Annotated in this window: 52 protein-coding genes and 1 tRNA gene (1 of these 53 running past the window's edge); 32 read left to right on the top strand and 21 right to left on the bottom strand. The window is 54.6% G+C overall.

Translation table 11 applies throughout. From position 1 onward, the window contains the following. From B7444_RS12360 to B7444_RS16810, 7 genes are all read left to right on the top strand, one after another. Positions 1-575 carry the end of a TonB-dependent receptor gene (locus B7444_RS12360; RefSeq protein WP_007283785.1) on the top strand. The gene continues 1777 nt to the left of window position 1, outside the view, so the window shows 575 of its 2352 coding nt (coding positions 1778-2352); its start codon lies beyond the left edge, outside the window; its stop codon occupies positions 573-575. Between the two features lie 5 nt (positions 576-580). Beyond that, a complete protein-coding gene (locus B7444_RS12355; protein WP_007283784.1) occupies positions 581-1933 on the top strand; it encodes an NCS2 family permease in 1353 nt (450 codons plus the stop codon). Positions 1934-1944: 11 nt separating this feature from the next. Then, entirely contained in the window at positions 1945-3021 is a 1077-nt protein-coding gene (locus B7444_RS12350) for a nucleoside hydrolase (protein WP_007283783.1), read from the top strand. Then, the gene (locus tag B7444_RS12345; RefSeq protein WP_007283782.1) at positions 3014-4789 is read left to right on the top strand and encodes an adenine deaminase; all 1776 of its coding nucleotides are present in this window, start codon (positions 3014-3016) and stop codon (positions 4787-4789) included. Before B7444_RS12350 ends, B7444_RS12345 begins: the two co-directional genes overlap by 8 nt. Further along, positions 4789-6051, top strand: a complete 1263-nt coding sequence (locus B7444_RS12340) for an amidohydrolase (RefSeq protein WP_007283781.1) — start codon at positions 4789-4791, stop codon at positions 6049-6051. The genes B7444_RS12345 and B7444_RS12340 overlap by 1 nt, the downstream gene beginning before the upstream one ends. Beyond that, positions 6048-6707, top strand: coding sequence for a phosphoribosyltransferase (locus B7444_RS12335; protein ID WP_007283780.1), 660 nt, complete (start codon positions 6048-6050; stop codon positions 6705-6707). The genes B7444_RS12340 and B7444_RS12335 overlap by 4 nt, the downstream gene beginning before the upstream one ends. 103 nt (positions 6708-6810) lie before the next feature. After that, positions 6811-6954: a hypothetical protein gene (locus B7444_RS16810; protein WP_007283779.1), complete on the top strand. Its 144-nt coding sequence runs from the start codon at positions 6811-6813 to the stop codon at positions 6952-6954. Between the two features lie 39 nt (positions 6955-6993). On the opposite strand, the gene B7444_RS12330 is transcribed toward B7444_RS16810, so the two are convergent. After that, the gene (locus B7444_RS12330; protein ID WP_007283778.1) at positions 6994-7878 is read right to left on the bottom strand and encodes a DNA/RNA non-specific endonuclease; all 885 of its coding nucleotides are present in this window, start codon (positions 7876-7878) and stop codon (positions 6994-6996) included. Positions 7879-7994: 116 nt separating this feature from the next. Beyond that, positions 7995-9272: an MFS transporter gene (locus B7444_RS12325; protein WP_007283777.1), complete on the bottom strand. Its 1278-nt coding sequence runs from the start codon at positions 9270-9272 to the stop codon at positions 7995-7997. 457 nt (positions 9273-9729) lie between these two features. On the opposite strand from B7444_RS12325, the gene B7444_RS12320 reads away from it, so the two are divergent. The 7 genes from B7444_RS12320 to B7444_RS12280 all read left to right on the top strand — a co-directional run bounded on the left by B7444_RS12320 (position 9730) and on the right by B7444_RS12280 (position 21374). Next, positions 9730-11022, top strand: a complete 1293-nt coding sequence (locus B7444_RS12320; RefSeq protein WP_007283776.1) for an NAD(P)/FAD-dependent oxidoreductase — start codon at positions 9730-9732, stop codon at positions 11020-11022. A gap of 343 nt (positions 11023-11365) precedes the next feature. Then, entirely contained in the window at positions 11366-11797 is a 432-nt protein-coding gene (locus tag B7444_RS16805; RefSeq protein WP_261766714.1) for a transposase, read from the top strand. Positions 11798-12664: 867 nt separating this feature from the next. Continuing rightward, positions 12665-13441 carry an SDR family NAD(P)-dependent oxidoreductase gene (locus B7444_RS12305; protein WP_231502963.1) on the top strand — a complete coding sequence of 259 codons (777 nt, stop codon included), beginning with the start codon at positions 12665-12667 and terminating at the stop codon, positions 13439-13441. A 507-nt stretch (positions 13442-13948) separates the two neighbouring features. Then, on the top strand, positions 13949-15343 hold the full coding sequence (locus B7444_RS12295; protein WP_007283772.1) for a DUF2252 domain-containing protein: 1395 nt from the start codon (positions 13949-13951) through the stop codon (positions 15341-15343). 109 nt (positions 15344-15452) lie between these two features. Then, positions 15453-16331: a formyltetrahydrofolate deformylase gene (gene purU / locus B7444_RS12290; RefSeq protein WP_007283771.1), complete on the top strand. Its 879-nt coding sequence runs from the start codon at positions 15453-15455 to the stop codon at positions 16329-16331. A gap of 109 nt (positions 16332-16440) precedes the next feature. Then, positions 16441-17667, top strand: coding sequence for an exonuclease SbcCD subunit D C-terminal domain-containing protein (locus B7444_RS12285; RefSeq protein ID WP_007283770.1), 1227 nt, complete (start codon positions 16441-16443; stop codon positions 17665-17667). Beyond that, positions 17667-21374 (top strand): AAA family ATPase, encoded by a 3708-nt coding sequence (locus B7444_RS12280; protein ID WP_007283769.1) that lies wholly within the window; start codon positions 17667-17669, stop codon positions 21372-21374. The genes B7444_RS12285 and B7444_RS12280 overlap by 1 nt, the downstream gene beginning before the upstream one ends. Before the next feature lie 20 nt (positions 21375-21394). Here the strand turns inward: B7444_RS12280 and B7444_RS12275 are convergent. Beyond that, a tRNA-Leu gene (locus tag B7444_RS12275) sits at positions 21395-21479 on the bottom strand. Between the two features lie 122 nt (positions 21480-21601). Next, complete coding sequence (locus tag B7444_RS12270; protein ID WP_007283768.1) at positions 21602-22384, bottom strand: class I SAM-dependent methyltransferase; 783 nt, start codon at positions 22382-22384, stop codon at positions 21602-21604. A gap of 181 nt (positions 22385-22565) precedes the next feature. Between B7444_RS12270 and ypfJ the strand changes: the two genes are divergently transcribed. From ypfJ to B7444_RS12250, 4 genes are all read left to right on the top strand, one after another. Continuing rightward, positions 22566-23423, top strand: a complete 858-nt coding sequence (ypfJ, locus tag B7444_RS12265) for a KPN_02809 family neutral zinc metallopeptidase (RefSeq protein WP_007283767.1) — start codon at positions 22566-22568, stop codon at positions 23421-23423. Between the two features lie 130 nt (positions 23424-23553). Continuing rightward, positions 23554-24072, top strand: a complete 519-nt coding sequence (locus B7444_RS12260; RefSeq protein WP_007283766.1) for a hypothetical protein — start codon at positions 23554-23556, stop codon at positions 24070-24072. Continuing rightward, on the top strand, positions 24069-24968 hold the full coding sequence (locus tag B7444_RS12255) for a cytochrome-c peroxidase (RefSeq protein ID WP_007283765.1): 900 nt from the start codon (positions 24069-24071) through the stop codon (positions 24966-24968). Before B7444_RS12260 ends, B7444_RS12255 begins: the two co-directional genes overlap by 4 nt. A gap of 49 nt (positions 24969-25017) precedes the next feature. Continuing rightward, positions 25018-25476 carry a c-type cytochrome gene (locus B7444_RS12250; RefSeq protein ID WP_007283764.1) on the top strand — a complete coding sequence of 153 codons (459 nt, stop codon included), beginning with the start codon at positions 25018-25020 and terminating at the stop codon, positions 25474-25476. On the opposite strand, the gene B7444_RS12245 is transcribed toward B7444_RS12250, so the two are convergent. Together B7444_RS12245 and zigA are read right to left on the bottom strand one after the other, a co-directional pair. Then, positions 25477-25728 (bottom strand): ubiquinol-cytochrome c reductase, encoded by a 252-nt coding sequence (locus B7444_RS12245; RefSeq protein WP_007283763.1) that lies wholly within the window; start codon positions 25726-25728, stop codon positions 25477-25479. Between the two features lie 205 nt (positions 25729-25933). Further along, positions 25934-27133: a zinc metallochaperone GTPase ZigA gene (zigA, locus tag B7444_RS12240; RefSeq protein ID WP_007283762.1), complete on the bottom strand. Its 1200-nt coding sequence runs from the start codon at positions 27131-27133 to the stop codon at positions 25934-25936. Between the two features lie 96 nt (positions 27134-27229). Between zigA and B7444_RS12235 the strand changes: the two genes are divergently transcribed. The 3 genes from B7444_RS12235 (at position 27230) to B7444_RS12225 (ending at position 30619) form a co-directional block, all read left to right on the top strand. Then, complete coding sequence (locus B7444_RS12235) at positions 27230-27844, top strand: DUF1826 domain-containing protein (RefSeq protein ID WP_007283761.1); 615 nt, start codon at positions 27230-27232, stop codon at positions 27842-27844. Positions 27845-27848: 4 nt separating this feature from the next. After that, positions 27849-28415 (top strand): hypothetical protein, encoded by a 567-nt coding sequence (locus B7444_RS12230; RefSeq protein ID WP_007283760.1) that lies wholly within the window; start codon positions 27849-27851, stop codon positions 28413-28415. A gap of 110 nt (positions 28416-28525) precedes the next feature. Further along, a complete protein-coding gene (locus B7444_RS12225) occupies positions 28526-30619 on the top strand; it encodes a phosphocholine-specific phospholipase C (protein WP_007283759.1) in 2094 nt (697 codons plus the stop codon). Positions 30620-30660: 41 nt separating this feature from the next. On the opposite strand, the gene nadC is transcribed toward B7444_RS12225, so the two are convergent. From nadC to B7444_RS12190, 7 genes are all read right to left on the bottom strand, one after another. After that, the gene (gene nadC / locus B7444_RS12220) at positions 30661-31518 is read right to left on the bottom strand and encodes a carboxylating nicotinate-nucleotide diphosphorylase (protein ID WP_007283758.1); all 858 of its coding nucleotides are present in this window, start codon (positions 31516-31518) and stop codon (positions 30661-30663) included. Next, positions 31515-32996: an L-aspartate oxidase gene (locus tag B7444_RS12215; RefSeq protein ID WP_007283757.1), complete on the bottom strand. Its 1482-nt coding sequence runs from the start codon at positions 32994-32996 to the stop codon at positions 31515-31517. The genes nadC and B7444_RS12215 overlap by 4 nt, the downstream gene beginning before the upstream one ends. 2 nt (positions 32997-32998) lie before the next feature. Then, positions 32999-33982 (bottom strand): quinolinate synthase NadA, encoded by a 984-nt coding sequence (gene nadA, locus B7444_RS12210; protein ID WP_007283756.1) that lies wholly within the window; start codon positions 33980-33982, stop codon positions 32999-33001. A gap of 80 nt (positions 33983-34062) precedes the next feature. Continuing rightward, the gene (locus B7444_RS12205) at positions 34063-34947 is read right to left on the bottom strand and encodes an NUDIX hydrolase (RefSeq protein WP_035730377.1); all 885 of its coding nucleotides are present in this window, start codon (positions 34945-34947) and stop codon (positions 34063-34065) included. A 101-nt stretch (positions 34948-35048) separates the two neighbouring features. Beyond that, positions 35049-36119: an NAD(P)-dependent alcohol dehydrogenase gene (locus tag B7444_RS12200; RefSeq protein WP_007283754.1), complete on the bottom strand. Its 1071-nt coding sequence runs from the start codon at positions 36117-36119 to the stop codon at positions 35049-35051. A gap of 102 nt (positions 36120-36221) precedes the next feature. Beyond that, a complete protein-coding gene (locus tag B7444_RS12195; RefSeq protein ID WP_007283753.1) occupies positions 36222-37580 on the bottom strand; it encodes an amidohydrolase family protein in 1359 nt (452 codons plus the stop codon). Beyond that, positions 37577-38584: an ABC transporter substrate-binding protein gene (locus B7444_RS12190; RefSeq protein ID WP_007283752.1), complete on the bottom strand. Its 1008-nt coding sequence runs from the start codon at positions 38582-38584 to the stop codon at positions 37577-37579. Before B7444_RS12190 ends, B7444_RS12195 begins: the two co-directional genes overlap by 4 nt. A gap of 318 nt (positions 38585-38902) precedes the next feature. On the opposite strand from B7444_RS12190, the gene B7444_RS12185 reads away from it, so the two are divergent. After that, the gene (locus B7444_RS12185; RefSeq protein ID WP_035730353.1) at positions 38903-39913 is read left to right on the top strand and encodes an isopenicillin N synthase family dioxygenase; all 1011 of its coding nucleotides are present in this window, start codon (positions 38903-38905) and stop codon (positions 39911-39913) included. Positions 39914-39926: 13 nt separating this feature from the next. On the opposite strand, the gene B7444_RS12180 is transcribed toward B7444_RS12185, so the two are convergent. From B7444_RS12180 to B7444_RS12160, 5 genes are read right to left on the bottom strand one after another with little or no spacing between them, the layout of a single operon-like run. Next, positions 39927-41111, bottom strand: a complete 1185-nt coding sequence (locus B7444_RS12180) for an MFS transporter (RefSeq protein ID WP_035730359.1) — start codon at positions 41109-41111, stop codon at positions 39927-39929. Positions 41112-41169: 58 nt separating this feature from the next. After that, positions 41170-42480, bottom strand: a complete 1311-nt coding sequence (locus tag B7444_RS12175) for a lipase family protein (protein ID WP_035730362.1) — start codon at positions 42478-42480, stop codon at positions 41170-41172. Next, positions 42477-43349: a methylenetetrahydrofolate reductase gene (locus B7444_RS12170; protein WP_007283747.1), complete on the bottom strand. Its 873-nt coding sequence runs from the start codon at positions 43347-43349 to the stop codon at positions 42477-42479. Before B7444_RS12170 ends, B7444_RS12175 begins: the two co-directional genes overlap by 4 nt. Then, complete coding sequence (locus B7444_RS12165; RefSeq protein ID WP_007283746.1) at positions 43346-44200, bottom strand: bifunctional 5,10-methylenetetrahydrofolate dehydrogenase/5,10-methenyltetrahydrofolate cyclohydrolase; 855 nt, start codon at positions 44198-44200, stop codon at positions 43346-43348. Before B7444_RS12165 ends, B7444_RS12170 begins: the two co-directional genes overlap by 4 nt. 27 nt (positions 44201-44227) lie before the next feature. After that, positions 44228-44809 (bottom strand): NAD(P)H-dependent oxidoreductase, encoded by a 582-nt coding sequence (locus B7444_RS12160; RefSeq protein ID WP_016738024.1) that lies wholly within the window; start codon positions 44807-44809, stop codon positions 44228-44230. Between the two features lie 151 nt (positions 44810-44960). Here B7444_RS12160 and B7444_RS12155 point away from each other — a divergent pair, with 151 nt between their 5' ends. After that, positions 44961-45716, top strand: coding sequence for an IclR family transcriptional regulator (locus B7444_RS12155; RefSeq protein WP_016738023.1), 756 nt, complete (start codon positions 44961-44963; stop codon positions 45714-45716). Between the two features lie 8 nt (positions 45717-45724). Beyond that, positions 45725-46603 (top strand): bifunctional 5,10-methylenetetrahydrofolate dehydrogenase/5,10-methenyltetrahydrofolate cyclohydrolase, encoded by an 879-nt coding sequence (locus tag B7444_RS12150; RefSeq protein WP_007283743.1) that lies wholly within the window; start codon positions 45725-45727, stop codon positions 46601-46603. Positions 46604-46639: 36 nt separating this feature from the next. Here the strand turns inward: B7444_RS12150 and B7444_RS12145 are convergent, their stop codons facing one another. Beyond that, complete coding sequence (locus tag B7444_RS12145) at positions 46640-47998, bottom strand: FAD-binding oxidoreductase (RefSeq protein ID WP_007283742.1); 1359 nt, start codon at positions 47996-47998, stop codon at positions 46640-46642. Then, positions 47995-48831 carry a creatininase family protein gene (locus tag B7444_RS12140; protein ID WP_224777799.1) on the bottom strand — a complete coding sequence of 279 codons (837 nt, stop codon included), beginning with the start codon at positions 48829-48831 and terminating at the stop codon, positions 47995-47997. Before B7444_RS12140 ends, B7444_RS12145 begins: the two co-directional genes overlap by 4 nt. Before the next feature lie 224 nt (positions 48832-49055). On the opposite strand from B7444_RS12140, the gene B7444_RS12135 reads away from it, so the two are divergent. The 8 genes from B7444_RS12135 (at position 49056) to B7444_RS12100 (ending at position 56348) form a co-directional block, all read left to right on the top strand. After that, on the top strand, positions 49056-49571 hold the full coding sequence (locus B7444_RS12135; protein WP_035730365.1) for a DUF2165 family protein: 516 nt from the start codon (positions 49056-49058) through the stop codon (positions 49569-49571). 123 nt (positions 49572-49694) lie between these two features. Then, positions 49695-50696 carry an ABC transporter substrate-binding protein gene (locus B7444_RS12130; protein ID WP_224777800.1) on the top strand — a complete coding sequence of 334 codons (1002 nt, stop codon included), beginning with the start codon at positions 49695-49697 and terminating at the stop codon, positions 50694-50696. Then, on the top strand, positions 50693-51490 hold the full coding sequence (locus B7444_RS12125) for an ABC transporter ATP-binding protein (RefSeq protein ID WP_007283738.1): 798 nt from the start codon (positions 50693-50695) through the stop codon (positions 51488-51490). Before B7444_RS12130 ends, B7444_RS12125 begins: the two co-directional genes overlap by 4 nt. Continuing rightward, positions 51487-52251 (top strand): ABC transporter permease, encoded by a 765-nt coding sequence (locus tag B7444_RS12120; protein WP_007283737.1) that lies wholly within the window; start codon positions 51487-51489, stop codon positions 52249-52251. Before B7444_RS12125 ends, B7444_RS12120 begins: the two co-directional genes overlap by 4 nt. Beyond that, positions 52248-53531 (top strand): cytosine deaminase, encoded by a 1284-nt coding sequence (locus B7444_RS12115; protein ID WP_007283736.1) that lies wholly within the window; start codon positions 52248-52250, stop codon positions 53529-53531. The genes B7444_RS12120 and B7444_RS12115 overlap by 4 nt, the downstream gene beginning before the upstream one ends. Further along, positions 53531-55159 carry a CocE/NonD family hydrolase gene (locus B7444_RS12110; protein WP_035730368.1) on the top strand — a complete coding sequence of 543 codons (1629 nt, stop codon included), beginning with the start codon at positions 53531-53533 and terminating at the stop codon, positions 55157-55159. Before B7444_RS12115 ends, B7444_RS12110 begins: the two co-directional genes overlap by 1 nt. Positions 55160-55164: 5 nt before the next feature. Further along, positions 55165-55590 carry a cupin domain-containing protein gene (locus B7444_RS12105; protein WP_007284698.1) on the top strand — a complete coding sequence of 142 codons (426 nt, stop codon included), beginning with the start codon at positions 55165-55167 and terminating at the stop codon, positions 55588-55590. After that, complete coding sequence (locus B7444_RS12100; protein ID WP_007284697.1) at positions 55587-56348, top strand: cysteine hydrolase family protein; 762 nt, start codon at positions 55587-55589, stop codon at positions 56346-56348. Before B7444_RS12105 ends, B7444_RS12100 begins: the two co-directional genes overlap by 4 nt. Before the next feature lie 374 nt (positions 56349-56722). On the opposite strand, the gene B7444_RS12095 is transcribed toward B7444_RS12100, so the two are convergent. Beyond that, positions 56723-57671: TonB-dependent receptor domain-containing protein (locus B7444_RS12095; protein ID WP_048855181.1), on the bottom strand; the 949-nt coding region annotated here is incomplete at its 5' end.

The raw sequence follows: 57671 nt of genomic DNA, 5'->3' as shown, positions 1-57671 counted from the left end.
CCACTCAGGTTACGATCAACAACGCGCAGATCACCCAGAATATCAACGCGGGTGGTCAGACGTCCCGTGGTGTGGATATCGAACTGGGCCTGCGCCCCTGGCATCATCTTCGCCCATATATTTCGGCGGAATATTTGCATGCCACGATCGACAACAACTATCAGGTGGGCTCGGATTATCTGCCAACAGCCGGCAAGACTGCCGTTCGTAGCCCAAGTGTTCAGGCCTCTGTCGGGCTGGACTATGATGATGGAACATACTTTGCGGGCTTTGCCGTCAAGTATGTTGGCCGCCAGTTCTCGACATTCATGAATGATCAGGCCATGCCGGGTTATGTGAATGCTGATATGAACTTCGGGTATCGTGCGCCAAAGATCTTCCATACGCATCCGGAAATCAGGCTGAACCTCATGAATGTCGGTAACAACAAATACCTCTCCGGCGTCGCGGGTGTGGCTGCTTCCTCAAGAGCTGCACAGGGGATCTATGGCAGCGCCATCGCTGCTCAGGGTTCCCCGACCTATTATGTCGCTGGCAGCTTTGCGGCTCTCGTGACAGCAAAGATCGATCTTTGATCAGCATGTGGCGACAGCATCTGGATCGGTTTTTCAACCTCACGGCCAGCGGGACGACTGTTGGCCGTGAGGTTGTTGCGGGCCTGACAACCTTTGCTGCGATGGTTTATTGCGTGGCGGTCAATCCGATGATCATGGCGGAAGCCGGGATGGATCGGGCCAGTGTTCTGACTGCGACCTGCTTCATCGCGATTTTCAGCACGACCCTGATGGGGTTACTGGCCAATCTGCCTCTCGGTGTTGCGCCCGCCATGGGTTCGAATGTTGTTTTCGCGATCATTCTCGTCAAACAGATGGGCGTGCCCTGGCAATCCGCGCTGGCGCTGGTCTTCCTGACGGGCGTGATCTTTATGATCATGAGTCTGACGCGTCTTCGGGAACGGATTGCGCACGATATCCCTGATACGCTGCGGATCGGTATTCAGGTGGCCGTTGGTCTGGTCATCATGTTCATCGGAATGCGGAATTCCGGTTTCGTCGTGCCTAGTCCCTCGACGTTTGTCACGATGGGGCCGATCACCAGCCCGAAAGTTCTGATGACGCTGGCCGGCTTCATTCTGACACCCGTTCTCGTGGCTCGACGCGTCCCTGCTTCCCTGATCCTGTCCATCATCGTCCTGACGATTGTGGGGCTTTTCCTGCCGGACGGAAAAGGCGGCACCATCACGCGCTGGCCAGAACATGTTTTCGCGCTGCCCCAGTGGCCTCGGGCTACGGCCTTCCAGCTACAGCCGCTCTACCTCGCGCAGCACATTCTTTATGTGCTTCCCATGCTGTTCTTCTTCCTGTGCACTGAGCTTTTCGGCACACTGGCCAATCTGCTGGGCGTCGTAAAGGCCGCCGGGATGATCTCGAAAAGCGGTCGTATTCCCCGTGCCCGGGAGGCCTTCATCACGGACGCGGCGGGGAGTATTCTGGCGCCGCTTCTGGGGACGTCCATCGTGACGGTCTATTCAGAGTCCATCACAGGGGTGCATGCCGGGGGCCGAACCGGCCTGACCGCTCTGGTGATCGCGGGCGGGTTCTTGGCATCTCTGTTCCTATGGCCGCTCTTCATGGTCATCCCTCCTCAGGCCACCGCACCTTCCCTTCTCATGGTCGGGATGATGATGTTCCAAGGCGTTCGCCATCTGGACTTATCAGACCTGCAAGAGAGCGCGCCGGCCGCGTTGACGTTCATTATTGCTCTCCTGACGGGCAATCTCATCAACGGCATGGCCATTGGAACATTTTCCTATACTGCCATGGCTCTCGCTACCGGACGCGGACGTGCGATCGCGCCTGTCGTGTGGGGGCTTTGTGTCATTTTCATTCTGTTCTTTGTTGTTTCCGCCCGAATGCATGGCCATCACGTCTGAGAGGACCCATCATGTTTTTAAAATCAGGCCTTCCCGCCCTTCTGCTCGGGCTTGCCTCTCTTCTTCCATTGCATGCCGAAGCTGCCCCTGATCCGAATTACATCATTATCGATAATGATTTTGCGGGCCCTGGCGGCACCAACATCCAGTCCGTCATTCCGCTTCTTGGACAGGCGGACAAAGCGACACTTCTCGGCTTTACGGTCGTTATTGGTGATGGCTGGGAAAATGAGGCTGTAGCTCATCTCTCCCGCTTTCTGGATATTGCGAACGCGCCCTCCAGCATTCCCGTGGTACCGGGTGCCACACAGCCACTTGTCAATTCGCGGGCGCGGTTGCTGGCATGGGAAAAATCAAACGGAAAGATGCCTTGGAAAGGTGCCTGGCGTGGAGACGCACCGGATCTGCAACCTTCCGTCAAGCCTCTGAAAGAAGGCGCTACGGATCGGAAGACCCTTCCTGAAACAGCGGCCCTTTTCCTGATCAGGCAAGTGCATGCACACCCGCATCAGGTCACGGTCCTCGCAGGGGGGCCCCTGACGAACATCGCTCTGGCCATCAAACTTGATCCAGATTTCGCCTCCCTTTGCCGTCGTCTGGTGTTCATGGGCGCCATTGTGGATGGAAATCTGGCACAGGTGACGGACAGTGCGGATTACTACACGGACTTCAACCTGATGTTTGATCCGGAAGCCGCCAGCATTGCGCTTGACGCGCCCTTCCCGGAAGTCATCTCCGTGGGAGCTGTCGCGAACCCTATTCGTATGACGGCGGAAATCCGGGACAAGGCAACGCAGATACACGGCCCCGTCTCGGATTATGTTCGTCAGTATTTCCATCCTCAGCCGATGTGGGATGAACTTGCAGCGGCCATCGCCGTAGACCCGGCCCTTATTACGGGCAGCGTCACAGCCTATATGGACGTTGATCTCACACATGGCCCGAATTACGGCTACGCGCATGTGTGGCCCGAGAGCACGCGTCCCCATATCGGGGAGCGTCCAGTGAAGATCGTGACGGCAGTTGATACGTCACGTTTCATTCAGACTTTCGTCGATGCTGCCAACCGGATGAATACGCATGGTTGATGTCAACTGCTCTCTGGCAGATCCCCAACTTCGCAGACGCGCAGTTGATGCTGCCATGGGCCGTGCGGAATTTGATGTTCTGCTGTCCAACGGCCTTGTTGCAGATGTTGCGACGGGCGAACTGCGGGAAGCGGATGTTGGGGTGGTCGGTCCCCTGATTGCCAGTACGCACCCTAGAGGTCAGCGGCTGGATGCCAGGAAGGTCTTTGATCTCAAAGGAGCCATTATCTCTCCTGGCCTCATCGACTCTCACATGCATATCGAAAGTTCGATGGTGACGCCTCGGGTGTATGCCCAGACCGTTGTTCCCCAGGGAACGACAACCATCTGCTGGGATCCGCATGAGATCGGGAATGTCAGTGGTCTTGAGGGGGTTCGCTGGGCAATCGAGGCGACCAGAGGGCTGCCTCTGCGCATTCTTGTCCAAGCGCCATCCTGCGTTCCGTCAGCGCCTGGTCTGGAACGGTCGGGTGCCGTTTTTGACATTGCTGCCATGGAGGAGATGCTCTCCTGGCCTGAGGTGATTGGCGTCGCGGAAGTGATGGATATGCGCGGGGTCGTGAATGGCGCGCCGCGTATGAGCGGGATTGTCAACGCTGGCTGTGCCAGTGGAAAGCTGGTCTGTGGGCATGCTCGCAATTTGTCAGGCAAAGGTCTCCAAGCCTTCATGGCCGCGGGCATTGAGTCCGATCATGAGTTGACTAGCAAAACTGATATTCTCGAAAAACTTCGCTCAGGGATGACGCTTGAACTCCGCGTCTCGCATGAGAACATTCTGCCAGAAGCCGTAGTGGCGTTTGAGGAACTGGGTGGCGTCCCTCAGACTGTGACCCTGTGCACGGACGACATCTTCCCGGATGATCTGTTGCGCCGCGGCGGGATGGTTCATCACCTGAGATGTCTGGTCGCTTTAGGCATGAAGCCGCTGGATGTTCTGCGGTGCGCAACGCTGAATGCGGCGATGCGTCTTGAGCGGCGTGATCTTGGATTGGTCGCAGCGGGTCGCCGGGCCGATCTGGTTGTTTTCGACAACCTGCAGGATTTTACCCCTCTGGAAGTTTTCACGTCCGGGGAACATTCGGCGTCCCGGGGAGGGTTGCTTGCAGAACTCCCGTCCGAGTTACCGGGTCTGCCAATTCACACCGTCCGGCGCTCTCCTGTCACGGCGGCGGATTTCAAAGTCCCTGCCCCGGATAGACAGGCAGTCCAGGTCCGTACGGTGCATACGCCGCGCGCGACCCGGTGGGGCCAAAGAGAGATGGACGTCGAGAATGGGTATCTGGTCCTCCCTGCTGACACAGCTCTGATGGCGGTTTTCAATCGCTATGGGGAGGAAGGCCCGCCGGGGCTTGGTGTGCTTGAAGGATGGGGAGAGTGGTCCGCTACGATTGGCACCACCATTCTTCATGACAGCCATAATCTGGCGGTTTTTGGCCGCAACCCGGAAGAAATGGCACTCGTGGCGAATACGCTTATCGCCAGTGGCGGTGGAATGGCAGTCGCTCGTGATGGCAAGATCGTGGCGCATGTTCCCCTGCCCGTCTGCGGACTCCTGTCTCCTGAAAGCCCCGAAGTGGTGAGCGAGCAGTTCATCGCTGTCCGTCAGGCTGCCGCGGCTGCCACGACGTGGGATGGCCCGACATCCATGATCAAACTCGTCACAGGTGCTTCTCTTGCCTGTAATCCCGGTCCTCATGTTACGGATCTCGGAATTGCAGATGGAGGCACCGGAGAAATCTTTACCGACATGATTATTGAGAACGTCTGATGCAGTTCCCCTGTGACGTCGTCGGTATGCGCCGCGAACTGCACCGTTTCCCGGAAACAGCTTTTCTGGAGTACCGGACTGCTTCAGTCGTGGCAGAGCGCCTGTCCCAGCTTGGATATACGGTGAAAACAGGCGCGGATATCATGTGCATGGACGATGTGCGTGGCATTCCGTCGGCTGGAGACGTGCAGGCAGCAAAGGAAGCGGCCCTTCAGGCAGGGGCCTATCCCAAATGGCTGGATAAAATGCCGAATGGGCAGACGGCTGTTTGCGGCGAGATGCGGCGTGGGGATGGCCCCGTTCTGGCCCTTCGCTTTGATATGGACGCCTTACCCGTTCATGAATCCGATGCCGGTGAGCACCGTCCTGCCAGCGCAGGGTTTGCTTCCCAGTATGAAGGGCGCATGCACGCCTGTGGCCATGACGGTCATACGGCGATCGGTCTGGCTGTTGCAGAACGGCTTGCATGGTCAGAGGCCCGATGGAAAGGAACGCTTCGTTTCATTTTCCAGCCCGCAGAGGAAGGTGGGCGCGGTGCGCAGCCTGTCGTCGCCAGCGGACTACTTGATGATGTCGATATCTTTCTGGCTTCGCATCTCGGCTGTCAGCTCCCAAGTGGACAGATCGCCCTTGCTGCTGATGGCTTCCTCTGGGCCGAAAAATGGAACGTCACCTTTTCCGGTACTGCGGCTCACGCGGCGATGTGCCCCGAAAAAGGACGTAATGCCCTCCTCGCGGCCGCCCTCGCCGTTCCCGGCCTTTATGCCCTCCCGCGGGACGGTCAATCTGATACGCGTATCAATGTCGGTCTGCTCCAGGCCGGTCGCACCCGGAACGTCATAGCGGATCGTGCTTATCTGGAACTGGAACTGCGCGCCTCTGCTCAGGAAGGTCTCCAGCGCCTGAGTGCGGGTGCGAGACGTGCCTTTGAAGGTGCTGCTGTAAGTCAGGGTGTGCACGTCGATATCGACGTCTATGGAACGGCCATCAGCGCACAGTCGGACGAAACGATCATGAAGCGTCTGGAGGTCGCAGTTCACGAAACACATTCTGGAACGGTGGTTCGGAACTGGCCGATTGGTGGCGGTGACGATGCCACCTTTATGATGCAACGTGTGCAGGAGCGCGGTGGCCAAGCAGGATATTGCCTGATCGGGGCTGATATCGCTGCGCCGCATCACGCCAGCCTGTTTGATTTTGATGAGGCTGTTCTTGAAAACGCAGTGAAGCTACTGACAGCCTTTGTCGAGAGATCCGCATGAGTACCCTGCCCTTCTGGCAGCATTTCGCACCGGATGAGGATCTCTCTGCTCCTTATACCGATCGTTTCCGGGTCCGCTTTGCGGCGCATAGACTGGATCTGCCGCTACGCGTTCTCCCGGATGGCCAGAAGGCCGTCTCGTCCCTGCTGGTAAATCAGGCGTCGTTCCCGGTCATGGATGCGCTGTCCGAAAATCTGACGGAAATTGCTCGTTCTTTAGCGCCTGATCTCATCGTCGGAATGCCAACTCTCGGATTAGGGCTTGCTGCAACGATCGCACGGGCGTGCGGGCTTGAGCGCTATGTCCCACTGAGTACATCGCGCAAGTTCTGGTATGATGAACGCCTCTCGGCCCCGCTTTCATCGATTACCAGTCCGGACAAAACCAAACGGCTCTATCTGGATCCGAACCTGCTTCTCTTGCTTGAGGCGGCAGAACGCATTGTCATCGTGGATGACGTTGTCAGTACAGGGGTGTCTCTGGAAGCTGGCGTCAGAGTTCTGGCCGCGATCGGGGTCTCGCCCTGTGCTGCCCTCTGCGTCATGACACAGAGTAACCGTTGGCAGGGAAAATTTTCGTTTCCTGTCATGAGTTGTTTTTCATCCCCTCTCTTCAAGCGAGTGGGCGGGGGCTGGGTTGAACAGGATGAACTCTGAGTGCTGGGGCCTATACGGCACTCCTGTTCCTCCAATGCTGAACACTTTCACATTTTTCCCGCCCGCTCTTTAGCCTGGTGGTGTCGCCAGATGAAATTTCGGCATGGGAAAGTCAGGAAAACCCGTTCAATCCATCGAGCACTCTGCCTCATTGCTTGAAATCATTGCGCAGGAAGGTGGCGGCGTAGGTGGGCCTGCTCTCAAGTCCGCTTGGTGCAGTTACCAATGGCGCGGCAATCAGGTGTGAAGGCGGGATCGTTCCAACGATCCTGTAGGCCTCAGATATTTATGGTCTGAGAGCTCGTACAAGAGCTTTCAGCGCCTTCTGTGCTGCTTTGGTGCCCCACTCTTTCAGAAGCTTCTGACCATTCGGGCGGTGAGCGAGAGCATAAGGGCTTTGCCGGACAGGGGGCATCGCTGACACATGGTCTTTGAGGGATGCGGGCAAGGACGGAAACGGATCAATATTCACAAGTTGGGTTAGCATGGCCACGGACGTGATCTTACAGGTCGGGTTGGATGTGTTGAGGCAGACATAGGCGCCTGTTCCAGGCCCTGCCGGATTATAGACTGCTTTCCACGTAACGGCTGGAACAGGAATATGGCTTTTTCCAATGGTTTTCTGGATATGATCCGGGTCATATCCAGGCCCCGTTACAACGAAGATTTCGCCTTCCTGCTCAGCCCAGCCTCTGACGGCACTTTCCACCCCTTCCCACGCGCCACGATTCAATTCGGCTGTCTGAGGAACGATGTTGGAAAGCAGGAAGGACTGATCCTGCGCCGTTGCTCCCGGCTCATCTCCGCTTGGGGTCATGTGGCCGCGATCATAGCCGGAGGAGCGATAGTCCGTGAGGAGTGCCCGCATGGTTCGAGGTAGTCGTTCATCTGGCTGAAAGCTGCCATTTCGCTGCGTCTTACGAGCGATTGCAACGTTTTCTTCAGTCAGATCTTCGGCAGACCACAGCGGGCCTTTGGTGCGCTCGGACACGAGAACAGCATAGCCGTCGTTGCACAGCATGACTGTTCCGATCCGCTGGCTTTCTGACAGAACAGCTGGAGGAGTGTCTCCAGCAAAGAACTGCGGGCAGTTTGCGGCCTGTGCAACGCCTGGCAGTGTCAGCTCAAGCAGCGCTCCGAAAATGATACACGGCCCAAGCCCAGCTCTCACAGTTTGATAATCCCTTTAACATCTCACGGATGAAGAAAGGGATAGTGAGATTATCTTTTCATAACAACAGTATAACCTGGAAACTCGTTGGGAGCTTCTGGATGGTGGTCAGTTACTCAGGCTCTTTCCGGGGAACACCAGAGTGCGATTGTCCCGATCAAGGCCGTGAACGCGACGTAAATCGCTGGGGCCAGAGGCGTATGGGGTGTCAGTGCGGAAATGATCGCTGGGGTCAAACCACCAAACACAGCATAGGAAATATTATATGACAGGGAGAGCCCTGAGAAGCGGACCATGGCAGGGAATGCGCGAAGCATCCCGATAGGCACCAGCCCCACAAAGCCACAGCATAGACCACTGAACGCCGCCCATAGCGACAGCATATGGGGGAAGTTTGGAGACACCCCATATAGGCCAAAAGCACCGACTGCCAGAGCAAGACCACTGATCACCCCAAGAAACCGTAGGGGAAAAATATCCGTCAGGCTGCTCATGACAACGACCGAGATTGTCAGGCATAGAGTGGCAGCCAGACTGGCAATCATCGTTTCGGATGGAGAGACGTGATGCAGTGTCTGCATGAGCGGCGGCATCACCAGGACGAGAACCACAATAGCGGCCGTCAGCGTCCACGTTGTCATCATGGAGCAAAGAATGCCGCGTCGATGATCACGAAGAAGGATCTTTGCGGGTAGCGTACCAGCAGTCTCGGCGCGGTCGTGCATTTCCCGAAAGACGGGCGTTTCTTCCAGCCACCGACGCAGGAACATGGCTCCAAACCCGAAAACGCCCCCAATCACAAATGGGATACGCCAGCCCCATGAGGACACGACATCAGGAGCAAGAATGGCATGCAGGCTCAGGATGATAATGGAGCCCAGAAGGATCCCCCCGGTCAGCCCCCCGGTCAGAAGGCCTGTGGCCAGACCGGTACGACCGGCAGAAGCATGTTCGGAGACAAAAACCCAGCCGCCCGGTGCTTCGCCGCCGATCGCTGCCCCCTGCATTACGCGCAAGGCAAGAAGAATCAACGGTGCTGCGACGCCAAGTGTTTCATATCCCGGCAGCAGGCCCATCAGCAAAGTTGGAACGGCCATGAGAAGAACGCTGAGGGTGAAAACCTTTTTCCGCCCGGATACGTCTCCAAAATGGGCCATGACGAGGCCTCCGAGCGGTCGTGCCAGATACCCTGCCCCGAAAAGTCCAAATGCCTCAGCCTGCCTTAGCCATTCTGCCTGACTTGCCGGAAAGAAATGGGCGGCAATGAGCTTGGCCAGAAATGCGAAAATAACAAAATCGTAAAATTCCAGCGCACCGCCAAGAGAAGCAAGAGCAAGAATGCGAAGTTGGGACAGGCTGAGTGAAGCAGATGCAGCTTCAGGGCGAGACAACATGAAAAAATGATCCCTGCACTTCTGGAAAATGACGGATAGCCCAATCCGAGCTGCTGACGAAGGGTGGTTATGATACTTGTTTCAGGAAGTCCATAATTTATGGAAGATAATATCCTGCACGAGCTATTTTTTATTAAAAAAAATTGAGTGAGACTAATTTGGTGAGATCCAAAAGGTTCTCTTTTCCAGAATGTACTTCCCGTTACGGGGGATGAGCCCTCCGAGTACGATGGAACTCCCATTTCGTTAAATGGATGGATTGTATAATTTGTGATTGTTATTAAGTAAATTTTATGTATACGATCAATAAATAATGAGAATGTTACTTTAATCAAATTTTCGATACCTACACATCCTCATGAAAATATTATTATTATTTCTTATGAAATTCTGTATTTTCCGTTGAAGTTCTTTAGCAGCCCAGAGCTCAGGCTCTTGGGCGGAGGCTTTGAAATTCATGAAACCACAATCAGAAATTCTGATCGTCGGAGGCGGTGTCGCCGGCCTGTCACTTGCAGCCAATCTGGGAAAGACCTTGGGAAAGCGGCGTAAGGCACGCATCACTTTAATCGACAAAAGCTTTTCCCATGTCTGGAAACCGATGCTGCATTGCTTTGCCGCAGGGACGGTTGCCAATGAAAATGACAGGATCAGCTTCATCACCCAGGCCAGCGAACATCATTTTGAATTCTGGCCAGGTGAGGTCGTCTCGATTGATCGGGAAAACCGACAGGTTGTTCTGAGTCCTTTCCATGCATCTGATGGTTCGCTCGTTCTTGAAAGCCGCACGATCCGGTATGACACGATCATTCTTGCGATTGGCAGTTGCGCAAATGATTTCGGTACCCCGGGTGTAAAAGAGCACTGTCTGTGTATCGATAACCTCGTTGAAGCGAATGTTTTCAATGAAAAATTCCGCATGGAACTGATGCGGGCCTTTGCTCACGGTTCGGAACTGGACATCGCTATTGTCGGTGGTGGTGCCACGGGCACCCAGCTGGCTGCGGAACTCCACAAAGCTCTGGATATTGTTGACCCGTACAGCCTGCATGCCTTTGGAAAAACACCTCCGAAGCTGAGGGTGACCCTGTTACAGTCCGGCCCTCGTATCCTGCCAGCCTTTCCGGAATCTGTCTCGCTGGCCGCCCAGCAGGAACTTGAACGGATTGGTGTTACTGTAAGAACGTCTGCTCGCGTGGCAGCGGCGGATTCCGCCGGCTTTATTCTGAAAGACGGCACGCATATTCCTGCCAAGCTTCGAGTATGGGCTGCCGGCGTAAAAGCGCCAGAGGTTACTCAGACCTACGGAAATCTGTCTCTAAATCCTACCGGTCAGATCCTGACCCATTCAAATCTCTGCTCTATTGATGATGACCGTATTTTTGCGGTGGGAGACTGTTCCTTCATCAAGAATGATCCTCTGCCCGCAACGGCTCAGGTCGCCCGGCAGCAGGCCCTTCATCTTGCACGTCACCTGCCTGCGTTTATTGAACGTGGCGTAAAGGTTCCGGGATGTGTCTTTAAAAACAAGGGCGCCATTGTTGCTTTGGGAAAATATAACGGCTGGGCAGCACTCCCTGGCGGAACAGTATGGGGAGGAGGTTTTTTTCATGGTTTCTCTGCCCGCATGGCTCATCTGTTTATCTACCGTAGGCATCAGATCGAGCTCTTTGGCTTTTATCGAGGGCTGATTTCTCTTTATTCGGACTGGATTGAGACATTTATACGTCCATCAGTGCGGCTGGATTAGAGTTTTCAAGAGCTCAAAATTTTTCTTCTTTGCCCCCTCTGTTTTTTTGAAGACAAAAATTCTAAAAGATAGAGAGGGTATCATTTAAAATTCAAGTATAGAAAAATGGTAAATATTTTCTGGTCATAAACTTCTCATTTATTAATATAGGTATTTTTGTAATATTTATCCTGAGAATTGTATGTCTATATATTTTGAATGCATTAGTCTCAATGTTTTTGTCTTAGGTTAGGTTGATAAAAGCTCTATACGATCTGTCTGAGGGCTGATTCATTTCCTTCCTGAGAGTACAACGGACAGAGAAAACAGACTGGCGCGAGGCGCTCTGCTGAATCAGGAATGGTTGATGATTGGTCCGTTTCTGCCGCCTGAGCGCGGATGTTGGCCGCGTCCAGCGGATGACATCTGTCGGTTTCTCAATGGTATGCTGCATGTCCTGCGTGTCGGTTGCCCATGGCGGGACATGCACGGGCGCTACGGAAAATGCAACTCGGTCTATGTCTGGTTCTGCCGGTGGGCTGAGCAAGGCGTCTGGGATGCCTTGCTGGAAACACTGGTCGAACTCGGCCGGACCGATGACTGGCAGCACATGGTCGACAGCACGGTCGTTCGGGGGCATAGCCAGGCAGTCGGCGCAAAAGGGGGACTTATAAGGAAGGCTTTGGTCGAAGCCGCGGCGGCTTTACAAGTAAGATCCACGTCCGAGGCGACAATTAGGCACATCCTCTTGGCTTTACCTTCATCGGAGACCAAGTCTCGGATTACAAAGCCATAGACGGGTTGATGGAACTGTCAGCTTTAAAACCCCAAGACATGCTGGCCGATCAGGGATATGACAGCGACTGTTTCCGTCAGTATCTGTTGCTTCACGGGATACTGCCGGTCATTCCATCACACAAGGGCCGCAGCACTCCATAGAAAATAGACTGGAAGTGCTACAGAAATCGAAGCTGCATCGAACGGTGTTTGACCGGCTCAAGCCGATACGGCGTGTTGCTCTCCGCTACGACAAGGCCGATCTAGCTTTCATGAACTTCCTCAATCTTGCTACCGCAAGACACTGGATCAGATATTTCTTAAAATCCTCGCTATAGAGGCGTGCCTTGCATGCGCGCAGATGAAAGCCGAGGCCGCTAAGAACGTAGATCAGAAAGCGCTGGCCTTTTCTGGGGCTGGTTGCAAATCAGTCAATCCGGACTTTTCTGAAAACCTATCTGACTCTCATACTTCAGTGTTGCGCGAGGCGGTCTTTACGAGGGACTCAATTATTCAGTTAATCCTGCATCCGGTTCGGCAAGCAGCCCCTGTGGAAAACGAATGTGCGCACTGTGGAGCGCGATTTTTAAAAAGCCTCATACGCTCTGCACCTTAAAATCAAATGTACTTCATTCGAAGGCATATAATTTTCAAAACAAAATCGCACGCCTCTGCCTCTATCGGTCGATACCGGCAAGTAAACTTGTCAGTTTACTGGGATGATGCGCAAAAAAATGCAATTTTGGTGCAGTTAAAGAAGTGTGGCATTTTATTTCTTGCTGCATGAGGATATAACCCGATTATGTTCTCACAGATTGTTTCATAAATGTTTCGCTCCACACGACACATGCCACAAATCGCCCCGAAAAGCCCCAAGACTGCTATCGTGACAGGAGCATCCGGGGGGATCGGGACTATTGTGGCCCAAACTCTTCTGGATGAGGGTTATAGCGTAATCGGGTTGGCGCGCTCGCATCCAGATATCACGCAGGATTCGTTTACTTTCGTCCCGTTCGACGCATCGCAGACACCTGAATTAGAACAGGTTTGCGAAAATGTGGTCAAAAATATCGCTTCTGTAGATGTCCTGATTCATTGTGCAGCAGTCATAACGCCCACGGATGTTGAAACGATGGGGACAGAGGACGTGCTGCGCCAGATCTCCGTCAATCTGACGATGCCGGTTGTGCTGACATCAAAGCTTCTTCCCCTTATGGGAAAAGGCAGCCGAATTGTGTTTGTAAATTCCATGGCCGCGACGATGCCTCTGGCGGGGAGCAGCATCTACGGGGCTACAAAGGCCGGACTTCGCAATTTCGCGCTTTCGCTCTCTCAGGAAGTGGGAAGTCGCGGAATTTCAGTGTCGTCTATCTTCCCTGGGGCTGTTTTGACCGAAATGTTGCGCCAGGAAATGGCTTCAGGTGGTTCTATTCTAAATTTTGTGAGCTGTCCGGCTCGTCCTGAAACCGTTGCCCGGGAAATTGTTTCCCTTGTAAACAAACCCAAATTGGAACGCTTTCTTCCTGCTCTCGACGGAATTTTCGGTGGTCTGTGTATGCTTATGCCCAGATTATTGCGGATTTCGATGCCTGTGCTGACATATTTCGGGAAGCGTGGTTACGCTCGGGCCATTCGCAAAAACATCTTCCAAAGCCGGGCCTGATTTTTTGCCCAGCTTCGGAACAGAAGTGGAAGGCCCTATCTCGACATGCAGGTGCAATAAATATGAACAGCGGAAAAGATTATAAATCCTGACATCCAGAACCAGTTTGCATGGACATGCCCCCCCGCATCCAGGGTCGTTGTGATACAGGCGATGAGAAAGAAGCCGGTCATTAACGCCCCGGACAAAACGATCCATAGAAGCCGCTTCTTGTTCATCTGCGCTATTACTTTCGTGATTGCCTTAAGTCAGGAGGGGAAACTGAACCCAAAAACTGCCGTACGCAAGCTTTGACGGTTATTAATTGGCAAAAAATTTTCTCAATTTGAGAATATTGCCAGATAAGTCATTGTTTTTGTTTCCATTATTTACTTTATGAAATGACAAAACTTTATAGGCTCTTTCGTAGTAGAAAATTAGGTACAAGAGTCTCGCCTCTGATTTTCTGGATTACGTTTTTTGCGTCTATGATCAGGTAGCCTGCACTCTCAATGAGTAGTGAGAAGAATGTCTGATAAAGATTTCCCGGCAGTTGCAAGCCATGACCTTCTATCCCGGCAGGACAGTCGCTGTCTGGGGGCGAGATTACGGAAATCCATGCCGCGTGCGGCCCAAGCCGAATGGGCTGCTTCCAAGGATCGGGTAGATCCGGTTGAGATCCTGAAACAGCAAGGAAAAAGCCGTATCACTGCCCTGCTGTCGGTCCGCTATGATCGCATGAAAGTCTCCCCCTTTACTTTTTTGCGAGGGGCGGCAGCAGTGATGGCGCAGGACATGGCCAAGGCTCCAGTTTCTGGCATTCACGTCCAGTCCTGCGGAGATTGTCACTTCGGAAATTTCGGCAGTTATGCCTCTCCCGAAGGTGTGCCTGTCTTTGATATCAATGACTTTGACGAGACACTTGATGCACCCTTTGAATGGGACATCAAACGCTTGGGAACTTCCCTCGTATTGTCCGGGCAGGAAAATGGTCTCTCTCCCAAGTCTGTCAGGCAACTCGTAAAAATCATGTCGCTGTCTTATACGCAGCAAATGGTTCGACTGGCGGGGATGACTCCATTGCAGGTCTGGACGGATCGCATTGATTTCACGTCGGCGATTTCGAATTTTGAAGACCCGAAGGTCAGAGCAAGGGCGGAGAAACTTCTGTCTGATCGTCTTGATGCTGCCAAGGGACACTACGGGCTCGTCAGCAGCGATAAAAGCGGCCCGTCTCTCAAAGAAAAGCCGCCACTGGTCATGCGAGTGCCTGATCAGGAAGAGACCATCCGCCTCGCCTTTGCGCGCTATATCGCCACTCAGCCTCCTGAACGCGCCATTCTTCTCAAGCGGTACAATCTGCGAGACGTTATCTTCAAGGTTGTTGGCATCGGTAGTGTCGGCACGTTTTGCGCTATTGGCCTGTTTGCAACCGCCGATGGAGAGACCATGCTCCTTCAGATCAAGGAGGCGCAGGCTTCGGTTCTTGAAGCTGCTGCCCCTCCCTCACCGTTTAAAAATCAGGGCGAGCGCGTGGTTACTGGGCAGCGGATCATGCAGGCTGTGTCAGACACGTTTTTAGGGTGGACGCACAGCAACGCGTCGATCGATAGCGATACGCCGGATCTGGCCGGCGCAGGACGGCAGTTCTATGTGCGTCGCGTCAAAGACAGTCGTCTCGCAGCTATCGGGGCAGACGTCGCGCAAGACGGATTGGAAGATTATGCGCGCCTTTGTGGCCGTGCCCTGGCACGCGCACATGCCCGGTCAGGGAATGCCAGCATGATTTCCGGGTATCTCGGAAAAGGTGCAGGATTTGCGGACGCGATGGCTGAATTTTCGGAAGCCTATGCCCAGCAGACCGAGCAAGACTGGAAAAATTTTGTCGCTGCTCTGGAGCACGGAAAACTTGCTGTTCAATAAATAGCCTCGCCGCTGGCTCGCCAGAATTTTACCTGATGTGGATCACCGACTATAGGAAAGCCAGAGCAATCAAAACGCCCGGCGGTTTTCCTCAAGCGGACTTCACTTCATGATACGTCAGTCATCGTCTCTCACGACCTACATCGTCACATTCAGTTGCCCGAACCGCCCGGGTATCGTCGCAGCCATCAGTCAGCGACTTTTCGAGTTGGGCGCCAATATTACCGAAGCACAGCAGTTCGATGACACGGACAGTACCCAGTTTTTCATGCGTATCGTTTTCGAACTTCCAAAGGGGGCTCTTTCAGAGGACGCCCTGAAGGCTGAATTCGCTGAACTGGCTGAGATTTTTTCAATGAATTGGTCCATCAGTGACCGTTCAAAGCGGTTGAAGGTTCTTCTGTTCGTTTCCCGCTTTGATCATTGCCTTGTGGATCTGCTGTATCGGTGGCGGATTGGGGAGCTCCAGATCGACCCCGTAGGCATTATTTCCAACCATCCACGGGAAACCTACGTGGATCTGGATTTCCATGGCATCCCTTTCCATCATCTGCCAATCACGAAAGACACCAAGGCGGAGCAGGAAGAGCGGATCTGGACCGTCTTTCAGGAGAGCGGAGCGGAACTGGCTGTCCTTGCCCGCTACATGCAGATCCTGTCGAACGAAATGGCGACGCGTCTTTCCGGGCGTTGCATCAATATTCACCACTCGTTCCTGCCTGGTTTCAAGGGAGCCCGTCCCTACCATCAGGCCTTCAGTCGCGGTGTCAAACTGATCGGAGCTACCGCTCACTATGTGACCAGTGATCTCGATGAAGGTCCGATCATCGAGCAGGACGTGGAACGGATTTCCCATGCGGATGATCCGGACGATCTGATCCGTAAAGGCAGAGACATTGAACGCCGGGTTCTCGCCCGTGCCGTCCGGTATCATGTGGAACGTCGTGCTATTCTGAACGGAAACAAGACGATCGTTTTCACCCCCTGATCCATTTCGGCGGCCGTGCAGGCTGGCATACCGGAAGCGCTTGGACATGCTTTTTCCGATGTGTCAGCATGGCGCGTCATGTCCTGAGCAGTTCCGGTAGAAACAGTCTTTGAAATCCGTCAAAATCCTCCATACATCCGACTGGCATCTCGGCCACGAACTTGCTGGTCACTCCCGCGAGGCGGAACACGATGCCTTCCTTGCGTGGCTTCTTGATACGACTGAAGAACACTCCTGTGACGTCCTGCTTGTCACAGGGGATCTGTATGACGTGGCGAACCCGCCAGTCTCAGCCCAGCAAAGGCTCTATACGTTCATAGCAGACGCCAGAAGACGCTTGCCGCAACTCCAGATCATCATGATTGGCGGAAACCATGATAGTGCTCTGAGGATCGATCTGCCTGGCGCTCTTGTCGATGAGCGCGTTTATCTTGTTGGCGGTCTCCCTAAAAAGAACCGTCAGCCAGATTTTGAACGGATCTGTATCCCGCTTGAGAATTCGGATGGTCAGGTTGCCGGCTGGCTCGGAGCAGTTCCTTTCTGTCGTCCCGGCGACCTCGGAAAGGGAAGCCTGGAAGAGCTGTACGTGGAAACAACCAGCGAGCTTTCGGCTCGGGCAAATGGTCTTCCCGTTGTTCTCACCGGGCATCTCCATGTTGCCGGAGGGGACGTGTCAGAGCTGTCAGAGCGCCGGATCGTCATAGGGGGTGAAGAAGCGCATGCCGCATCCCTGTTTAGCGCTGACGTCACCTATGGCGCACTTGGACATCTTCATCGCGCTCAGAAGATCACTGGACCTTCCCTGATCCGTTACGCAGGCTCTCCCTTCCCACTGTCTGTAACTGAACGTGACTATCGACATTGTGTCACCCTTGTGACGTTGACGCCCAATGAGCCGCTGGCAGAAGAGCTGCTCATTCCCCGCACTGTTCCGTTTCTGCGTGTTCCCAATGGCGCGCCGCGTTGTCTTGATGATGTCGTGAAAGAGCTGGAGGCTCTTCCTGTGGAATCACTCCCGCGCGATCAGCAGCCGTTTCTGGAAGTTTCCGTTCTCATGGAGACTGCAGAGCCGCATCTGCATTCCCGGATACTGAATGCGTTGGAGGGAAAATCTGTTCGGCTGACGCGTATCAACCGTGTTGCTCAGCAAGGTGGCCACTTAGGATCACTGGCATACCAGAGGCAGGAACTTGCCGATCTTCAGCCCGAAAAGGTTTTCGTGGCACTTCATGAACGGAAATACGACAAGGGCCCGGATACAGCGCTGGAACGTGCTTTTGCGGAGCTTCTCCTTCTGGCGGAAACCGCTGACCCTACTCTTACAAAGGCAGACTGATGCAGATCCTTGCAATCCGTGGCAGGAATCTCGCCAGTCTCGCAGGTTCATTCGAGGTCAGTTTCAGCACGGGGGTTCTGGCAGACGCCGGTATCTTTGCGATTACCGGTCCAACGGGGGCTGGAAAATCCACGCTTCTGGACGCGATAAGTCTGGCCCTTTTCGATACCATCCCCCGTCTGGAAAGTGCCCCCAAAACCGGGCAAATCACTCACGACGAAATTGGGCCCCAGGATCCACGGGCTATTTTGCGGCATGGCGCAGGTCATGGCTTTGCAGAACTCGATTTTATCGGACGGGATGGCCGAAGCTATCGTAGCCGTTGGACTGTTCGACGTGCCCGGGAACGTGCAGATGGCAAGCTGCAGGCCAGCACGCTCGACCTGGAATGTCTCGATACGGGTGAGCGGCTGGGAGGAAAAAAGACCGAAACCAAAGCAGAAATCCTTCGGCTTGTTGGTCTGAATGCTCAGCAGTTTGGCCGTGCTGTTGTTCTGGCACAGGGAGAGTTCGAGGCTTTCATCAAGGCTGACGGCGATGAACGGGCACAACTGCTCGAAAAACTGACAGGTGCTGATATTTACAGCCGTGTTGGCAGGCTCGCCTTTGAGAAAGCCCGTGATGTCCGCGCGGGATACGATAGTCTTGAAAGACAGATCGCAGCCATGAATGGCCTCGGCAGCGAAGCGCGAAACCTGCTGGAAGCAGAACGACAGGCTGCACAGGCGTTTCATGACGAGAAACTCGCCATATATACGCAGCTTCAGGATGCCCGAAACTGGCATGACAGACTGGCCGATCTGAAATCCAAGCGTGACGAAGCGATCCATGGCTGCGAAGTCGCGCGACAGGCTTGCGAGAGTGTCGCTCCTCGTCTCGCTGCCCTGAAACGTCACAAGCAGGCTCTGACTCATCTGGGAGCCTGGGAACGATTAAGGGACACCGAAGAAAGAGTTCGTCAGGCTGAAGCTGCTGTGCTTCAAGCTCAGCAGACAGATCAGAATGCCACCGATGCGCTGGCTATCGCTGAAAATGGGCTTGAAACGGCCCAGCAGGCTCTCAATGGTGTTAAGTGTTCGCAGCTGGACGCATCTCCCGATATTCAGGCTGCTCGTGCAGTGGATATGGAACTGAAGCATGTCTTCAGTGGCTTCGAATTATCAGAGAAAAATCTTCAAAATCAGATAGATAAATCTGAAAACTTACAGAAAATATTGACTGAAATCACTCAGGCGGTTCGTGAGTCGCAATTTAAGAAAAACGAACTTTCAGCATGGTTGGATGAAAAGTCAGAGCTTGCGAAGCTGATACCTTTTGAAGCTGAACTCATGTCTGACCTCAAGGGGCATAAGCGGCTTCTCGAACAGTTGTCAGGGCTCGCGGATGAAGAGCGACAGGCTCGCCTTCAGTATACGGAAGTGGCGATAAAAGCTCAGCATGCCAGGGTTGAGTTTGATGATGCGGCTCGTGCTCTACAATCTGCGGAAGGCACCGCAGCGCGGGCGGAAGCGAACGCGCCGCACCCTGAAAAATCCGAACGCCTCGCCTCTGGCATTCGCGCGCTGGAGAACCTTCAAAGGAAAAATCAGGAAGTTCAGCGTCTTCATGGAGATCTGACGGCGGCTGAAGCAGCTTATGGCAAGACAGTTGAGGACATTCAGCGTCTGACTACAGAGCAGACCCATTACAGCACGGAACTTGCTCAGCTCGATAAACAGCTCCCGATCCTGTCAGCCGTTTTAAAAGAGGCCAAGCGTTCGGAAGAGCATTGTCGTAATACGACCAGCGATGCGGCGGCACTGATGCGGGCCGCACTGGTTGATGGAGAGGCGTGCCCAGTCTGCGGGGCCACCGAGCATCATCTTGACGCGCTGGACGCCATTCTGGATGGAGCCATTGAAAAAGCCCAGAAAAGGACCACCGAGGCTACCACTGTTCTCGAAGCTGCACGGGAACGCGTTACGGTTCTGAGAACCTGGGGGGATAGTGCTCAGGCGCAACTCTCCCGACTGCATGAGCAACAGAATAACCAAGGCAACGCAAAAGAGGCTTATCGGGCGGCGTGGCAGGTGGGCGTGACCCAGTTGGCGTTAGACTGTAAGGCCTGTGGTCTGAGCAACGATCAGTCAGGGCCAGAGCTGGCCGATGAAGCGGAGACATGCCTCACGGCTCTTGGGCAGGAGCAGGCCGCGTTCAACGCAAAAATGCTTGAGCTTGATACGGTCAGGAAAGCGGAGCGTGTCGCTCGGGCACACTGCGATATGGCGCGTCAGTCTCATGAAGCGGTCGAGGGGGAGTACCGGGAAACAGAGAGCAGATTGAAAGATGCCGAGCATAAGCTTCTTCAGCAGGAAGAAGAGCGAAAGCGTCTGGAAGAACTGCTTGACGCTAGACTATCTAGGGCAGTTGCGTGGCGCGACCTTTCAGGCGATCCGGCAGTTTGGCTCTCCGAAAATCTTTCTGAGTGGCGTTCCAAAAACGAAGCGCATATCCCAATGGAAAGAGATTGGCCCAGCCTAACCGCCAAACATGCCCGTGCTGAGAGTGACGTATATGCAGCAAGAGAAGTTCTTGCTGACATACAAGTCGAATGGCAGACGAAACACGACGTCCATCAGGCGCTAGTGCGAAAACGCTCGGGGCTGCTTGACGGGCAGTCTGTGGAGAGCGTGATTGAGAAGATTGACGGGGCTGTTCGAGAGGCAGAAGAGGCTTTGCAAAAAGCCCTGGACATCAAAAATACCGCTTCCGAATGTGCTGTGGGAGCAAGAACACGCTGTGAAGGGGCTGTGAAGCTTTTGGAAGGAGTTCAAAAAGAGCTCTTCCAACTGTCTGAAAGTTTTGAGTCCAGGCTGGTGCTTGAGGGGTTCAGTCGAGCGGACATCAGTGAGGCACAGGCGCGTGGTCCGGAGTATGCCGCCGCTGAAGAAAAGGCACTCTCTGAACTGAATAAGGCTTACAGTGACGCTTGTGCTACTCTGAAGCCCCGAGAAAGCGACTATGCCCAGCACGAAGCCAGCAGGCAGGCGGCTTTTGACTTTGCCGATCTGGAGCAGCAGCTTGTGTTGGCGAAAACAACCGTCGCGGATGCCAAGACCGCGCTGACGCGACTGGAAGCAAGGGTCCTGCAGGACGACGAAACGCGTTTGCAAACAGCCGAACTCAGGGCGCAACTCGATGCAAAACGCGCAGATGGTCATGTCTGGGAACAGTTGGGAGATATACTGGGCGATGCTCAGGGTAAGCGGTTCCGTAATTTCGCACAGAGCCTGACGCTTGATCATCTCATCGATTTCGCCAACGAACGTCTTGCGGATCTCAAGCCCCGTTACAGCCTCCAACGTGCCCCTGCGGGAGAAATGCTGATTGAGGTTATTGATAATGACATGGGCGGTCTTGTGCGTGGACTGCAAAACCTCTCGGGGGGTGAACGCTTTCTTGTCAGTCTTGCACTCGCATTAGGGCTTTCGGAAATGTCCACAGGGCGTGGCATCCGGATCGAGAGCCTGTTTATTGATGAGGGGTTCGGTGCACTGGACTCTGCAAGCCTTGGGCAGGCGATTGCCGTGCTCGAACATCTGCAAGCACAAGGGCGCCGTGTTGGCGTGATCAGTCACGTGGAAGAACTGAAAGAGCGCATTCCCGTAAAGGTCGAAGTAACGCCAGTTTCCGGGGGGGAAAGCCAGATCGCGATTGTCGTCGATTAACAGCTGACAGTTTTATTCGCTGGTACGGGCAGAGGGACTTGAACCCCCACAGCTTGCGCCACCAGAACCTAAATCTGGCGTGTCTACCAATTCCACCATGCCCGCGGACTGTGGAGGTGGATCTATACGAAGTCCCCGGTTTCGGCAATGGCGTTTATCGGTATCAGCCTGAAAATATGTGCCTACTGCATCAGACTTCTCGACGTGGGATGGCTCAGATTTAAACCTCAGTCCTTAATCTTCTGAAATTTAAGTACAAAATTGTCCCCTTCTCCAATGGCTTCATACTTTGCATGATCCTTCGCCCCAAGGGCGTAAGTAGGAGGCAACGTCCAGACGCCTTTGGGCCAGTTGGCTGTATCCTTCGGATTAGCGTTGATTTCGGATGTGCCAACCAATTTGAATCCTGCCTTCTGGATTAGGTCGATTGCGTAGGCTTGGCGCACATAGCCGTCTTTTGCCTGCGGGTCCTGAGGGGCGGTCGTGTTTCCGCGGTGATCCTCAATTCCCAGAATGCCACCTGGCTTCAGCGCTCGGTGAATGGCGGCGAGCATTTCCGGTGCGTTTCCAGCTTTCATCCAGTTATGCATGTTACGGAACGTCAGCACGAGATCGACACTGTTTGCAGGCGCAAAATCGAGATGTTGTGAATCGAATTGGGTTGTCTTGATGCGTCCGTAAACTTCCGGGTGTTCGCTCTGGAATTGACTGATCGTCTGTTTCTTCAGATCAAATGGCCCTAATGCGACGGTATATGTTCCGTAATCGTGGAGATAAGGGGCCAGAATTTGCGTCCAGTACCCCCCGAATGGCCAGATCTCCACGACATTGGCATCGGGTTTCAGTCCAAAAAAGGTAAGCTCTTCAACAGGATGGCGTACGACATCCCGTGATACGAAGGCGGTGCTTCTCCCAGGGGACTGTACGGCCTGATCCAGGGTAGGATCGGCAAACGCGGGAGCAACAGAGAGCAGGGAAAACATACACAGGAAGGCAGATTTCGACAGCATGGAAACGCTCCGGTCATGAGGCTAGCGACTGTGACCGCAAATTAAGGAAAAGTCTTCAGTTTTCCGGGCAATTTCCTGCGAGCAGAGAAATTACCCCGCTTTTGCACGTCCATCTTCAAACCTGCTAGGATTGGCGTAGTTCAAGCCCAGAACGGGCAGGTAAAAACGGGACAGTATATCCATGCGTCTGGACGATCAGCGGGAAAGCAGCAACATCGATGACGTGCGGGGTTCCGGCGGAGGCGGTCGTACCCCTTTGCGAATTGGTGGGATCGGCGGTGTCATCCTTGTGATTGGTGCGCTTTATTTCGGGGTTGATCCCCGGATTGTCCTGAATCTTATGCAGACTGGCCCTTCTTCCAGCAGTCCGACGGTGGCTCAGGTGCAGCGGCCCGCGAACGATGCCGGAAAACAGTTTATTGCCCGTATTCTTGGCTCAACTGAGGATGTCTGGACCGCATACTTCCAGCAGATGGGCCGGACATACCATGATCCTCGTCTGACCCTCTTCAGCGGTGGCGTACAGTCTGCCTGTGGCTATGCCCAGACATCGGTGGGACCGTTCTACTGCCCTGCTGATCATAAGGTTTATCTGGATCTCCAGTTCTTTCAGGAATTACAGAACCGGCTGGGCGCCGGGGGCGATTTTGCAAAAGCATATGTCGTGGCTCACGAGATCGGCCATCACGTGCAGAATGAACTTGGCATTATGCAACAGGTCAACCGTCAGGGAGATGCTACGCAAAAGGGGGCCAACGGGCTGTCCGTACGTGTGGAACTTCAGGCCGACTGTTTCGCTGGCGTCTGGGCCAAGCGGGCAAATGACGGGAAGCATCTTCTGGAGACAGGGGACGTCGAAGAGGGCATGAACGCCGCCGCCGCTGTTGGAGATGATCGGCTGGAGCGTCAGGCCAGAGGATATGTTGTTCCCGACAGCTTCACGCATGGGACTTCGGCACAGCGCGTCAGCTGGTTCAAGCGCGGCCTGAGCAGCGGTGACATCAACCGGTGTGACACATTCAGTGCACCCAGCCTCTGATTTTGCGCGAAGAGGCCGGGAAGCCGCATTTTACGGGACAAAGTGACATTTTTCGACGCCGTTATGGCTCTGGAAAAGTTCCGAAGTCTGGTACTTCATGATGAGATTGCTGTTGATCAGGACCCTCATCATGAAGCGTATTTTTATTCCATTATCCTCAGCTCTGTTTGCCTGTCATGTCAGCGCCGCGCTGGCCGATGAGGCGATTTGTAAAAGTGGCCTTCCTCCCTTGCCCGCAGGATATGAAGGATGGAGCAATCCCCTCCCCCTGAATGCTGCCACTCAGGCTGGTAGTCTTCCTGCCAGCAAGCTGACGTTGGGGCATGCCTCCCAGATACATCTTGCCCATACACCGGATGTGCAGTTCCTGCAGCGGCCGGCCGAGCCAGGAGGGAGTGTCAGCTATAGCGGCATGGTGATTTTTGAGGTTATCAAGGACGGTACATACAGAGTCATGCTTCCGAATAAGACGTGGATCGATGTTGTGGGCGGCGCCACTCCGGTAAGCTCGATCCAGCATCAGCATGGTCCTGATTGTTCCGGCATTCGCAAGATGGTCGATTTTTCTCTTAAAACAGGCACTTATACCCTCCAGCTTGCCGGCAGTGGTCAGCAGGATATCCCTGTGATGGTGTCTGCCGTTCCGTGAAGTTCTCTGGCCTGTCTCTATTGCTGGTCTCATTGAGTTGGCTGGCAGTTCCTGCTCTCGCTGCCTCTCTGTCTCCAGACGCAGCAAAGAAAGAACTAGGCCATCGTCTCTTCTACGATGCAGACCTGTCTCTGGATGGCAGCATGTCCTGCGCAACATGTCACGAACAGAGACATGCCTTTTCTGACGGTAATCCAACACATCCTGGCGTCACGGATGAACAGGGCATCCGAAACGTTCCGTCTCTCGCCAACGTGGGAGCGTTTCAAAGTCTGACGTGGATAGATCAGCACGTTACCTCTCTTGAAAAGCAGTTCTTTATCCCTCTGAGCGGCCATCATCCGGTTGAAATGGGGATGACCGATATGGCGGAACTCTCCCGGCGCCTTTCAGGGAATTCCTGTTACCACGCGCTTTTTGCAACTGCGTTTCCAGGCAAAGCGAGCGTAATGGATGCAGAGCATGTCTCTCAGGCTATCGCAGCGTTTGAGCGCATTCTGGTGTCGAATAAAGCACTGTGGGACCAGCCTGGACACAAAGAAACAGTAGAGCAGCAACGTGGTGAGAGATTGTTTTTTGGTAAAGCGAAATGCAGTTCCTGTCATGAACCTCCCCTGTTCATGGATCAGGCCTTTCACGTGCTTTCCAGTAGTCAGAGCAGCCCTGTCAGAACGCCGTCCCTTCGCAATGTTGAAGTTACGGCTCCCTATCTGCATGACGGATCTGCGCCGACACTCGTTGCTGCCATCCAGGCCCATCCGGATGCAGACATTTTATCGAGGGCAGAGATAGAGAGTATTTCGGCTTTTCTACGACTTCTGACGGATCGTACGTTTCTCTCACGTCAGGACATTGCCTTGCCTGCCGAACAATGCCCTGTCAGGATTATGCCCTGAAGGATGCTCGTATCCGCGATTTACCGTTATTACACTCAGGGTTGCTGCTATGTTCAAGTGTACTGCCTTCCTTCTGACTGTTGCCTTAGGGGCGCTCTCTGTTGCTCAGGCAGAGGATGGATTGGCGATTTACAACAGTAAGTGCAGCGTCTGCCATCAGACATCCGGGATCGGTTCTCCCAGCCAGTTTCCTCCGCTCAGCGGGCGTGTTGGCAAGATCGCCGGCTTTCCTGAAGGTAAAGCCTATCTGACCCATGTTCTGTTGAACGGACTTCATGGGCCGCTTGAGGCATCTGATGTGAGCTATATGGGCTATATGCCGCCCTTCAAGTCTTTGACTGACGAAGAACTGGCTGCCGTTCTGACCTATGTGTCCTCGTTGAATACTCCTGGTACGCCGCCGGTCTTTTCTGCGGATGAGTTTAAGGCGCAACGTGTTACGCCGATGAAAGCCAAGGATATCCTGTCAGAACGTGAAGCACTGAATGCTTTGCATCCCCTGCCCTGATCATGGGTTGTCGCTATTCCGTCTAGCCCAGACGCGGCGCTTGAGAACGAACAACAGGCCACTCAGGATGGCCAGATAGGTCAGGACAAACCACCCTGTTCGGTGTCTGGTCTGAAGGTGGGGATGCGCTGCCCATGACAGGAACGCTCCCACATCCTGGGCCATCTGGGGAACGGTAGCCTTTGTCCCATCGGAATATGTGATCTGACCTTCATGAAGCGGCGGCGGCATGGCAATGTGAAGATGAGGCATTGCCGTGTTGTAATATGACCCCGGCGGTAGTGTCGTTTCTGCCGGCGGCGGGGCCTCTCCTCCTGCTTGGAAGACGTTGGATCAGAAATGAAAGAGGCATCGTCCTGGGTCATGGGTTCCGCTCGAAATGGACCGACCCCAATCATCCGAGTGCGTCGGAGGGGTGTCAATCTCAAAGCGGTTTATTGTTCCCGTATGATTGCCATCATTCCCAGGCAGGAAATGGATCTGGGAGAGTGTCAAAGTGCCAAGGCATGAAAATGCCATCTATAGCTTCTGGCATCAGGCAGTTGTCCAGCGCCGCTCGAATATTTTCTTCATCCATGCCTGCGCCAATAAAAACGAGTTCCTGACGGCGATCTCCATATGTGTCGTCCCAGTATTTTGCGAGGGTAGCGCGCCACGTATCATCATCAGGCCAGGACTGCTGCGGTACACTGCTCCACCATCGTCCCGCGGCCTGATTTCGGGCGAGCGCACCTGCAATACTCAGTTCACCTACCCAATCCGGCCGCGTTGCCAGCCAGAAATAGCCTTTGACCCGCACGACACCTGCCCAGGATTGTTCGATGAACCGTGCAAATGCTTCCGGTGAAAATGGACGGCGAGCTCTGTAAACGAAGCTTGAAATTCCGTATTCCTGCGTTTCCGGAACGTGGTCTGCATGGCCATACAGTTCCTTGAACCACATCGGATGTTGATGAGCCCGATCAAAGTCGAAGCGGCCAGTGTTCAGGACCCTGTCTAAAGGCACCTTACTCTGATTGGTTTCGATGACCTCTGCATCCGCGTTGAGGGATCTGATGATGAGGTGAGCGGCTTCTCTTTGTTCAGGTGTCGCAGTATTAATCTTGTTCAGGAGCACGACATCGGCGAACTCGATCTGCTCCACCAGCAGGTCCACAAGCGCTCGTTCATCATCTTCACCCGCAACTTCGCCCCGGTCTTTCAGAAAGTCCGTTGAACCATAATCGCGAAGCAGATTGACTGCGTCCACGACCGTCACCATGGTATCGAGGCGGGCGATATCGCTAAGGCTACGGCCGTCCTCATCCCGGAATTCAAAAGTGGCCGCGACGGGAAGCGGTTCTGCAATGCCGGTTGACTCGATCAACAGATAATCGAACCGCTTTTCACGAGCCAGGCGATCGACTTCCTGCAGAAGATCATCCCGCAAGGTGCAGCAGATACACCCATTACTCATTTCTACAAGTTTCTCGTCTGTGCGGGAGAGATCGCTTCCTCCCTGTCGCACGAGATCTGCGTCAATGTTCACGTCACTCATATCATTGACGATGACTGCGATTTTGCGCGCTTCGCGGTTGTTCAGGATATGATTGAGAAGTGTCGTTTTTCCAGCACCGAGGAAGCCGGAGAGAACGGTAACGGGCAATCGGTCATCCATGACGACAAAGGCTCCTTGATGGAATGAGCAGTCTTGCAAAAGAGATTTATAACGTTATGATATAACATATCAATATGTGAGAGTGATTTTGTTGCGATGTCTGCATGCCCGACGCGTCACCAACTGCTCAGCCACTCGGCTTTCAGGGAAATACTCTCTCCGGAACGCACGATTACCGTTCATTCCCAAGGCCTTGCGACATCTCTCAGGCGTGCCCTGGAGAGCTATCGCGTGAGTGGCGCACGTCTGATCATGGCCCAGGGAGCGCTTGAAACCATTCGGAATAATCTTGCCGAAGCTTTTACGGATGAAACCCTGCCTTTGCTCGCAGATATGATCGAACTTGCAACCCGATATCAGGAAGTCTCCGGGCGTCAGGCGTTACGCGTTCGGCTTGAAAAAGTGACGACTGATAGCTGCCGGAAATTCCATGTGGACTGTGTGGGGTTGCGGCTGCTTCGCACCTATGATGGCCCAGGTGTTGAATGGACGGCAGATGGAGGTCTGAACATTCATCAGGCCCCGGATGGAGCTGTTGTCTTTCTTAAGGGAAAGCATTTTCCGGGATGGTCTGAAGCGACCAGTGTCCACCACCGCTCGCCGCGTTTGTCTGTCCTGCCATCGGAGAAACGCTACAGGCTTCTTCTGACGATTGACGAGGCTGGTGCCTGCGGGGCGTCCATGGATAGTCCTGTGATGATTGCGGCCTGACGTCATGTTTGTGATTGAGAGCTGGCCTGATCCTGTCCTTGCAGATGCACCGCGTGTTCGGGCATCAAGCCGACCGGAGATTCTGGTAGATCTCGCCAGAACAGATTTGGATATGGTTGTTTGGACCCGGAAAGTGCCGAGCGATTGGCAGCAGACATTACAGGTGCAGCAGCTTCCGCCAGATGATCTTCTTCTGGATGGGACACTCAATGAGATCCTGACGCAGTTGAAAGCCTCCGCCATCCGTGCGCGCTATCCAGCCTTCATGATCGAAGATGTGGAGCAGACAGCGGCTTTGGCTGCGGCATTTGCTGTTTCGGACAGAATGGTTCTGCAACTGACATCGAAATGTCAGACTGAGCAGCCTTCCGGAAAAGCCAAACTGCGGGTATTCTGCTGTTATGGAGCGGGGCATATCGCCTGGAAATCGGGAACATTCCATGGCTACGATCCCACCAGCAGTTTCTCTCCTTTTGATCTTGCCTTTGTGCCGTCATGGAATGGAAACAGCGTGCGGGTCAGCTGTGAGGCCAGTCCAAAGGCCGTGTATCTTGTGCTGTCCGTTCTGTAAGGCAGACGTTCATAAAACAAACATAAAATATCCGGTTCTGCTCTCGTGATTTCTTGAGGGTAGGCTGTTAATCGTTCCTCCAACTGTTACTGCCCGAGAGAGATGACCCGGTGACTGCAAAACTCGACCGTCGTGGCCTTCTGGGCCTTGGTGCCGGCTTTTCCCTAAGCGCCCTCCTCCCATCGATCCAGCGCGCTCGCGCCATACCTGCACGTCGGGAGAGCGGAACCCTTGAAGATGTGCAGCATATTGTTGTGCTGATGCAGGAAAACCGCTCGTTCGATCATTATCTAGGTCATCTGGCAGGCGTTCGTGGTTATGGAGACCGGCATGTTGTTCGTGGGCCAGGTGGTGAACCCATTTGGTGGCAGCAGAGACAGAAGGCCGAGAATGGCTGGATTACCCCGTTTCATTTGCCAACCCAGACGTCCAGCGCTGAATGTGTGATCGACCTTGACCATACCTGGTCGCCAACCCACGGTGCGATCAACAAGGGCTGGAACAATCAGTGGCCCCGTCACAAAAAAGATATGACAATGGGGTACTACACGCGCGAAGACATTCCCTTCCATTACGCGCTGGCAGATGCCTTCACGGTCTGTGATCATTACTTTTGCTCCACGCCCACCCAGACACATCCGAACCGCTTCTATCTGATGTCCGGTATGGTGGATCCGAATGCCACGGGTGGCGGCCCAATCCTCGACAACGTAGACTGGGTGGATCGGGATTTTTTTCCGAAGGTGCCAGATCCGTTCACATGGACAACCTATCCTGAGCGGCTTCAGGATGCAGGCGTCTCCTGGCAGGTGTATCAGCAGGGTCTTTCGGGCGCAGATATCGAAAACGGAAATTTCGGCACTAATGTGCTGATGTGTTTCAAGAACTTTGCTGAGGCTCAGCCGGGTTCTGCATTGCATCAGCGCGCCATGACTGCCCGTACATTGGATCATCTCAAACAGGATGTGCTGGCCGACAAGCTTCCGCAGGTTTCATGGATCCTGCCTCCAGCAGCTTACTCCGAACATCCGCGCTGGACGCCGGGATATGGCGCAACGTTTATTGCCCATGCTCTTGATGCCCTGACGGCCAATCCGGATGTCTGGGCCAAGACCGTCTTTCTTGTCATGTACGATGAGAATGACGGATACTTCGATCACATGCCGCCACCACAGCCCCCTACTCCGGTTCTGCCTGGCATGAGTACGGTTTCAACCGAGGGCGAAATCCACAGGCATCTTCAGAATTTTGAATCGCAGCGCTACAAGCCGGACAACCTGCCATATGGCCTCGGCCCGCGCGTTCCTGCCTTTGCCATTTCTCCGTGGAGCACTGGTGGTTTTGTCTGTTCGGAAGTTTTTGACCATACGTCGGTCATCCGCTTCATCGAAAGCCGGTTTGGGGTCAAGGAAACCAACATTACTCCCTGGCGTCGTGCCGTTTGCGGTGATCTGACAAGTGCATTTGATTTCTCGCGCAAGAGCCATGTGAAAGTCCCGCTTCCCGATACAGCGGCGTACAAGAAAATTGCTGATGCATCCTGCAAGCTGCCTAACCCCGTCATCCCTCATCAGAGTACATTGGATGATATCGGAGATCAGGAACGCGGTGCGCGCCCTGCCCGCCCTTTGCCATACAATCTGGCTGTGGATATGGTTGATGACGGCCCGGATGCTGTGGCGTTTGAAATCCGGAATACGGGGACGGTCGGTGCCAGCTTCTATATCTATCGGGACGGAACAACCGAGACACCGCGCCGTCACACGGTGGAACCTGGAAAATCCGTTACGGATCGTTGGGACTTGGCGCATGCCGGTCAGCATGACTTCACGGTTCTTGGCCCGAATGGCTTTGCGCGGTATTTCCAGCGTGGTGCACCATCGACCCTGCTGGTCCGGGCTAACCACCAGAGAGAGACGGGAGAGCTTGCTCTTGAACTGAAGAATACCAGCACCACCGACAAGAAAGTGCTGATCAAGGATAATGCTTACGGTGCAGAAGACAGGCCGCTTTTCATAGCAGCCGGACAGACGCTATCCTTGTCTCTTGATCTGGTTTCAAGCCACCAATGGTATGATGTGAGCGTGTCGGCTGATGATGAGAGCAGTAATCATCAACGGTTTGCAGGTCATGTGGAAACCGGTCGCCCCAGCATCACAGACCCTGTCATGGGTGCAGTCATGGCCCATCAGGTAACCGGTTAAGTTTGACGTCCTGAGGGTTCGCCCTCAGGAAGCCATTAGACCTATCCCTCAATATCCAACCCGATATCTAGCGCCCGAACGGTGTGTGTCAGCCAGCCAAGGGAAATGATATCGACACCGGTTTCCGCAATCGGGCGAACTGTTTCAGGAGTAATCCCGCCTGAGGCTTCCGCAATGCCTCTTCCCGCAATCAGTCTGACCGCCTGCCGCAATTGATCCGAACTCATATTGTCGAGAAGATACGCATCCGCTCCCCCGGCGGACAAGGCCTCCTCAAGTTGCTCCAGTGTATCAACCTCGAGCTCTATTTTCATGAGATGCCCTGCCCGGCTACGGGCTTTGGCAAGGGCAGCAGAGACGCCGCCGCAGAGTGCAAGATGGTTGTCCTTGATCAGAATGGCATCATCCAGCCTATATCGGTGGCTGGAGCCGCCGCCGGCGCGAACTGCATATTTCTGAACGGCCTTCATCCCCGGTAACGTCTTGCGCGTGCAGCAGATCCGCACGTTGGTTCCGTCAACAGCATCCACGATTTCGCGCGTCGCTGTTGCGATCCCGCTGAGGTGGGACAGAAGATTCAGAGCAGTCCGTTCGCCAGCAAGGACGGCTCCAGCCCCACCTTCGACCACCGCCAGCACATCACCAGCAAAGATCTGCTCTCCATCGTTTTTCTGAGGCAGGAACCGCACACTTTTATCCAGCAGCGTGAAAGCAAGTTCAGCGCCTTGCAAGCCCGCGAGCACGCCCTTTTTTCGGGCACGGAAGATGGCCTGTAATGGTCGTTTCGGGTCCAGGAGTGCCTGGGTCGTAACATCGCCACCCGTCCCCAGATCTTCCAGCAGTGCGGTACGGACCAGAGGCTCCCAGAGAAGATCTGGCAGAAAAGTCTGAAATGTCATGAGAGTAATCTTTCAGGAACAGGAAGATCTGAAAAAGTGAGAGTTGTTCGATAAGGATCTGTTATTTCGGGGTAGTCCGTCCGGTAATGACTTCCGCGGCTCTCACGTCGCATGAGCGCAGATTGAGCGACAAGCGCTGCTACAAGGGCTCCGTCGTTTGTCTCTGCGTCTGGCAGGGTTGCATGCAGGAGAGCCTGAAGACCATTTTCGTCCCTGAGGATTCCAGCATACTCACTCATGAGTTTTGGAATGCGATCGAAAGAAACTGACAGAGCAGAACGTGTCGGTACAGAGCGAAGTGGCACCGTCTGATGTTTGACGTGATCAATATCTTCTGCTGCCCATTGTCCTGTGAGGAAGGCCTCCAGCAGGGAATTGCTGGCCAGGCGGTTTGCACCATGAAGACCTGTGCACGCCGCTTCACCTGCCGCCCATAGTCCTGAAACAGAGGTGCGTCCACGCTCGTTCACGTCCAGACCGCCCATGTGATAGTGCATCGCTGGACTGACCGGGATGGGGTCTCTTTCTGGATCAACGCCAATGGCGTGACAGGCCGCAGTGATGCCCGGAAACTGCTGGCTGAAGACTGCACCTCGCAGATGGCGCCCATCCAGGAAAACGTCATGCCCTTCCCGGATATGAGCAAAAATTGCTCTGGCGACGACGTCCCGTGACTGTAGTTCGTCCGTGAAGCGTTCGCCCCTTTCATCAACCAGAATGGCCCCGGCACCACGCACAGCCTCGCTGACAAGCGGACGGCGCCCCGTCATCGAACCGGTTTTCAGGGCCGTCGGATGAAACTGGGTGAATTCCATATCAGCTACCCGTGCCCCAGCCCGGACGGCATGGGCAAGTCCGGCTCCCTGAACTGTCCCCGGACTGGTCGCCTCGCTGTAAAGCGCCCCTATTCCTCCAGAGGCCACGAGACATGCAGATGTTGGCACGAAACCTGCGGACGTATAGACGCCTTGAAGACGCCCATCCTGAACCATCAGTCCATTCAGACAGGTGCCCTCCAGCACTGTAATACTCTCCCGAGCCTGCACGCGTCTGATGAGCGTCTGCATGATGGCTGCCCCGCTACCATCCCCTCCAACGTGTAGAATGCGTTTTCGAGAATGTGCTGCTTCCAGATGCAGGTCCAGAGCACCGTTTTTGCGTGCGAACGGAACACCCCAGTCCAGCAGCGTCTGGATGACCTGTGGGGCCGCGGTTGTCACACGTCGCACAACCTCAGGTACACTCAGGCCGGCGCCCGCAGCCAGCGTGTCTGCTGCATGCAGCGCTGGTGAGTCATCCGCTCCGATTGCCGCAGCAATCCCTCCCTGTGCCAGTGAGCTGGCGGCATCCAGTCCTAGTGGTGACGGTGTGAGGATGATGCACGGTTGGCGCAGATGGAGCGCAGCGGACAGGCCAGCCAATCCTGCGCCAACAATAACTGGCTGACCCGCAAGAGCGCTCAGAAGAGCCTTGGTCATGGCTAGATTGCCAACATCCGTTCCACGGCCGCTCGGGCTGGTGCTTCAAGAGCGGATGGAATGGTGACTGGAGTCTGCATGTTTTCCAGAGCACGACGAATGCCAGCCAACGTGATGCGTTTCATGTGCGGACACAGGTTGCACGGGCGCACAAATTCTGTCTCCGGATTGAGTGTCGTCAGGTTGTCGCTCATCGAGCATTCGGTGACGAGCAGTACCTTCTCGGGTTTCTGCTTAGCCACATAATCAATCATGTTGGCTGTTGAGCCGGAATAATCGGCTTCTGCCACGACATCAGGCGGGCATTCCGGGTGTGCGATGACGGTTACGCCCGGATGCATACGCCGATACTGGCGGATTTCCTGCGGCGTAAAGCGCTCGTGGACTTCGCAGTGGCCCGGCCATGTGAGCATTTCAATGCCGGTTTCGTTCTGGATATTCTGCGCCAGAAACTCATCCGGGATCATGATGACGCGCGGCACGTTCAGGCTCTCGACAACGCGCTTCGCGTTCCCGGATGTGCAGCACACATCTGTTTCGGCTTTCACATCAGCTGTGCTGTTGACATAGGTCACGACCGGAACGCCAGGATAGCGTTCTTTCATTTTCCGGACGTCTTCAGCCGTAATGCTTTCCGCTAACGAGCAGCCTGCCCGTTCGTCGGGGATCAGAACGGTTTTATCGGGGTTCATGAGCTTGGCGGTTTCCGCCATGAAGTGAACGCCTGCCATGACGATCACGTCAGCTTCAAGATCCTGCGCGTCCCGTGCGAGAGCAAGGCTGTCTCCGCGGATGTCAGCCACGCAGTGGAAGATCTCAGGGGTCTGATAGTTGTGAGCAAGAATGACTGCATTGCGCTCCTGCTTCAGGCGCAGGATGGCTTCGATATCATCCGCATACAGTCGCTCCCAATCCTCCCGGGCCATCAGGCGGGAGACGGGTTCATACAGCCTGTCTCGGCTTTGCAAGGCATTTGGACCGCCCATGATGGACTCCGTAATCTATTATGCTCTAATTGAGCATATAGTATCTTACTCCATCAGCAACGCTTTCACGCAACACATTTTCAGGAGATCCCTCCCAAGGGGAGTTTGGCACCCGAAAGATAACAGTTTTCAGAATTTTCCCGGCGAAACCTGTAAAGCCGTGCAGGACGTCCATGGACACCGCTCTCGTAACGGTCCGTCTCTTCTACAAGCTGTTGATTTTGTACAAGGCGTCGGAAGTTCTGCTTGTGCATGAGACGACCTGAAAGGGCCTCCATCGCCTGCTGAAGATGCAGGAGTGTAAACTCTTCGGGAACCAGTTCGAAAACGGCTGGCGTATAGCGAATTTTTGCGCGCAGGCGTGAAAGCGCAGTCGCGAGAATACGCCGATGGTCCCAAAGCATGGGTTGGCCACTGATCCGGGGTTGTGCGTCAGATGCAGCTTCCTGTACCAGTCCTGCTTCCCAGAGCAGTTCATATCGCTCCAGAACGGCATCGTCATTCCAGCTCTCACCATTCAGCCCAAACACCTGATTGCAGCGTTCAAGCCTGTCGGTCTGATCGCCAGCCCAACCTTTCAGCCGATCTTCAATGGTTTTCAGGACTGTGAGGCAGCCATTGGTGCGGCGGTCTTCCCATGGGAAATAGTTGTACCAGCTCTGCCAGCCACCTTGCGTTTGTCCGTCGCGGGTCAGGGCCATGTAGGAAATACGAACCAGCCTGTCTTCGTGAGCCAGCGCAGCATCTCCGAACGTATAAAGCTGTTCGACATGCCCCAGTCGAAAACCCGTCTGCTGCTCGACCCAGTGTCTTAGGCCGCGCTGAAGAGATGTGTGTTCGGTTTCCAGAGGGCCTGCGGGTAGGCATTGGCCGTCCTGCAAAGTCAGAACTTCTGGTACGCCGTTCTGTAAGGTTGTCAGAACGGCCACCAACTCAGCACGACAGGTCGCTATGTGGTGATCCATGCCGAGATTGTGCCTTTTCACCACATGATCAGTCTTCTTTACGCGCATATCGTCCGTTTTCTGCGAAACGGCCTTTCGGCCAGCCGTTTCGCAGTATGATATCAGTCTTCGAGTGTTACCGGCATAGACGCCATGTCGATGACAAACCGGTACTTCACATCCGAGCGGAGAACCCGATCATAGGCTTCGTTGATTTCATCCATGCGAATAACTTCAATATCGCTCGTGATGTTATGTTTTCCGCAGAAATCAAGCATTTCCTGCGTTTCCTGGATGCCGCCAATGGCCGATCCTGCAAGACTGCGGCGCTTGGCGACGAGGCTGAAAGCTCCGATGGACATAGGCTTTTCCGGAAGGCCAACCAGGACCATGTGTCCGTCCTGTTTCAGAAGCGCGAGATAAGCGTTGATGTCATGGTCGGCGGAAACGGCATCCAGAATGAAGTCAAACCGGTTTGCTTCTGCCGCCATGGCATCTGCATCACGGGAGATGATAACCCGGTGTGCACCGAGACGCTTGCCGTCCTCAATCTTGCCCGGAGACGTCGTGAACAGTGTCACTTCCGCACCCAGCGCCACGGCAAATTTGACGGCCATATGACCCAGCCCGCCAAGCCCAACGACGCCGACCTTATGGCCCGCGCCAATCTTCCAGTGAGCCAGCGGAGACCAGGTTGTAATGCCAGCACAGAGCAAAGGAGCCGCAGCGGCTGGGTCCAGATTTTCGGGAATACGAAGAACAAACCCCTCATCCACGACGACAGCCCGTGAGTATCCGCCGTATGTGTGAGCGCCTTCTACCGGGAATGATGTGTCCGGGCTGTTGTAGGTCCAGGTCGGGCCGGCATCGCAATACTGCTCCAGTCCCGCCTCACAGGACGCACAGGACCGGCATGAATCAACCATGCAGCCCACACCAACCAGATCGCCAGCCTTGAAGCGGGTGACGTCACGCCCTACGGCACTGACGCGCCCGACGATCTCGTGACCTGGCACGACTGGGTAGGAAGCAGGGCCCCATTCGCTTCGGGCGGTATGAATGTCCGAGTGGCAGACGCCGCAATGTGTAATGTCAATCTGAACATCCAGTGGACCACAGTCACGGCGTTCAAAAGCAAATGGCGTCAGCGGAGACGTCGGGCTGGAAGCGGCATAGCCAACGCAGGTCAGCATGGAATTTCCTTTTCTGGGAAGACAGATGGGAATTCAAATGAGAGAGGCACAAATAGCAGAAGACGGGCTTCAGCCATAGGTCATGCTCTGTCTTGGTTCCCGTCACGAAATTGCGAGGCATCCTACAACGCTTCTCGCCTCCGCCAGGAGGGCTTCGAGATCCAGCCCAGGGATCATTCCGTCTACCACAACGGGTTTCCCATCCATCAGAACATGCCGGACGGTCGTGGCTCCGGAAACAACCGGCGCAATCAGCGGATCATGCATCCCTGCACAGCGTGGAGCATCCAGACCATGAATAACCAGATCTGCCGTAGCTCCGATTTCTATCCGGCCTACATCCGGGAGATCCAGAATGGCAGCTCCTTCAGAGGTAGACCACCGCATGACATCCTCGGCCGTTACAGCCCCTGCCCCTTGAACCGCTCGATGGACCATCCAGGCGCAGTGCATTTCAGCACTCATGTCACAGGCTTCGTTGGACGCTGCACCATCGACGGCTAGAGAAACACGCCCTCCCAAGGCATCCAGAGCGGGTGCAGGCGCAATTCCTGAGCCAAGCCGGCAGTTGCTCTGCGGGCAATGCGCCATGCCGGTACTGGTCTGAGCGAGCAGTCTGAGTTCGCTATCATCCAGATGCACCAGATGCGCGAACCATACATCGTCTCCTACCCAGCCATGCTCCGCCACGAACTGTACGGGCCGCATATTGTAGGTTTCCAGACAGAACCTGACGTAATTCTCCGTCTCTGACAGGTGCGAATGCAATGAGATGCCCATGCTTCGTGCTGCCATGGCCATTTGGCGCAATTCGTCCGGTGTGACGCCCCAGGTGGGCGTATTGGGTGCCAGGACAATCCGGCGTTTCGCGTTCGGCCCGGACTGATGATACCGGCTGACAAGCGCATCGACCCGTTTGAGCATGACATCCAACGTTTCCGTTGGAGCAGGGATGATTTCGTCCGTATCGAATTTTCTGGCCCGTGTTGTTCCTCCCCGTGCCAGAACGTAGCGAAGGCCCAGGTCTTCGGCAGCTTCGAACAGAACAGCCGCCGGGTCGTAAGCGTACATGTCTGCAAACAGGTAGTGATGGTCCGCGACTGTTGTGCAGCCTGAGAGGAGCAGTTCCACCATTCCAATGCGCACGGCCACATTCAATGCCCGTTCGTCGATGCGGCTCCAGTAGGTGTTGGGAACAAGGCGGAGCCAGGGTTCAAGTGGTTTATTGATCGCTGTGGGGACGGCTTTGAGAACACTCTGGAACAGATGATGGTGTGTGCTGATCAGGCCGGGCGAGACAACACCGCCCTTGGCATCAAGAACGGTTTCTCCGTCATGCGGAGACAGGTCACCGATTTCGACAATTTTCCCATCACGGATGCGAAGACTTCCCGTTCTTCTGGCTGCATCCCCTTTTTGACCCGTCAGAATACCGCAGGTGTTGTGAATAAGAAGCGTCATGTGGGCATGATCCGGAGGTTGTCTACAAATTCTGTTGTGAAGGCGCTTTTCCAGTCTGCATCGGCTGGGAGAAGGTTTTGACTGACCATGAAATTCCGTGTTGCCTGCCATCGGGCTATGGTCATTGTACCCAGTCCCTTCTCTCGGACGTCATCAGACAGCAGAACGTTCGCTTTCTTCAGCCCCTCGTAACCAAAGGTCAGGTGTTCGGGTGTCATGTTCGGGTTGGCTTTCAGGATCAACGCATTTCCTGGAGCGGGATCCTGGAAGTAGTCATTCCAGCCTAGCAGCGACGCTTTTACGAACCCGTTAACTTTGACTCTGTCTGTTTTGACCATCTGCTGGGTGGTGACCATGGGGGCTCCATAGGGCGGGTATCCCAGACCCTTGAACAGGAAGAACTCGACCGGCATTCCTTTCAATTTTGCATCCCAGAGCTCGGATGACGCGTAAGCCTGTACGGCCATGCTCTTGTCAAAGAAGAAAGGCTGGAGGTTAAAGGAATAAGGCCTCGCCTGCTCTTCCGTATAACCAAAGCGCTTCTTGAGCCACGGCCAGAATGTCGCATGGGAAGACGAGGCAATCAGGATAGGGTGATCTTTAAGCTGCTGAAGATCAGTAACACCAGCATGAGTCATCAGTCCTTGCTGGTCATGCTGAAAAGTACTCGCCACAGCAACGAGTGGAATGCCGGACGCGACAGCGGAAAGAAGCTGGAAATCATAGCCGGTGATGAAGTCGGCCCGGCCTGCGGCAAGAAGCTGCGGGACATTCATTTGTGGGCTGGCTGCTTCGATTGTGACGTCCAGCCCTTCCCGAGTATAATATCCTTTAGCAAGGGCCTGATAAAACCCGCCAAATTCCGCCTGTGCGTACCAGGAGGTCACGAGCTTGACGGGAGTTCCCGCGGCATGGGCTGTTCGAATGAAAGGCATCGAAAGCGTGCCAAGACCGGCCGTTAATCCTAGCAGAGACTTCCGACGGCCAAGCATGTTTCTGGACATGAGGGGACATTCTCCCGTTTTTCTCTGGGCATAGTTTATGAACCGAAATGAGTTTTCCGGAAGTCTCTATTTGAGTTTGGCCTGATGCTGTTTTTCTGGCGATAATTTGGAATTGACAGCCCAAGCTCAGATATGTTTTGAATTTTGAAAGAGTATAAGCGGTCGGGATCTTAAAGAAGATCTTGGGCATTGCTCCAGCAGGTCTGCGCAACAGGTCTTGATGGAGAATATGTCCGGAGCAACTCTCCGTTTTGTCTCCCATTCATCCTGCGCGTGGCCCCTGCTGTCTTTCGTCAGACATAAGGAGAGACTGAGCAGATGAGCACCTTAGCCACGACAACCATGAGCGAAATTGAGACCGAGCGCCGCATTGGGGGAGCTGGGACCAGTATCGTCAGAGATATTCCAAGAATTGATTTATCGTCATTTGAGGATCGTAAGCAGGAAATCGCTGACGCCCTATGGTCGGCTGCGACTGAAATCGGCTTTTTCCAAGTCTATAACCACGGTATTCCGCAAGACGATATTGACCGTGCATTTTCGCTGGCCGAACATTTTTTCAAGCTACCGACCGATAAAAAAGCAGCCCTGCCTTTGAAGCCAGGCACCAATGCCGGTTGGGAATTTCGGGAACAGGTCAGGCCTTCAACGGGCACGCCTGACCATAAGGAGTCCTTTCAGATCACCCTTCCGCGTATGGCGGGGTTGTGGCCTCAGGACACGGATATTGCCGGCTTTCAGGAGTTTCTCACTCAGTTCGAGCATCAGAACTGGCTTCTGGGAATGAAAATCCTGTCGTGCTTTGCGATGAAGCTCGGCTTCGAGGAAGATTTTTTCACATCCCGACATGAGCCGTCTTTACCGGATTATCAGTGCACCCTGCGCCTCATTCACTACATGAGCATGGAGAATGCCAAACCGGCAGATTTCGAAAACTGGCGTGCTGGCGCGCATTCAGATTTTGACTGCCTGACTTTATTGCATCAACGCGCTGGTGAAGGTGGATTGCAGGTCTGTCCGGGTAAGGATGTTGATAGTGGTGCGTGGACGGACGTTGAGCCGGCCACGGGTTACGTGACCTGCAATATTGGCGACATGCTGATGCGCTGGAGTGATGACAGGCTTCTTTCCACCCTGCATCGCGTCCGGATGCCGAAACCCGGTGAGTATCTTGGAGAACGGTTGTCCATCCCGTTTTTCTGTCAGGCTAATCGGGATGCAATCATTCAGGGGCCAGATAGGAAATATGCGCCTATCTCGGCCCAGAATTATCTTCTTGAACGCCTTCAGGCCAATTTTGCCGCCTTGCAAAAAGCCAGATCTCAATAACAAGGCGGAAACATCAGGCTACGACGACGCGACGCTGCCTGACCTGAAAAATGGTCAGGCAGCCCATACCCAGGGCACAGAAAGCAAACAGGGCGTAGCTGGTCCAGAGCGTGGTAGAAAAATAAAGATAAGGCATCAGAACCGCTGAAACAGAAATGAACTGCCCGACCGTGCCCGCAACGGCCCCGCGGGTCTTCCGGTCTGTTGCAACGACGGGAAGCAGAGACATTCCTGCTCCGCTTAGGCCGCTATAGGCGAACGTCCAGAGGAATAGTCCGAGGGAGGCCACAACCATCGTGCTACCCGGGAAAAGCAGCATCCACTGTGCAGCCATGCCAATCGCCGCCATGACACAGAACATGACACGGGATCGACGTTCCGTTCCAACACAAAGGCTGACGATCAGGCCCCCGGCCATCATCACGACAATCTTCACAATTGCCACTTCAGCCGCAGACGCTGCCAGGCTGACATGATGTACACGCGCCAGATAGGATGGTGCAATCAGGCTTGTCCCGTACGCGATACCATTCGGAAGTGTGACTGAAAGACCAAGCGCAGTTACCAGCCAGGGCGAGAGTTTTTTGGCAGGGCCGGAATTGGTCTCCGCCGTTAATGGCTCTTTCAGCCTGGCCAGGGTGAGAATGCCGACTGCAAGAATCACCAGCATCAGAACCATATGAGACAGGCAGGCAGTCTGCCACCGTCCTCCTGCAAGGAATGGAATTGCGAGGAGCAATCCCGCAGAATATCCCGCAGGCGCAAAGGTGGACCAGAAGGCCAGCGCACGAGAGCGGTTTTTCTCCGGCAGATAACGCATAAACAGAACGGGAGAGCCCGCCGTCGCAAAAGCAAAACCGCATCCGCAAAGCATCAGACCAATTCGCAGACTCCATAGCGTAGAAGTGGAAAGCAGAAGCGTGTCGCCAATCAGCGTCAGTCCTACGGAAATCGGGAAAGCCTTTTTTACTCCGATACGATCAACGATCATCCCGAAAAGAAACGACGTGAAAGCTGCTGGAACAGAGAAGAAGGACAGGCTTGTCCCGATGGGCCCGGGCGAAACATGTCTTGCATCCGCGATGGCGCTGATGAACGGAACCACCAGCCCGACGACGGCCATTGAAACCGCGGAGTAAACGTAAATTATCAGAACGAGAAAGAGGTGGTAGCCAGATCTGTCATCCGTGGTCTGCATGATCTCGTATCCTCAAAAGAGCCGGCCACGGGCCTGGCTACAGGGCATTTTCAGGCTCTCAGTTGTTCCATGGAATGTTTGGAAGCGGCTTTTCTACAGGCCCAGGTTCTTTGATGGCTGAGCAATTCTGTGGAGGTGTCCGTCCAGCCAGAAGGCTTTTCACAAAGGGAACAGAATCCTTCAGCGAGACATTGACGGCGCCATTATGCGTCATTCCCGGATAGCGCTTCCATAGAACATGCGTCTCGGCATCGCACATCGCCGCCACGGCATTGTACTGACCATTCACGCCTGCCTCACCGTCCGCCAAGCCAGTACCAGCGAACACAGGGAAGCTGATCTTGGCGTCAGGGATGGTAAACGCCGTGTCATGTCCTGCCTCGAAGGCTGGTAGCTTGTCGTTGAACAGGACATTGCTTTGCACTTTCATCTCGTCGGCTTTATCGAAAAGATTATGCAGGCAGGCGTGGCGAGCGACCTCTGACATCTTGCGACCGGCTTCCGTCATGACAGATCGGCTGTCCGTTTCCGGGTGCAGGGCCTGATCCGAACCCTCTACCCGAAGCATTGCGAATGCAGAGTCCATCTTTGTAGCGTCTGTATAGACCTCCGGAATGGGAGAGTGTTTGGCGGTCGGCGAAGGGGCAAAGCCAGTAACGAGGCCGGTTGCAACCACGCCGTGAATTTTCAGGTCTGGGGCGTAAGAAGGAGTCAGCCAGGCTGTGCCCAATGCAGCCCCAGAGCCCTGAGACTGGCCAACCAGAACAATCCAGTTCCTGAGTTGCCCCGGAAAACCTTTCAGAGACGCGCGCAGACCATTCAGAACGCTGTATCCTTCCGGTTGATAGAGAAGATAAGGATGTGGTCCAGCGGTGCCCAGTCCCTGATAGTCGCTGGCGATCACTGCAAAACCTTCAGCGAGCCAGCGGGACAGATAGGCCTTGTCGCGGCTGGAATATCCCCGCCAGGATGGGGCGCAGACGTCTGCAATGCCTGTGGTTCCATGCTCCCAGGCGACAACAGGCCACCCGTTGGCTGGCATCTTGCCTTGTGGCAGCAGAACCTGTCCGGAAACTGCAACTGGACCGCTCTTTCCCAGACCATTCTGAGAGGAATAGAGGATCCTGATGCCGCGGCTCGTCCCTTTGGGGAGGGTTGTCAGATCCATATCTTCCTGTTGGATCAACTGGCCCGGCATCGACGGAATGGCTGTCTGGGGACGATAAAACGCGCTGACGCCCCCGTCTCCGTAAAGATCGGTGCTGAGGCGCGCTTCATGAGACACATGAGCTCTACCCTCCGTCTCTGAGCATCCTCCAAGCATGAGGAGGGCTGTCAAGGATGTGAGAACAAAGGGTCTATGCCTCATGACGGCTCTCCATAGGTGGAACAAGAAAAATTGCGACGCCATTCGAGCGTGCGAGCGATCGCTCCAAACGGATAGAAATGCAATCCGTGGAAAAGCGTATCCGGGGTTTCAGCGATTGAGCCGGCGATAGCATCCACCAGATCCTTTGGATTGCAAGGGGTGAACCAGCGATGCAGTTTCCAGCGCTGTTTCTGCATGAAGCGCAGGGATTGTCCGACACCACAGGCCAAGCCGTAACGAACCAGCGTTCTGGGTGTTGTCAGGCCATATACGCCGAGATTGATCGGCAATCTTACGCCTGCAGCTCTAAGGCGCTTTTCCCAATTCAGAATGGGTGCGGCATCAAAGCAGAACTGCGTGACAATCTGCATATTCAGCCCCTGCGCGCGAGCCAGTTCCTGTTTTCGTAGCAGATACTGTTCCAGCTGCTTTTCAGTTGCTTGTGGATGCCCCTCAGGGTGGCCTGCCACATAGACCGTTCTGATCCCGGCCTGGGCTGGGATTTCAGTTTCCAACACCTGAACGGTGTCTGTGAACGTCCCTGCCGGTTTGTCTGCCCCTCCCGCTATCAGAAGCATGCGTGGAATGTCGCGTTCGATCAGTGCAGTGCAGATGTTTCGAAGGTGCTGCGTGTCCCGTATCGAACGAGCTGCAACATGGGGGACAGGAAGATATCCGCAGAGTTTCAAGAGATCACAGGCGGCAAGAACATCGGCAAACGGTACGCCGGGCAGCCATGTCACAAAAACCCGAGAGCCGCGATCAAGGTCCGGCAGGACACCCGAGAGTTCAAGAATACGGGACGGCAAAAGCTCGATCGAGCTTTCTGTCATCAGATTTGTACGAACCTGACCGATCGATCTGATCATGCGGTGCCCTTCTTTTCAGCAAGATCCAGAACGGTTTTCAGAAGCATCATACGGGTCATGACCCCAAAGCTTCGGTCGGGCGGTGTCATCCACCCTGCGACTTCAGAAACATCAGGATGAACATCCCCACAGAGCATGCCTTCTGGCCAGCTCATGCCAACATCGATCACAACTGCCCCTGCTCTGACCATGTCTGGCGTGACCAGATGTGCGGAACCAGAGGCCGTGATGATGATATCGGAATTTCTTAGGATATTTCCTAAATTTTTGCTTTTACGGTGCAATATCGTAACGGTTGTATTGCGCGACTGCCCTGAGAGCAAGAGGCTGGCTGGCAAACCGACAAGCTTGCCTCTTCCAAGAATGGCCACACGCGCTCCGTCAAGTGCGAGGCCTGTCTGTAAGAGCAGAGCGTCAATGCCTCGCACCGTGCAGGGAATAACGGTTGGTTCAGAGGTGGTCAGGGAGAGCAGATTGACGGGATGAAGCCCGTCAACGTCCTTATGAGGACTGATTGCCTGAATGACTGCGTTTTCGTCCAGATGCGACGGCAGAGGGAGTTGCACCAGAATACCGCTGACGGAGACATCCGTATCCAGCATCTGGATCTGCGTCAGAAGTTCAGACCGTGTAACGGAAGCTGGAAGAACCACCTTCCGGACCTCGATCCCAACTTTCCTGCAGTCTTCAATCTTGCGAGCCACATAGGTGGCGCTCTGGGGATCTTCTCCAACTTCGACGAGGGCCAGGCAGGGGACGATACCCCGAGCCCGAAGCGTCCCTGCCCGGTTGCGACTGTCTTCCAGGAGACGCAGCCCTAAAGCATCCAGATCAAAGAAACGAGCAGTCAATGCATGTCCTCCTGCAAAACAGCCAGTTCAGATGGCTTTCAGCTTACGGATCACTTTTTTCATGAAAGCTCGACGGGCATCCAGCGTCGTGTTGTTCATGTTGTAAAGTCCCAGATAATCCACACTGACACGACGGTTCATTACGGCACGCAGAAAGCGGGTTCCGTTCTTCCGTGGCGGATCTCCCAGAACAAAAGCTCTGTGACGGGGGCAGCCATATGTGGTGACAGTTATGACTTTCTTGATGTTCGTGAAGCCGGGCGAAAGCTTGCCATCTATCAGTTTGAAAGACACATCCGGCAGGAATACACGATCGAAATAGCCCTTCATGATCGCTGGCCAACCAAAGTTCCAGACGGGATGACATAGAACCAGCACATCCGTGCTTTGCAGGCGCTTCACATAATCCGCCACGCGGTGCTGATTGATCGTGACATCATGATATTCGATGCGATCCTGCGGGCTGAGCACAGGGTCGAAATTGTCCCGATACAGGTCCAGGCTATCGACTTCGTGCCCTTCTGCTTCCAGTGTCTGTGTTACCAGCCTGAACAGGGCAGCGTTGAAGCTGTCTTCCAGAGGGTGGGCAAAAATGACGTGAACTTTCACAAGGCACTTCCTGATCAGGGACTTTGTCTGAAACATTTCGTTCGATATTCGAACTCTTGTTCGATTTATTTATCTTAGGCATAATCGTTTTCAGCCTGCAATGACATTCGCAACGTCGATGCATTGTTTTTTTGCCGAGGACCATCTTCCCATGGATCAGCCCCTACCCGTCCCTGAAACGGAAATTTCCCTGACTTTCGCCAAAGGCCTTGAAGTTCTAAGGGCATTCGATGGCGGTCAGACGGACATGACTGTTGCCGATATTGCCCGGAAAGTCGGTCACACGCGGGCTGCAACAAGACGTCTGGTGCGCACGCTGGAATGTCTTGGGTATGTCAAAGGAATAGAGCAGCGGTATCGCCTCACGGCGCGCGCCCTGAAACTGGGCCTGGGCTTTCTGCAAAGCCGGTCAATCGGACACCTTGTGGGGCCGGTCCTGCGGGCCGAATCTCTGGCGCTTGGTGAATCGATCTCCCTGGCACTTCTTGATGCGATGGAGGCGATCTACGTGTTCCATAATCCCGCAGATAAAGTCGCAGAAATGGCGGGCCACACCATCGGCAGCAGCATGCCTCTGGCAACGACCGCGACGGGTCAGGCGATATGTGCCTTTCTGCCTTCGAAGGTGCAGCAACAGGTTCTCACGATCTCCAAACTTTCCGACGTCGAGCATGGCGAACTGACGCGTCATCTAACAGAAATTTCGGTGCAGGGCTTTGCTCTCAAGGATATTTCACCGCAGGGCGATCTACGGGCGCTGGGTGTGCCAGCCTTTAATCTTGATGGAGACGTCGCCGGAGCGCTCAGCATTGTCTTCCCGGTCAGCCGCTATGATGATGCACAGATCCGGCACTCTCTTGTTCCCCACCTTCAGCGATGCGCAACGTATCTCGTTAGCGCCCTGTGAGACCGCACATGACAACCATTCTGCATACGTCTGAACTGGCTGAACGCTATCTGGGAACTCTGAAAGCCCAGATCAGCCTTCATCTGGATTACCCGCCGACCCTTGCGGTGGTTACTGGAGCTACAGATGCTGGTCCACAGGCTTATATTCGCCGCATCTCGGCGTTAGGAGAACATGGCGGCATTAATATCAAGACTGTTGATGCGGCAGGTCAGGACGAAAATGCTTTTTGCCAAACTGTCCGAGAGCTTGGTGCTAATCCGCAGATAGACGGCATTCTGATTCTCTTTCCCTTACCAGACGGGGTCTCGCGCGATGCGGTTCTTGCTGCCATACCCGCCGAAAAAGACGTGGATTGTCTTCATCCACTCAATCTGGGGAAGGTAACGGCTGGATCTCCTGGATTTCAGCCATGCACCGCGACCGGAGCGTTGATGGCGGCTGAATATCTCGCAGGAGACCTTCGCGGAAAGAACTGCGTCATCATTGGCAGTTCAGCTGTCGTCGGCCGCCCTCTGGCGATGCGTCTGCTCGATCGGGGCGCGACAGTCTCGGTGGTTCATATTGATACACAGGACATCACGTCTCACTGCCGTAATGCCGATGTCCTCTTCTCGGCCGTCGGCAAGGCGAGGCTTGTAAACAGCGCGTGGATCAAGCCGGGCGCTATTCTGATTGATATTGGGATCAGCTATTGCCCGGCAGAGGGACGTGTCGTGGGAGACGTGGATCTTAAATCCATAGATCACATCGCATCGGCCGTTACAGCGGTTCCAGATGGCGTCGGCCCACTGACGACCTGCACCCTGCTGGCCAATACCGCCAAAAGCGCATTTGACCGTTTGGGACTGGATTTCTCATTCCCGGATTTGCCCCCGAAAGCATGAAAAAAGCCGGGAAGATCACCTTCCCGGCTCTCTGTTTCAGTCTTGAGGTTCCAGCGTTCTGGCACTGAGCATTTTGCCTGGATTGAGCAGAAGCATCGGATCATAACGCTTTTTGATGGCGGCCAGATCCGGCGATGCCACACGGTGCATGCCGCCCTCCTCGATCGTCACAACGTGAGGATTGGCGATGTTCACACCACGCTTTTCATGTTCCGCAATGATGTGATTGAGGCGGTCTTCATCCGTAAAGCGAATGACTGGAAGAGCCGCACAACTGACATGCCCGCCCATGGGGAAAAATTCCAGGTGCATCATCAGTTCATCAGGGAAAAGTGCCCGGATTTCCGCGACCTTGTCGAGCGTACCTTCTGCCGGATAACCACACTGGAGATAGGTATATCCACGGTCCTTCTTCAGAACCTGAAGTGTTGTGTGGTTCCACGTCAATTCATATAGCGGCGTAGCGCCAGACGTGTCTTCCATTTCCCGTGTGTTGGCTTCGTAACAGAGCTGGCCGCCAGCCTTGGTCGCCAGAAGCTTCACTGTCTCAATCCCTGCCGGAGCAATCATGAGGATGACGAGTGCTGCCCCCTCTGGCACATGCGCGCGCACAGAAGCAAAAAACGGCGGAAGGTCGCTATCCACGACAGAAACAAGCTTCTTCTGGATGCCACTTTGCAAGGCGATGTCTCTTGCGAAAACAGCGGCTTCCTCGAAGGAGCCAAACGAAACTGCCATATCCTGCCAGTTAACAGCAGGTTCCACGCCGATTTCGAGCTCGGTAATCAGGCCGGTCGTTCCGTAAGTATGCAGAACACTTCGCGCGTCCTGACCACGTAACTCCAGAATTTCAGGCTCTTTACCAAGCGTCATGAGACGAAGGGCCAGAACATTTCCCGGCGATGATAGACCGCCCCACCGAACGGACCCGATGCCGCCGGAACCACCCGCAATGAAGCCACCAATCGTGGCTGTCCGCTTGGTGGACGGGTACATCCGGACTTCCCATCCCTGCTCCTGCAGCGCCCGATCCAGATCCAGCATATTCATGCCGGCCTGTACGCGCGCAACGCCATCCTTGACCCAGAGCAGCTTGTTCAGCTCTGTCATTTCAATGACAGCCCCGCCCTCCATCGGTACAGCCTGCCCGTAATTGCCGGTACCGCCTCCGCGCGGGGTCAGTCGTGTCTTTGTCTCACGCGCTGCAGAAGCAATTTTGAGAAGGTCCTCCTCCGTCCGTGGCATCACGATACAATCGGCAAAACAGCTATCGAGCTGACGTTTCAGAACGGGGCTGTACCAATAGAAGTCCCGACTTTTACGTTTAACAAGGGCCGGAACTGTCTGGACAGGAATGTCACCGAGCAGCGCAAGGAAGGTTTCGATACCGCTCATCGGCCAAGATCCTCGGTGATGGGGCGAATACGCTCCAGCGGATATTCTGCAATTTCGGCAAGAAGCTCAAGAAAGCCCTTGATCCACTGGTTGGCAACGGCCTCACCCTTTTCCGCGGTGGCGATGCCAGCATTTCCTGCGGCACCAGAAGGATGAATGTCGTGGGTCAGCCAGCCAAAGCCGACACGGCCTTCTGCTTCCAGCCACTTCGCGGTCTCGGCCAGCTTCTGCGGCCAGGGCTCGAAATTGTCTGCGCGGCTCATGTCTACGAGGTCGGGCCGAAGGTGCAGCATCAGAGACGTTTCGATGTCGCCGCCATGAATGCCGTACTGGCGCTCTTCAGCTGTGAACATGCCGTCTGGAACGCCAAACCGGGACCAGCCAACACAAACGACAAACATTCCATGCGTCCGGCGCAGCGTCCTTGCAACAATATCAAGGATCTGCGGCTGACCGCCATGGGAATTCAGAAGAACCAGCCGCTTCACGCCTGAACGAGCAACACTCTCGCCAATCTCGATCAGAACCTGCGTCAGGGTCTGGGCGCTCAGCGTTAGTGTACCGGGGTAAGCCACATGCTCTTCACTTTTCCCGACAGCCTGGATCGGAAGTGCGGTCGCTGGGACTGTTGAAGGAAGAGCCTCCAGAGCCTTGTCGAGCAACATCTCGTTGATGCAGGCATCCACATAGACTGGCAGATGGGGACCATGCTGTTCAACCGCTGCAACCGGAAGAATAGCCACCGTTTCTGGCGGAAGATGGCGGAACTGGCGGGAAATCATGTCACACCAGCGTTTCTTGGGCCAGAAAACCGTCTCGGGGCTGCTTGTCATGGGCTTGGCTTCCGTTGTTCGTCGTGTGGAATGACGCATCCCGGTCGAGCCGGGCCGACAAATTTCCTGTTCCGATATGATATTATTCCGGAACGAAAAGATAGGAGAAACAGGAACTTTGCAACTTTTAAAGCATCTATTTTCGATCATATGAGTGCAAAAAAAAGCGCACAAACTGCGTAGATATTCCGTTAGCGTTCCTGAACACCCTTGGAAGACCACACATGTCACTGTCCTCTTCAGCCCCGCTTCCTACTCTCCTGAGTCGAGCATCCAAAACCATCATGGTTGCGTCTCTGGGAGTCTTTGGCCTCTTGGTGGCCGTGAATAATATGACGGATTACGGATCAAATTATGAGTTTGTCCGGCATGTCCTTTCTATGGATACGACATTTCCCGGCAATGCGCTGAGATGGCGAGCCGTCTCTTCTCCTGTGCTCTGGCATATATTTTATATGCTGATCATTGCGGCGGAATTCCTGACTGGCACCCTCTTCTCTTTCGCGGCGTTGCAAATGGCACGGACAGTCAAGGCATCCGCTGAAGAGTTTCGCTCTGCCCGTGCGCTGGTCCCTGTCGCGACCGCATTGGGTTTCATGATCTGGTTCTTTGGTTTTTCCGTCGTGGGAGGCGAGTGGTTTGCGATGTGGCAATCTCACATCTGGAACGGGCAGGAAGCGGCATTCCGTTTCTTCATGACAATGCTGGGTGTCTGCGTGTTCACGCAGCAGGGAGACTGAGTGCATCCTTTTTGCGCGCGCAAAGAGGTGAAAAAGGTATCGGTCTGGCAGCAGAATAAGTCTTCACAGCGGAACAAAAAAGCCGTTACGGTCTGATTATAAAATCAAGTCGGGAGGCAGCGCATGACATTACCAAGGCTCAATCGCCGCAGCATGCTTCAGGGCATCATGGCTGCGGGAGCTCTGTCTTCCCTGTCCACCACAAGAGCCAAAGCCGCATCAAAACCACTTAGCCTCCTGACCAACTGGTACGCTCAGGCAGAACATGGGGGATACTATCAAGCGGCGGAAGACGGTCTGTACGCCCAGCAGGACCTGGATGTCTCCATTCAGATGGGCGGCCCTCAGATGAATATGACGCAGCTTCTGATGGCTGGTCAGTGTGATATCGCCATCATGCAGGGCGAAGAAGCGATCCGCTGTGCCATTCAGGGTATTCCGGCCGTCGCTATCGGGACGACCTTCCAAAAGGGTGTCGGGGGCCTGATGACCCACCCGGATATCCACGATATTGGCCAGCTCAAAGGTCATCCTATTCTGATCAGTTCAGAAGGTCGCGCCAGCTTCTGGGTATGGCTCAAGAAGCGTTATGGCTTCACTGAAGATCAGGTTCATCCCTACACCTATAATCTCCAGCCTTTCGCCTTCAATCCAGAGATGGCCATGCAGGCATTCGTCTCGTCCGAGCCTTATGGTGCGAAAAAAGCCGGTATCCCTTTCAATTTCTTCCTATTGGATGACCTGGGATATGCGGCCTACGGAAACGTTCTGATGGTTTCGCGGAAGACACTTGAAGAGCGCGGACCGGAATTGCGGAAGTTCATTGCGGCCAGCAGTGAGGGCTGGAAGCGCTACATCTTCGGGGATGCGAGCAAGGGTGACGCGGCCATTCGCAAGGCTAATCCGGACATGAGCGCCGATCAGCTCGTCTGGTCCCGTCAGAAATTGCGAGACATCAAGGCTCTTGGAGCACCTGGAGCGCCCATCATGACGATGAATGATGAACGCTGGAAACGCATTTACGATATTCAGCTCGCAGCTCAACTCGTCCCGGACAGTCCACAATGGAGGAGCGCTTACACGCTTGATTGTGTACGCGATGGCTTGGCGACGGTTCCGGCATGAACACTTCCGTCCTCTCCCTCGCTGGCATTGAAAAAGTTTTCCCAAACGGCGTGCGCGGGCTGTCTCCTGTCGACCTCACCGTTGAAAAAGGCGACTTTGTCACGCTGATCGGGCCATCAGGTTGTGGAAAGAGTACGCTTCTGAAGCTGATCGCCAATCTGCACACACCATCTGGCGGGAAAATGAACTGGTGGGGTGGAAATTTTGGCGACGTCGGTCGCAAAGGTCGCCGCATGGCATTCGTTTTCCAGGACGCCACGTTGATGCCCTGGGCGACGATCGCGAAAAACGTTCGTCTTCCGCTCGATCTGGAAAAGGTAGACCGCGCGACGGCCGATAAGCGCGCTTTAGCCGCCCTTGAGCGCGTGGGCCTTGGTCACGTGACAGAGCATTATCCTGCCCAGTTGTCCGGCGGTATGAAAATGCGTGTGTCCATCGCCCGTGCCTTGGTTACGGAACCTGACCTTCTCCTGATGGATGAGCCCTTTGGTGCTCTGGATGAATTCACCCGTAACCGCCTCGATGAAGAAATGGCGCGGCTCTGTTATGAAGACGGCCTGACAACGCTCTTCGTGACTCACGCCCTGCATGAAGCAGCTTTTCTCTCCAGCCGCGTTATGGTGATGGCCGCCCGCCCCGGTCGTATTCATGCCCAGTACGAAATCGATCGGTCCATCCTCCGCAATGAAGAATTCCGTCTGTCGGATCAGTTTGCGGGGATCAGCCGGGAACTGGCTATTCTTCTGGAAGATGCCAGTCGGGAAAGCATGATCCAGCAGGAGGTGCGCGCATGATGTCCTCCCGCACATTCTCTTTGCTGGCTCCTGTTACGCTTGGCATCATCATTCTAGGGATTTGGGAGGGGGTCTGCCGTTTTTGGCATATTCCCCCCTATCTGATGCCGTCGCCATCGGCCATATGGCGTGCGCTGATGCTCGATGGCGTGGCTCTGCTTCATGCCCTGCTCATCACGCTGGAAATCACATTTGCAGCCTTGATTGCCGCTGTCGTGGGAGGCGTGCTCGTCGCATTCCTGCTGGTGCAAAGCCCGCTCATCGAGCGTTGCCTGATGCCCTACGTCGTCATCATGCAGGTAACACCGATTGTCGCGATTGCCCCTTTGATCATCATCCTGATCCATAACACGCCACTGGCTTTGACCGCCTGTGCGGCTTTGGTCGCCATTTTTCCAGTTATTTCCAATACGCTACAGGGGCTGCGGAGTGTTGACCCCGACTTGGCCGCTTACTTCCAGATGCACAAGGCTTCCCGTCTTCAGACATTAACCCGGCTTCGCATTCCCAGCGCACTTCCCATGTTTATGGCAGGTCTACGCATTGCTACCGGCCTCTCTCTCGTCGGCGCAATTGTTGCCGAGTTTGTTGCGGGAACAGGCGGAAATTCAGCCGGTCTGGCCTATCAGATCCTGCAGTCAGGCTTTCAAATGGATATTCCGCGCATGTTCGCGGCCCTTTTTCTCATTACCGTCGCTGGCCTTGTTCTTTACACCGCTGCTGCCAGCCTGCAACGCTTCGCCCTGAGACACCGCTCATGACTTTTCCTTTCCCTGCTGGCCAGTCTCCTTCGGGCCTTCTGAACGCGAGTATTCCGAAGGATCTTCTTCCTTCCGCACTCGCAGGAAGCAAACTCTGCGACATCGCTCTCGAAAACGGACGTATCGCGGAGATTGTCCCAGCCGGCCAACTCCCCCATATCCCGGGTAACGTCGACCTCAAGGGCCAAATGGTCTGGCCCTGCTTTGCCGATAGTCATACCCATCTGGACAAGGCCTTCATCTGGGATCGGACACCCAATCCCGATGGAACATTCATGGGCGCGCTTCAGGCCACCACACAAGACCGTGAAGCTTACTGGACGGATGCGGATGTAGAACGCCGCATGGAGTTTAGTCTGAACTGTGCCTATGCCCATGGCACAAGCGCCATCCGAACCCACCTGGATACGTTCGGTGTGCATGGGAGCCGCGTCTGGCCCCTTCTTCGCAGGCTCCAGAAGAAATGGGCTGGAAAGATCGCGCTTCAGGGCGTCTCCCTGACCATGCCAGAGCGCTATATGGGGGAAGACCGGGACGGCATTGTGCGGAGTGTTGCCGAGACAGACGGTGGCGTTCTGGGGGCCGTCCTGATGAAGCACAATACGACGGAAGACGCGTTGGACGTGCTGTTCGGCCTGGCGACGGAGTACGGACTGGAACTGGACTTGCATGTTGACGAAAACGGCGAAACAGGCGGCACAGCGCTTGAACTGGTGGCTCAGGCAGCGATCAGGCATCGCTTTCGCCAGAAAATCCTATGCGGACATTGTTGCAGCCTGACAGTGCAGGATGACGTCGATCAGAAGCGTATCATCTCGCTTTTGGCCGAAGCTGGGATTGGAATCGTCAGTCTGCCGCTTTGTAACATGTATCTCCAGGACCGGACTGCTGGCCGGACCCCGCGCTGGCGGGGCGTGACACTGTTGCAGGAACTGGATGCCGCAGGCGTACCGGTCATGCTGGCGAGCGATAACGTGCGCGATCCTTTCTATGCCTACGGGGATTTCGACATGCATGAAATCCTTCAGGGCGGCACCCGCATCGGGCATCTCGACCATACCAGTCGACCCTGGGCGCAGTCCGTCACCAGTCGTCCGGGAGACTGGATGGGGCGGAAACACCGTCTTGAGAAAGGCGCAGTGGCCGATCTTATTGTCTTTCCGGCCCGGAACATGAACGAGTGGATGAGCCGCAACCAGACAGGCCGTACGGTTCTCAGAGCCGGACGCGTTATCGACGCCGTACCTCCAGCCTATGAAACTCTTGGAGGAGGACTCTGATGGTTGCGCTCAAAGCACGCCGCACGGAAGCCATGCTGACACGGGACGGTATCCGTCTTGTAGCGGATATCTGGGAGCCGAAAGGAAATGGGCCCTTCCCCGTTCTTCTCATGCGTCAAGCGTATGGTCGCCGGATTGGCACGTCGCTGTGTTATGCGCCGCCAGAATGGTATGCCCGTCACGGTTATATCGTCGTCATGCAGGATGTCCGTGGTCGTGGAGACTCAGGTGGCGAGTTCGTTCTTTTTGAGCATGAAGCAGAAGATGGCGCTGACACGATCGCCTGGGCCGCCACGCTTCCTCGAAGCAACGGCCGCGTCGGGATGTTTGGCTTTTCCTTCCAGGGAAGTAACCAGCTTCTGGCAGCCGGTGAAAAGCCGGAGGCGCTAAAGGCGATTGCGCCAGCCATGATTGGCTGGCAACTGGATCGGGACTGGGCTTACGAAAATGGCGCATTCGCGATGCGTGCAAATGTCGGATGGGCGACACAGCTCGCAGCGGAAACCGCCCGCCTCAAGGGAGACTACGAGGCGCAGCAGATCCTGTTTGCTGCCAGCCGCGGGACATCCTTCAACGGGCGGCAGCCTACCGTTCCGGCTCATGACGCCCTGCTTGCCAAATACAGTCATTACAGCCGCTGGCGGGATACGCCTCCCGGTGATGCGTACTGGGACGAAATTTCTCCCGCTAGTCGCCTCAATGATATTGCAAAACTTGCCCCAGCTGTCCTGCTGATCGGCGGGTGGTATGACAGCCATCTTCCCGGAACGTTGGAGGCCTATCGCGCGCTTTCCCTCCATATGCCGACCCGGCTCATTGTCGGGCCGTGGGCTCATTTCCCTTGGGACCGCCATATCGGGGATGTGGACGTCGGTAACGATGCCATTACGGACATAGATCAGCAGCAGGTCAAATTCTTCGATCAATGGCTGAAATCGGAACCAGAACAGCAGGCCGCTCCTGTCCGTCTTTTCGATATGGGCGCGTGTCAGTGGCAGGATCTGCAAGACCTGCCGGAAGGTAACACGCAGGCATTTCCTTATGGAAATGGGCGTGCTGCCATTGATACCCGAGATGGTGCCCTGGCTCTCACGGTGCCGGATGATGAGCTTGTCTTGTCTGAAAGCCTCACCCTCGATCCGTGGCGTTCGGCAGGACCTTGCGGCGGTAGTTTTGGATTTCCCGGAGGGCCTGTGGACCGGGCCCGCACGGACGCACGATCAGACGTTTTGACCTTCACGACCGCTCCGCAAGAGACAGACAGACTGCTGGCAGGAACCCTCACAGGCTGTTTCGAGTTCGAAAGCGAATATGAGAGCTTCGATCTCCACGCCACTCTCTCCCGTGTGGACAGGCATGGAAAGGTTCATCCACTTGCCGAAGGCTATGCCTTGGCTAAGCCCGGTCAGACCTTCCTTCCAATGCGCGGCACGTGCCTGACGCTTCAAAAAGGTGAGCGGCTCAGGCTTTCCCTCTCCCTTGCCTGTTTCCCGGTCTTTCCAGTCAATCCCGGTACAGGCGACAGCCCCATCACAGCGACGCTGGATCAGCAGCAGGTCACAACAGTTCATCTGAGATGTGGCTCGGGCACATACCTTCTTCTTCCTTGGCTCAAACAGGAAAGCTAACTCTCATGCCTTTTGCAAAATGCAGCCCCGATAGTGTTGAAGCCTTCCGGATTGCGCCGGACGCAACCAATTACTTTGCCATCCTGTTTGACAGGAAAGCTGGTGATTATTCTTCCATCGCAGTCGTGGAAATTTTCGAGCCGGGAGGAGCCACGCCTCCGAATACCCATACAGATGCTGACGAAATGTTCTTTGTTCTTTCAGGAACGGGTCGAGCCTGGTGTGATGGCAAAAGCTGTGAGTTGAAGGCTGGTGATGCACTTCTGGTCAAACCTGGCTCGGAACATGTTCTGGAGAATACCGGTACCAGCAAGTTGTATACGCTGACAGTCATGACGCCGGACGAAGCGTTCGGAGACCTTATCCGTAGCGGCATTCCGGTCAAGCTGGATGCCGAAGACCTCTCTGTCCTCTGTGGAGGGAGTCAATGAGACGTCTGGGCAGTACTTATGCCAATAGCTGGGGTGCGACAGAGTCTTCTATCAGTCTACTGCGACCAGAACGCAAGTCCAAGCCGGTCAGTATCCCCTCCGCGCCGCAAACACTGACTTTCGATCTGGCTCGGACGGCGATTATTGTCATCGATATGCAGAACGACTTCTGTCATTCGGACGGCTGGCTTGCATCGATTGGCGTGGATATTGCTGCGGCCCGTCGTCCGATCAAGCCTTTACAGACGCTTCTTCCCATTCTGCGCGAGCATGACGTACCGGTCGTCTGGCTAAACTGGGGAAACCGCCGGGATAAACTCAATCTCCCGCCATCATTCCTGCATGTTTACGATCCGACAGGAGAAGATAAAGGGATCGGATCACCAGTTGGTGCAGCGGACAGGAAAGTTCTTGAGGATGGCAGTTGGAATGCTGCCATCGTCGACGAACTGGATGTCGAGGCAGAAGATATTCATGTCTCGAAATATCGGATGAGTGGCTTCTGGGATACGCCTCTTGAGGGCATCCTCCGGAACCTGCGTGTGGATACCCTGCTTTTTGCCGGCGTGAATAGCGATCAGTGCGTTCTCAGTACGCTGACAGACGCAGGCTGCCTTGGATATGACTGCATTCTGCTGAACGACTGCTCCGCAACAACGTCTCCTGAATTCTGCGAGCAGGCTACAATTTATAACGTCAGACAGTGCTATGGCTTCGTGGCGACGGGTTCAGATCTGGTGAAGGCTTTAAGAAAGTAAAATTCCTCCAGTTCATATCTGAACATAAAAAGGCGTAATACCGGTCTGGGTATTACGCCTTTTCTATATTTGTATGATGTATCGTAATTTTATTACGGATTATCGAGAAATAGATCTCTTTTTTTGCTTATGGTGCTTTTCCACCGAGCATTCAGGCGCTCCCCTGTATCAGGATCTCGGCTGAACAATAGCACAGGGGATGCAGGCATTAACGAGATATGCCCTCCATTCGTCAGACAGCACATCGACCGTCTGGAGTACCAAACCTTAAAAGATGAAAAGACACTACGTTCCATCTATGATGTTGCTCGATACAAAAATACCCTCAGAAGCTTACAAACTTCTGAGGGTATAGATCGAATAAGAAGTGTCGATCAGAATGCTGTAGAAATCGTTCCGGTCATGCTGAAACGTGGCTCAACATAGAATTGTGCGCTTGAACCCGTACCTGAAAGATTGCCGTTCATCAAACGCACTGCCGAAGCGTTTGTGCCTACACCAACAACGCCCGTCCGAACAATAGAACCCGTCAGGTTGGTGAAGTTCAGACGGATGGTGGGCGATTTGGCGTACCAGACAGGCTTGAAATGGTAGCCCAGAGACAGCGTGTTGGTCACATAGCCAGGAATGCGCTGGTCTCCCGCGATGGAAACAGACTGCGGACCAGTATAGTGAAGAGTGGCGTTGGCAAAAAAGCCTTGGTTTACATAGCTCAGGCCGAAATTTGCCATGACATGCGGTGAAAGCGGAGCTTGTGTTCCCTTGCTTCTGAATGCAGTCAGAGTACCAGCAGCATCGGATGCAGCAATATTGGTATCCATCCGGGCATTCAGATACTCAAACGAGACGTAAGGGCTAAATCCATAGATTGGCTGCGTGGAAACCATGACGTCGAAACCGCGAGCTGTCTGGTTACCAGCGTTAACGACGCCAGTCTGATTATTGCCCAGATAGGTCGTCAGAAGTCTGTTTGTAATATTGTAGTTGAACAGATCCAGATCAACAATGACGTACTTGTCATTGTAACGGTATCCCAGTTCTTCCTTAATGGAGTACTGGTTCTTCGGAAGTGTTCCTGTGTAAGCTGTATTTCCAAGTGCAGATGCAGATGGCTGACGGAAGTCGCCCTCAGCATTCACGTACACCTGATGGTGGTCGTTAAAGTGGTAGCTGATTGACAGATGAGGCAGCGGCGCAGTCAGGTTTTGGCCCATCTGCTTGTTGGCAGGATATGTCCTATACCAGACGTTGGACATGACATATTTGAATCCAGCATTAACTAGGTCACGTTGACAAAGGATCTGATCCAGAGCCTTGCGGCGG

Origin of the sequence: Gluconobacter thailandicus F149-1 = NBRC 100600 (assembly GCF_000964465.1) — a bacterium.
Classification (GTDB): Bacteria; Pseudomonadota; Alphaproteobacteria; order Acetobacterales; family Acetobacteraceae; genus Gluconobacter; species Gluconobacter thailandicus.
This window is presented reverse-complemented; position numbering and strand designations above follow the sequence as displayed.

Excerpts from the sequence above, each read along its gene's own strand:
- B7444_RS12355 (WP_007283784.1), top strand. The coding sequence starts at position 581 with ATGTGGCGACAGCATCTGGATCGGTTTTTCAACCTCACGGCCAGCGGG.
- B7444_RS12350 (WP_007283783.1), top strand. The coding sequence starts at position 1,945 with ATGTTTTTAAAATCAGGCCTTCCCGCCCTTCTGCTCGGGCTTGCCTCT.
- B7444_RS12345 (WP_007283782.1), top strand. The coding sequence starts at position 3,014 with ATGGTTGATGTCAACTGCTCTCTGGCAGATCCCCAACTTCGCAGACGC.
- B7444_RS12340 (WP_007283781.1), top strand. The coding sequence starts at position 4,789 with ATGCAGTTCCCCTGTGACGTCGTCGGTATGCGCCGCGAACTGCACCGT.
- B7444_RS12335 (WP_007283780.1), top strand. The coding sequence starts at position 6,048 with ATGAGTACCCTGCCCTTCTGGCAGCATTTCGCACCGGATGAGGATCTC.
- B7444_RS16810 (WP_007283779.1), top strand. The coding sequence starts at position 6,811 with ATGGGAAAGTCAGGAAAACCCGTTCAATCCATCGAGCACTCTGCCTCA.
- B7444_RS12325 (WP_007283777.1), bottom strand. The coding sequence starts at position 9,272 with ATGTTGTCTCGCCCTGAAGCTGCATCTGCTTCACTCAGCCTGTCCCAA.
- B7444_RS12320 (WP_007283776.1), top strand. The coding sequence starts at position 9,730 with ATGAAACCACAATCAGAAATTCTGATCGTCGGAGGCGGTGTCGCCGGC.
- B7444_RS12295 (WP_007283772.1), top strand. The coding sequence starts at position 13,949 with ATGTCTGATAAAGATTTCCCGGCAGTTGCAAGCCATGACCTTCTATCC.
- purU (WP_007283771.1), top strand. The coding sequence starts at position 15,453 with ATGATACGTCAGTCATCGTCTCTCACGACCTACATCGTCACATTCAGT.
- B7444_RS12280 (WP_007283769.1), top strand. The coding sequence starts at position 17,667 with ATGCAGATCCTTGCAATCCGTGGCAGGAATCTCGCCAGTCTCGCAGGT.
- B7444_RS12270 (WP_007283768.1), bottom strand. The coding sequence starts at position 22,384 with ATGCTGTCGAAATCTGCCTTCCTGTGTATGTTTTCCCTGCTCTCTGTT.
- ypfJ (WP_007283767.1), top strand. The coding sequence starts at position 22,566 with ATGCGTCTGGACGATCAGCGGGAAAGCAGCAACATCGATGACGTGCGG.
- B7444_RS12260 (WP_007283766.1), top strand. The coding sequence starts at position 23,554 with ATGAAGCGTATTTTTATTCCATTATCCTCAGCTCTGTTTGCCTGTCAT.
- B7444_RS12250 (WP_007283764.1), top strand. The coding sequence starts at position 25,018 with ATGTTCAAGTGTACTGCCTTCCTTCTGACTGTTGCCTTAGGGGCGCTC.
- B7444_RS12245 (WP_007283763.1), bottom strand. The coding sequence starts at position 25,728 with ATGCCTCATCTTCACATTGCCATGCCGCCGCCGCTTCATGAAGGTCAG.
- zigA (WP_007283762.1), bottom strand. The coding sequence starts at position 27,133 with ATGGATGACCGATTGCCCGTTACCGTTCTCTCCGGCTTCCTCGGTGCT.
- B7444_RS12235 (WP_007283761.1), top strand. The coding sequence starts at position 27,230 with ATGTCTGCATGCCCGACGCGTCACCAACTGCTCAGCCACTCGGCTTTC.
- B7444_RS12230 (WP_007283760.1), top strand. The coding sequence starts at position 27,849 with ATGTTTGTGATTGAGAGCTGGCCTGATCCTGTCCTTGCAGATGCACCG.
- nadC (WP_007283758.1), bottom strand. The coding sequence starts at position 31,518 with ATGACATTTCAGACTTTTCTGCCAGATCTTCTCTGGGAGCCTCTGGTC.
- B7444_RS12215 (WP_007283757.1), bottom strand. The coding sequence starts at position 32,996 with ATGACCAAGGCTCTTCTGAGCGCTCTTGCGGGTCAGCCAGTTATTGTT.
- nadA (WP_007283756.1), bottom strand. The coding sequence starts at position 33,982 with ATGGGCGGTCCAAATGCCTTGCAAAGCCGAGACAGGCTGTATGAACCC.
- B7444_RS12205 (WP_035730377.1), bottom strand. The coding sequence starts at position 34,947 with ATGGATCACCACATAGCGACCTGTCGTGCTGAGTTGGTGGCCGTTCTG.
- B7444_RS12200 (WP_007283754.1), bottom strand. The coding sequence starts at position 36,119 with ATGCTGACCTGCGTTGGCTATGCCGCTTCCAGCCCGACGTCTCCGCTG.
- B7444_RS12195 (WP_007283753.1), bottom strand. The coding sequence starts at position 37,580 with ATGACGCTTCTTATTCACAACACCTGCGGTATTCTGACGGGTCAAAAA.
- B7444_RS12190 (WP_007283752.1), bottom strand. The coding sequence starts at position 38,584 with ATGTCCAGAAACATGCTTGGCCGTCGGAAGTCTCTGCTAGGATTAACG.
- B7444_RS12185 (WP_035730353.1), top strand. The coding sequence starts at position 38,903 with ATGAGCACCTTAGCCACGACAACCATGAGCGAAATTGAGACCGAGCGC.
- B7444_RS12180 (WP_035730359.1), bottom strand. The coding sequence starts at position 41,111 with ATGCAGACCACGGATGACAGATCTGGCTACCACCTCTTTCTCGTTCTG.
- B7444_RS12175 (WP_035730362.1), bottom strand. The coding sequence starts at position 42,480 with ATGAGGCATAGACCCTTTGTTCTCACATCCTTGACAGCCCTCCTCATG.
- B7444_RS12170 (WP_007283747.1), bottom strand. The coding sequence starts at position 43,349 with ATGATCAGATCGATCGGTCAGGTTCGTACAAATCTGATGACAGAAAGC.
- B7444_RS12155 (WP_016738023.1), top strand. The coding sequence starts at position 44,961 with ATGGATCAGCCCCTACCCGTCCCTGAAACGGAAATTTCCCTGACTTTC.
- B7444_RS12150 (WP_007283743.1), top strand. The coding sequence starts at position 45,725 with ATGACAACCATTCTGCATACGTCTGAACTGGCTGAACGCTATCTGGGA.
- B7444_RS12145 (WP_007283742.1), bottom strand. The coding sequence starts at position 47,998 with ATGAGCGGTATCGAAACCTTCCTTGCGCTGCTCGGTGACATTCCTGTC.
- B7444_RS12140 (WP_224777799.1), bottom strand. The coding sequence starts at position 48,831 with ATGACAAGCAGCCCCGAGACGGTTTTCTGGCCCAAGAAACGCTGGTGT.
- B7444_RS12135 (WP_035730365.1), top strand. The coding sequence starts at position 49,056 with ATGTCACTGTCCTCTTCAGCCCCGCTTCCTACTCTCCTGAGTCGAGCA.
- B7444_RS12130 (WP_224777800.1), top strand. The coding sequence starts at position 49,695 with ATGACATTACCAAGGCTCAATCGCCGCAGCATGCTTCAGGGCATCATG.
- B7444_RS12125 (WP_007283738.1), top strand. The coding sequence starts at position 50,693 with ATGAACACTTCCGTCCTCTCCCTCGCTGGCATTGAAAAAGTTTTCCCA.
- B7444_RS12120 (WP_007283737.1), top strand. The coding sequence starts at position 51,487 with ATGATGTCCTCCCGCACATTCTCTTTGCTGGCTCCTGTTACGCTTGGC.
- B7444_RS12115 (WP_007283736.1), top strand. The coding sequence starts at position 52,248 with ATGACTTTTCCTTTCCCTGCTGGCCAGTCTCCTTCGGGCCTTCTGAAC.
- B7444_RS12110 (WP_035730368.1), top strand. The coding sequence starts at position 53,531 with ATGGTTGCGCTCAAAGCACGCCGCACGGAAGCCATGCTGACACGGGAC.
- B7444_RS12105 (WP_007284698.1), top strand. The coding sequence starts at position 55,165 with ATGCCTTTTGCAAAATGCAGCCCCGATAGTGTTGAAGCCTTCCGGATT.
- B7444_RS12100 (WP_007284697.1), top strand. The coding sequence starts at position 55,587 with ATGAGACGTCTGGGCAGTACTTATGCCAATAGCTGGGGTGCGACAGAG.